This window comes from Enterococcus sp. GPZ-007, from assembly GCF_059374735.1.
The window spans coordinates 1-57,671 of record NZ_JCAFYN010000018.1 but is presented as its reverse complement, the minus strand read 5'-3'; the positions used below and the strand labels follow the sequence as shown (position 1 = coordinate 57,671).

Genomic DNA, 57,671 nt, shown 5'->3' with positions numbered 1-57,671 from the left:
AGTCATTAAATAATGTTTTGGTTGACGGGTCTCATGCTGAAAGAGCGATTAATCTCTTACTATTATACCCATCATGCCAATTTTTTTGGTATATGTTTTTTTTACCAGTGAGCTAAACCTGCTCAACAGCCGCAAAGTTTGAGAGCAACCGACTAGCATACCCGTCATTGAAAACGACTCTTCTAGTTGTTTCTCCAATGACAATAATCTCTAACTCGTAATCAAAAAGACGATACACCGAATAAAAGCGTCGCCAGGCTGAAGGACTAGTTAGATAGACTGCTTGGAATTTTTTGTCAGACAGCAGTTTTTTTAAGCGCTCCCTTGATGTCTGGGGAAAGCGATTCTCATAAGAAATATAAGAATGGACTTGATAATGATTTCCAAGTTGTTCCTCTAAATAATGATCCGCTAGCTGACTTTTAGGATAAAAGATTGTCGTGGGAGACGGGTATTTTTCCTTCCATTCAGATAGCATGGCCTGTTTGGTCTCAATCGAACTGATGAAGGTCGGTTCAAAGCCCAATTTTCTGACCTTCTGCGCCGTTTTTGTACCGATCACAGCGATCTTTGTTCTGGGATCAGCGACCAACAATGTCTGCTCTACAGCAGTCTGACTCGTGAAGAAAATCCATTGGCTGGCTCTTACTTGTTGGAGCTGCTGATGGTGCATCCCATTGAAATGGATCGACGTTAGCGGCAGCAGCTCAACTTGAAAATTCAAGCGTTCAAAAAAGGCCGCGTCCTCCGCATTCAATCCGATACCTCGTGTTAACAGCAGGGTTTTTGGGGCAGTAACTGGCCCACTGCTTGTTTTGCTAATAATAACGGATCACTTCCTGTCAAATGAATCTTTCTGCCTCGATCCTCCAGATTCTCGGCTAAAAAGGCAAAAAAATCCCAAGTGTTGCCTATTTTTTCTGTGAAAGCACCGATTGGGATGTCACAATTCCCATTCATTTCCGCCAAATAAAAACGCTCAGCGTTGGCAGCTTCCTGAGTTTGAGGATCAGTGATTTCTGCTAATAATGCGGATAGCTCGTGATCTTCCCTTCGGCATTCCACCCCTAATGTCCCCTGACCGATTGCCGGGACACATACTTCCGGTGCCAATATTTGATAGGCTGGCAGGCTGGCAAAATAGTTCATCCGTTCTAAGCCGGCACAGGCCAAAACTGTCCCGTCCATTTTTTCGCTGAGCATTTTTTCTAAGCGCGTTTCGATCTTCCCGCGAATCGGGACAAAACGCATCTGGGGATATCTTAGACCTAATTGCTTGGCTCTACGAATGCTGCTGGTACCAATAACGAGCTCCTGTTGACTTTTTAGCACGTTTTGATCCTTTAAAATCAAGCAATCCAGCGGCATCGCCCGTTTAGGTGTGGCGGCTAGCATAAGATCCGCTGGTAGAATAGCGGGCATATCCTTTAAGCTATGTACGGCAAAGTCGATCTGCTTTTGTTGTAATTGATATTCTACTTCCTTAACAAAGACACCTTTTCCTCCGATTTGAGTTAAAGGTGCCTGCTGCAGACGATCTCCTTTGGTTGAAAGTCCGACGACCTCAATTTCCAATGACGGACATTTTTCTTTTAGTAAGTTCACGACTATCTGTGTTTGCTTCATCGCCAAGGGGCTTTTTCGTGTGCCCACTTTTAATCGTCTCATAGGATTCCTCGATCTATTATTTTTCCTCCACTATTATAGGGGAAGGCTCGTCATTTTCCAATTTTTGCGATTTTGGCTTCATGCCCACTTTGAAGGCTAGAAAATACATGCCCGCCAGAATGACACCGCCGCCAACCAAATTGCCTGACCATACGAAAATCATGTTCTCAACAAATTGTCCAATCGTTACTCCCCCGGCTAGTACGCCAGTAGCGATAAGGAACATATTTGCCACTACGTGCTGGTAACCTGCGATGACAAAACCAGCGACAGGCAGCCAGGTACCAAAGATTTTTCCAATAAAATCGCGTGACGCCATGTTCATATAGACCCCTGTGCAAACTAAGATATTGCAGGCAATCCCTGATAAAAACGCCTGTAACGGTCCATCTGCCACACGTCCCTGGGCTACCGCGATGGTACGATCCACAAAAGCTCCCTGTAACGTATTTGAAAAATAGCCAAAGAAGATGGCTACGGCCAATGCTCCAACCAAATTGAAAAGGGTGACTAAAAACATATTACGAGCCCATTGCTTCAAAGTGATTTCTTTGGCATAAAGCGCCATGCTGACTGCCAGCATGTTTCCGGTCACTAATTCGCCGCCAACCAGCAGTAAACAAATCAAGCCAAAGGGAAAAACGACCGCGCCTAATAAGTTTACTAGGGTTCCCCATTCTTTTGGCATGGACCCCATCGTCCGAATCATGGCAACACCGGCTAACCCGATAAATACTCCGGCCATCGTCCCTAATACGGCAATTGTTAGAAAACTATAATTCGCTTTCGCCTTACCTCTCGCGATCGCTTCATCCACTAAATCTTTTGGTGATAAAGACATATTTTTACTCTCCTCTTTGCTTATTTAAAAATAATCCTTCGGCTGCTTGTTCCATAAAAATGATCTGTTCAAAGGACTGTTCGGCTAAATACCGGTCACTGATGCTGTCGAATCTCATATCCCGTTTTTCGCCTACCTGATGCCACCAGACATCCGCGCCAACACTTGTATACTGAAGCAGCTCGTCGATCGTTGGCGAGCGGGTCGATACAAGCAGACACCGCAGACCATATTTAGGTAGTTTTTCGAACCAATTAAATTTTTGCTCACTCGAAACCACCTCACCGATCAGGATCATCGCTGGGTTTTTGAGCCCCGCTTCAGCGATCATTGGTAAAATCGTTGATAAGGTCCCAGTCACTTTCTTTTGCCGCCCGTAGGTTCCCCAACTGATGACGGAGATTTCGGTTCTTGGGGAAAAACCGTTGCTAGACAAATGCGTAATGAAACTGGGCAGTGCCTCGACTCCCATGTATACGCAGAGTGTTTGTTCTTTGGTTAAGACTGGAAAAGCCGCGATTTCATTTTCTTTTACATGCCCAGTCATGAAAGTGACGGCTCTTGCCCGTGCTCTTTCTGTTAAAGAAATCCCATTGTAAGCAGCCGTTCCGCTGGCCGCCGTGATTCCAGGAATGATTTCAAAGGAAATTCCCTCACTGGTGACGGCTTCGAGTTCTTCGGTCAAGCGGCCGAAAATCCCCGGGTCGCCTCCCTTTAAGCGAACGACCTGGGCATACTTCTTTTCTGTATCAATCAGAAGCTGATTGATGGCTTCCTGCTTCATACTGTTTTGGTAAGGGGTTTTTCCAACATAAATCAGCGCACAATCGGCTTTGCAATAAAACAGCAGCAGCGGATTGACTAAGCGATCGTAGATGACCGCATCGGCTTCCTGTAGCCGCCGTTTCCCCTTAACGGTCAGTAATTCAAGATCACCGGGGCCGGCGCCAACAAAGGAAATCATTGGCTAGACCTCGATATAGATATCGTCTTCAACGATTTCTATAGGATAGGTCTTTACTTGCCCCTCATCCGGTTCTTGAATCTTTCCATCGACTAACGAGATCTTATACTCACGCATTGGCTCATATAGATACTCGCCTGAGACAATGCCCTCCAAGACCGGTCCCTTGGTCAAAGGACAATAGTCCTCAATCGCGAACACTCTGCCATCAGACAATTCAAAGACCGCGATCTTTTGATCCGCTAAAACAACCGATCGGCCGATCCGCGGGATCAGCTTAGTTTTTTTCGTTGCTAATAATTTTGACAAATTAATCACCTACTCCCACTAGTTCTGGTTTTTCGATCGTATACATTTTTTCCCTTAAATCAAGGTCTTTGGTGATTGGCTGCCAAGCATCCTTCCGGCCTTTTGTGGCAATCGCCGCATTTAAGCTCTTCCAAAGTGCTTGACGTTTTTCAGGGTCTAACAGAACTGTCTTGACATTTTCAAAGCCCATCCGCTCGACCCAAGGCGCTGTCCGTTCACCATAGATCCCTGTTTCACGGTAATATTGTAGCATCGCACCACATAGATCGATGACTTCTTCCTCCGTCTCAACCGTCACAAGATGCTGTGCTTCGACCAACTCGGTTCCGCCATTTCCGCCGATCAGGATTTGGAAGCCGTTTTCGACACTGATGATGCCAAAATCCTTCACCGCTGATTCTACACAGCTTCGTGGACAGCCTGAAACCCCGACTTTGAACTTATGAGGTGTATCGATGTATTCAAAATGCTTTTCGATCTCAATCCCTAGCTCCATCGTTTTTTGGGTACCGAAGCGGCAGAAGCTTTGACCGACACACGTCTTCACTGATCGGAATACTTTGCCATAGGCTTGCGCCGCTACCATGTCCAGCTCCGCCCAAATTTTTGGCAGATCTGCCTTTTTCACTCCATAAAGACCGATTCGTTGCGATCCCGTCACCTTGACTAGCGGAACATCGTAAGCTTCAGCTACCTGTGCGATCTTCATTAATTGCTGCGGAGTCGTTTGTCCGCCGCGCATTCTTGGAATGACTGAGAAGGTTCCGTCTTTTTGGATATTGGCGTGCATTCGTTCATTGACGACACGAGAATCTCTTTCATCCTCGTGCTCTGCCGGCCAAGCCACATTCAGATAAAAGTTCACCGCTGGACGACATTTCGAACAGCCTTCTGGATTGCGCCATCCCAATTCAGCAAATACCTCATTCGTACTAATCAAATGCTTTCCATAGATTTGCGTAACGACCTGATCACGATTCAAATCGGTACACGGACAAATACCGGTAGCCGTCGTGACCGCGTCACCAAGTTCATATTCCAATAAGGTTTGAACCTGCGGCTTACATTTCCCACAGGAGGTACCGGCTTTGGTCACTTTCCCTACTTCTGCGACGCTGGTCAAGCCCTTCTCGCGAATCGAGCGTAGGATTGACCCCTTATCTACGCCATTACAGCCACAAACGGTCTCATCGTCTTCCCATTCGATGACATCGGCACCCATACCAGCCCCTTCTCCGACTGCCTGCAGGACTGCGATCGTTTGAAGATCAAGCTCGCTGATCTCTTGACCCTTTTTCATCAAATTATAGTAGCGACTGCCATCATCCGTTTCGCCGTAAAGAACGATCCCTTGGATTTTTCCATCCTTTAAGAAGATCTTCTTGTATTTTCTAGAGGCACTATCGAATGCCTCGATACTGTCCATGCCTTCTGTATTCAAGATATTCCCCGCTGAATACAGGTCAGCACCTGAAACTTTTAGGGAAGTGAAGGTTTTTGAGCCTTGATAGGCTTTGATCTCCGGCTGATCGGTCAAAAGATCCGCCAAAATTTTCCCCTGCTCGAATAATGGCGCCACTAAGCCGTAGCAAACGCCGTTATGCTCGACACATTCACCAACGCCGTAAATATCCGGCAAACTGGTCTCCATGTAGTCATTTACGACGATCCCGCGATTGACCGTCAAGCCAATTTCACGCGCCAATTCAACCGCTGGACGAATCCCGATCGACATTACGATCAAATCAGTCTCGAGCTCTGTCCCATTTGCAAAACGCATGCCAGTCACGCGTTCTTCTCCCAAAATTTCTTGGGTACTATGCTCCATCAAAAAGTGCAGCCCTTGGTCTTCTAACTCCGCTTGTAGTAAATTGCCGGCTTTTTCATCCAGCTGGGTCTCCATCAGCCACTTCGCTAAATGAACGACCGTTACATCCATGCCTTGCTCCTGCAATCCTTTCGCTGCTTCAAGACCTAACAAGCCGCCACCGATAACTACTGCCTTCTTATATTTAGCAGCTGCTGCCAGCATCTCGGCTGTATCATCGATCGTGCGAAAGGCTACCACTCCTTCCTTATCTGCGCCGGGAATCGGCAGGATAAATGGATGAGAGCCTGTCGCAAAAATAATTTTGTTATACGGCAGCACCTTGCCCGACTCGGTTGTGACAGTTTTCACGTCCTTATCGATACCGACGGCTGGATCGGCATTAATCAGTGTAATCTGATTTTCAAGGTACCATTCCATTGGATTTGTGATGATCTCATCGACCGTCATCTTTTTTTGTAATACGTTCGAAAGCATGATTCGATTGTAATTTGGGTATTGCTCATTGCCAATGATCGTTATCGCATACCGATCAGCATCACGTTCTAAAATTTCTTCTACTGTACGTACCCCAGCCATCCCATTTCCAATGACTACTAAACGTTCTTTCAATCTCTCCACCTCGGCTTCTATTTGTTCACACCCTCACAATAAATGAATTGAATCGTTTTTTATATAAGGGAATCCCCTATTTATTCATAAAAAAGGGTGTGTGACAAAAGTCTTGTCCCACACCCTTTTCTGATTAAATTGCGTTTAATATAATAGCTTCTGGTGAAATAAGCCGAAATTTGCGAAGTCACTTTTAGAAACTACCTATTCGTTACTTGTAGTTGAAGATTTCTTCACAGCTGCTTCAAAAATCCGCTTAGTTTTTCTTTTAGCTGTTTTGCTTGGGCGGGTGACTTGCCCCGTGTTGAAACCGCGACCTCGAAGGCTTCATCTCTGATCACCGCCATGTTGAAGAAATTACCGCGTGATTGCTGCGTGGTATCATTGACCAATTGCTCCGTTGTTGTTTCTGCCGCTATTTGCTGATTTGCGCGTGCATCATCCGTACAAATAAAGACGAATTGAAAGTCTTTCGTATCACCCTTGCGAAAGACGCGCTGTTTCAAACTCACTCGTTTATCCTCTGCTAAGGCTTTGATCTCCGCCGTGAATTCCGGCGCTATAATCGTGGGGACCGCACCTGCTTCCACCAAACCTTTTGCCTTTCTAGTCGCGATTCTTCCGCCGCCAATAACCAAAACAGAGAATTTTTTTATATCGATCATGACTGGATACATGAAATTTCCTCTAATCGTTCAGCAATCGCTGCCGCCAAAGCCTCACTATTTTGCATAGTTGGCAGGAAAACATCTTGCCCCCCTCTTTGGTCAATCAGTTCCTGCTTTATTTTTTTAGCCAAATAACCCTCCGTAAGAAATAAGCGCTGAATAATCAGGGGATTCGGATGCTCCTGTAAAACCTGCTGATAGGTCCGTTCACCATAATAACCCGCAGAATAGCCCCTTCGTCCGACCTGCCGTTCGACGCTCTGCGCGATTTGGCTTAATTGCTGAAGAGGTTCTGGATAGTGGGGCGTCCCATGAGCAATCAAAAGGACCTCCATATTAGGGTCTTCCACAGAACGAATTTGCTCCACAATGAAATCCTCGACCGCCTTGGTTGTACCTAAAGTGGACAAAATCTGATAGGGCAGCTTCTTTTCAAGCAGTCGTTTGGCTCGGTCTGGTAAATCTTCATTGGCATGCGTTGCGGGAAAAAGCAACACCGGTAAAAAGACGACTTTTGCAACTCCCTGCTTCAGCAATGACTGGATCGCCTCCTCCAGCGTTTGAAAGGAGCCCTCCAATAACCCGATTTCATAAGGATATGGGAACCCCTTGGCTACCTCCTCAATCACTGATAGATTGGCTGTAGCGATTTTATTTTTACGTCCATGTAAAACAAAGATAATTCCGATCATTTATCTGCTCCTGACTTTGACTATTTTTGATCCTGCTGCGTTAAAAATCAATCAGATGATTCTTTAAGCTATAGTGCAATAAACTCGCATAGCTTTCCAGCTTTAATTTTTTTCGGATGTTGGCTTTATGCACCTCCACTGTTTTTACAGAAATGAACAGTTTTTCGGCGATCTGTTTGTTGTTATAGCCTAAAGCGACCAACGGCAATACTTCCTTTTCACGTTTGGAGAGACTGGCATAGAGAGGGTCTTCTTTTTCCAAGGTGATCTCACTTAATTCCTGCTCGGTATAGCCATCGTAGTAACGTTCCCCGCCATAAACCTTACGAATCGTTTTGATCAGTGTCTCATCATTCGCCGTTTTAAGAATGAAGCCATCAGCGTTTGCCTCCATGGCTTCACGTACATAAGAATGATCATCATACATAGTCAAAATGATCACTTTGACCTCGGGAAAGGTCTCCTTCAGCCGTTTTGTCGTCAATAAACCGTTCTCACCGGGGGGCATGCTGATATCCATCAACACGAGATCAATCGGACTATTCTCAACAAGCATGAATGCCTCGTGACCATCGGCAGCATCTGCTACCACATCCATATCCGGCTGTGTATTGACTAGGAAGGCCAGTGCATTTCGAATCATGACATGATCATCAGCAATTAAAATCTTCACTCTTCTCGCCCCTCTCTTAAAGGGACTCGAAGCTGGATAAGTGTCCCCTGCTGTGGTTTAGAGGAAATGATCAGCTCGCTGTGAATCGAATGCGCGCGCTCCTTCATATTGATCAAACCAAACCCTTTTGCTTGCCCCTGTGAACCAAAGCCGATCCCTTGGTCATGTATCTCGATGAATAATTCCTTTTCTTCGAAACACAGTTGGACACGCACTTGGTTCTCGCCTGAATACTTCATCGCGTTAGTTACTGCTTCCTGAATAATCCGATAGATCGTGATGCGAATCGCTTCATTGATTCGTTGTTCTTCACCAATGACCATCAATTCAATCTCAAATCCAGTCATTTCGCTCGTTCGCTCACTAAACTGCTCCAAAGCGTGGACTAAACCGAAAGCATCAATCTCCAGCGGACGTAACTCACTCGCCAGATTCTTGATTTCGGACAAGACTTCCGAAAAATGCTGATGGATACGCTTGAATTTCTCCGTCTGCTCTTCCTCTGACAGCCATTTTAATCCCTGGGTCTCCAGCATCAAACTATAGACACTTTGGGCGATGCCGTCGTGCAGATCCTGTGCGATCTTCTTTCGCTCATATTCACGCGCGCTATTTAAGTAATCGAAAAAGGAGACCTCATTTAAGGTTGTCCTTCGCGCTTGAATTTCCAAGATTTGACAGTCCCCCTCACGATTGACACTGCCCCAAAACTCTTCCTCCTGCCCCTTTGAATTTAGTAGAACAAAGGGAAATCCCGTTGGCGAAATTTGTTCCGGCAGCGAACAATTCAAGCACTCTTCTTTTGTGCTATGCAAGGCGCATCCTTTGCCGCGGCTAATTTCTAAAATCGCGGGTATCTTCACTTGATAATTTTGTTCCATTTGCTGTCCCGCTTTGGTTACTGCGATCAATTCATCTGCTTTTCCTAAAATCCAGATTGCCTCTTGGATGAGCTGAAATAATGACTCCGGCAACTCAATCATTTTGCCCTTCCTCCTTCAACAAGTGGCCCAATTCAACCGCGGCTGTTTCTAAGTAATCTCTTTGCCGCGAACTGAACGAACGCTTCTCACGATAGCCGCCCATCAGAACAGCGCTGACCTCGCCTGCATCCATGATCGGAATTGCTAGTGCTGTTTGCAGCTTTTCCAATCGTGCGATAGGATACTCGATCAATTTTTCTGGCTGTTGAAGGATTTCTTCATCCAGCTGTGCACGGGCTGTTTTCCAGACGATGCCAGCGATCCCTCGACCTACCTGCAGGCGAATTCGTTTGTAGGCTTCACTCTGATTGCCGGCGACATACAGCCAGCGAATCTCTTTAGGTTCATTCTTTTGCGCCACATCGCAGGCGATCCCAACAAAATCAAACCTTCCTTGCTTCTGCTGTTCTTGCAGCCATATTTGAATCGTGTTCATACTAATTGCTCCAATTCCCTGTATTTTTAGTCTAGACTTATTAGTCATTCATACATTCACTATTATCATACCAAAGTCTTAGGACGAATAGCTATAAATGGAGTGGGCTGAATCGACAAATTTTGGGTTACTTCTTATTAAAGAGGCATGCTCAAATGAATACGTTACTGGGAAATCCAGAAACAGACTAGATATACCTGTTCAACAAAATCAAACGGATGAAATGCATTTTTCAGCCGCAGCGTTAGACAGGCAATACCTTTCAATCTGCAAAAAAGCTATTCTTTTTTTTATAAAAATCCCAAAAGAAGAAACAGCATGTCCTCGTCGTTATTGTTATGATAATGTCGATCATGGTTCTTGAATAACTAAGAGTAAGCAAGACATGAATCGATCTGACAAATTAGACTACGAGGGAGGTGTCTTATGTCGAAGAATCGTTTAGAGGCGTTTACCGATGCGATCATTGCGATCGTGATGACCATTTTAGTATTGGAATTGCATACACCCGCAGGGGAGACCTTCCATTCCTTTAAAGGGATCGAACACGAGCTAGTTATTTATATCGTGAGCTTCACTATTTTATCGATTTATTGGAATAATCATCACCACCTATTCCAGGTTGTCGAAAAAATCAGCGGCTGGACATTATGGGCCAATAATCTGCTGATCTTTTCACTGACCCTCTTTCCCTTCGCCACATCTTGGGTCAGTGAATTTCCGACCGCACTGGCACCGCAGCTGCTCTATGGCATCATGCTGCTGGTTGCAGACAGCAGCTATTACTTATTGAGTCGGACACTGGTCAAAAAGAATGGTCAAGGCTCAGCCGTCCACGCCATTTTTTCTTCCTATACTAAATCGGCAGCCACACTAGCTTTGAATGTCTTGGCGATTTTATTGGGAATCTTTGTCTCCCCATCCTTGATCTTGATCGTCAATGGATTGGGCTTATTACTATGGGTGATCCCGGAAAAGGCGGTCGAAAAATTTGAAAAAGAGCTGCTTTCCAAGTAGCCAAAAAAAGGAGATCATATATGAAGGAAGCTGAATTACTAAATCAAGGCTATCGAAAATACGCTGGTGAGCAGCTCGATGTGTATTATCATAAGGACATGTGCCAACACGCGGCAAAATGTGTCAAAGGGAATCCGCAAGTATTTGAAGTCGGCAGAAAACCTTGGATCCTGCCAAATAACGGAGAACCGCAGCAGCTCAAGGAAATCATCACTTCATGTCCAAGCGGGGCGTTGCAATATATCGCCAAAGGAGACAATTAAAATGGAGATCAGAGAAGAAAAAAATCGATTTGTTTTGACAGAAAACGACCATGAAATTGGTGAAATGACCTGGTCCGATGCCGGTGAACACCTCTTTATCATTGATCATACGTTTGTTGACGACTCCAATCGCGGAAAAGGCTATGCCGAAGCTTTAGTTTTCGAGGGCGTCAAAAAAGCCCGCAGAGAAAACAAAAAGATCCTCCCCTTGTGCCCCTTTGCTCAGAAGGAATTCTATTTGAAATCCGCGTATGCTGATGTGTTGAGAGGGTAAAATATCCCATGTAAGTCGCTATTTCTCTAACGAGGTAGCGGTTTGCATGAGGTATTTTTTTCTTTCCACAAATCGGTTTAGTAAAAAATTACAATTCATTGGTTATTAAGTAGTCGATTTTAGCGACCAAAAGTTTATCGGCTTGTTCCAACTTTTTTATTTCCGCTCGAACGGTTTGGCGATATTCTTTCAAATAATCCACGCGCTCACGCATACTGGCATCTCGACTGCCAACTAAGCTTTTTACCGGAATACCAATTTCTCGAATCAGAATGATCACTTTGATCCAATCCAGATCATCTGCAGTATAACGTCGATAGCCGTGTTCATCTCGCGCAATCGGACCAATGATATTGTTTTTCTCATAATAACGTAAAGCGGCTTTGGATATACCAACCATTTGCGCGGCTTGCTCTGCCGAATAATATTGCTGCTTCATGAAAATTCTCCTTGCTATAAAGTGTACTTCATAGTTTACAATCATCAAAACATAAAAACAAGGAGACTTTCAAATGACAAATAAAAAAATTGCTTTAATCGTTGGTGGAAATTCAGGAGTGGGCAAAAAAACGGCGCAAGACTTAGCTCAGAAAGATTACGAAATTCTTATTGTCGCCCGCAATGCAACCAAAGGCGAGCAAGCCGTGCAGCAATTGCAGCAAGCCACTCATAATCCAGACATCGCTTTCATTCAAGCCGATTTAAGTACCAAAGCTGCCGTCATTAAGTTAAGTAAAGCGCTTAGTGAAACCATTGATCAGATCGATGTCCTGATCAGTTCAATTGGGATTATGCAGCCCACGCAACAATTCACCAAAACTGGTTACGATCAAAATTTTGTTTTAAATTACTTGTCCCATTTCTGGCTGCTCAATGCTCTGCTGCCGCTTTTAGAAAAAGCGGAACAAGGTCGCATTCTCATGGTGGGCGCTTTGCCCATCCTCGTTCGTCGACTTAAAGTAAGCGCGCCTCAACCTATTCCCAGTTCCGAAAATTACAGCGGGATGCAGATCACTGGTGAGGCTTTAGTTGGCCGAATCCTGCTTACACAAAAATTGGCTCAAGTATTGAAGGATACAAGGGTCACAGTAAATATTTTTCATCCCGGAAACATCCCTGACTCTAGTTATGGGGCAGAGGATAGTAGTCGTTTATTGAAAATAGTCGGTCCGCTGCTCGCGCGACTATCTAAGAAAAATCCTCCCATCGGTGCGTATTTAGCCACAGAGCCAGCACTAGGCCAGACAAGCGGACAGTTCTTTAATGAATCGGGAAAAATAGTTCCCCTTCCGGCCCAGTTCTCAACACAAATGGCTGACCATTGGTGGGAAAATAGTGAACAATTGTAGTTTGTACGTAGTAGGAATCACTTGTACCAAGTTTTAGAAATAGCGTACACTAAAGTCAGAGGCTCGAACCATCTTTGCAGTCTCTGGTCCTAGTGTCTAAAGAAAGGATTAAACATGATGCCGATATTTCAATTATTTGATATTCCTAAAGAGCAAGCAGAATTCTCTACTAAGGAAGTCATAGCGATTACTGGCTTTACCAAAGAAGCCTTGCGTTATTATGAAAAACTGGATATCTTAGGTCCTATTCAACGAGATAAAAACAATTATCGCCGATACTCTGCTAACAATCTTCAACGCCTGCAGATGGTCAAGGTTTTTCAGTATATCGGAATGGACCTAGCCTTGTTGCGAGAGATTTCTGAGGAAGATTCCATAGAGAAACACTTGAAAATCTTGCAAGATTATAAAACCTCCCTTCAAGAACATATGCAGCAGTTAGTTGAAATCACAGCATTTATTGATCAAAAAATTGATTTTCTCAACAATCCAAATCCTTCGAATAAAAAATAGCCAAATTGGTTGCTATGGTGTTGACCCCATAGTTTATGATGGGATTAAAGTGGAAAGAAGGTCATAGAATGAAAACAATCGCTATTCATCAATTCGGTGCAGCCAAAGAATTACAAATGACGGACTTGCTCAACCAACGCTGCAAAAAAATGAAGTTTTGATAACCAACCATGCATTTAGTATCAATCCTATGGATATCGCTGGTCGGTTAGGAATGCTGGATAAACCTTTTAATGAGCTCTGGACTTTTCCCATTGTACTAGGTTGGGATTTTGCTGGGATCGTTGCGGAAGTGGGTGAAAATGTGATTGGGTATAAAGTGGGCGATCCTGTTTTTGGCAATGCACCAACCGTACGCCCAGGAAATAACGGTTCATACAGCGAATATGTAATCACGACGCCCGATTTGATCGCTCCAATCCCTGCCGGTCTCTCCTTTGACAAAGCAGCTGCGTTACCGATTGCCGGATTGACTGCCTATTGTGCCATTGTGAAGAACTTAAACGTACAGGCAGGACAAAAAATATTGATCCAAGGTGGTGCTGGCGGTGTTGGTTTGATCGCTGTTCAGCTTGCTAAAGCTTCGGGTGCTTATGTAGCAGCAACTGCGAGTCCTTCTCATCATGAGCTGTTGAAGCGACTAGGAGCTGATGAAATTATCGACTACAATCAGGTCTCTCCAGCAGATATTTTACAGGATTATGATGCCGTTTTTGATACAGCAGGTGACATTGAGACTGGCTTAAAAGTCTTAAAATCTGATGGAAAACTCGTTACCGTGGCAGCACAGCCTACTCCTGAACAGCAGCAGGATCAGCAGAAACAAGTCAGCTTCCAATTTACCAATGGTACGTCTGAAGACTTGACTGCTCTTGCCAACTTAACGCTTGCAGGAAAAATCGTCATTCATGTGAAGGACTAATAATCACTTACTTGATCCGGCCTATGAGTATCGTGGAAGAAGGATTTTCCCATAAAGACAATTGATTTTTTCGTTCACATCGTCCACTCTATTTTCCATAACTACTCAGGCTTTTCTATTTTAATGCAAAAATATGAACTAAAATTTAGGGATACTGAAAAAGCTCAGTTTTTTTGAAATCCTAAAAAAGCACTGGAATAACTATGCAAAATGGAGATTAGCGACCAATATTTGACGGCTAATCTCCACTTTTGTGGGTGTTCATTTTTTGTTATCTAATTTTATCACTGGTCCTTAAACTTATCAGTAACCTTTTTTGAAAGTGCCTTCCTAAGCAGGATTGTGATGTGGTCGAAAACTATCATCTGTTTGTCACTTTTAGGAGTTTTTTTGATTCCACATTGGAAGCTCTCTTGAGCCACTCGCATAGTAAAGTGGGTAAAAAATACAAAGAGCTACCCTTCATCAAATGAAAAGTAGCCGTAAATTTCTTTGTTACATCTGACAAAAATCTCATGTGTATTATTCTAGTGTTTCACGTAATTTTTTTAACACCTGCTGGATAATGACAAGGATAGGAAAAAGATTTTCCCTATCAAAGGTGGTTACACAGCCCTTTTGTTTAGTGATTCTGACTTTTCGCAGATGATAAAAAAGCTTCAATTCAGAAAAAATGGCAAAAATCTCATTTAGTGATTACTTTTTAATCGAGGTTTGATTTGACATAAGTCAGGAGTCCCCTTGCTTGCTTTGGTTTTTGGTCGAACTCATTATAAAGCATAGGGGACTCATTTTGTGTGCTCTGAAAAAAAGCGGATTAAATCAAAACCAGTGTTCAATTGTCAACGGAAGATACTACATTAGAAGTTATCCAAGTTTTGCATGCACGAAACTTGAGTGACTATGCTAAATTTGGTTGTAATGCGTTTTTTGAGATCATCTTTTCTAGTTGGATCGTGCTTCGCCCAAAGCCTTTGGCAAATTCGAAGTCATGGGTAATAATGACAAAGGTTATTCCTTTTTTCGCGTAATTCGTGATCATTCGTTGCACACGCCGCATATTTCCAACATCCAAGCCTGAAGTTGGTTCATCTAAGATCAGCAGCTCTGGTTCCCGCATCAGACCGACCGCAAAGACTAATCGCTGTTTCTGACCACCGGATAAGGTAGCTGGATGCTGCTCTTTGAATCGCCAGAGATTCAATTCTTTGAGGAGCTGCTCTGCCTTTGCCAAATTCTCCTCCGTTTTTTTTGTACCTAGTAGTAATTCATTTAGTACACTGTCCGAAAATAGTTGATAATCTGCATCCTGCAATACGAACCAGCATTTCTCTCGTCGCTTTTTCATTGATTGTTTCTGACCATTGACAGTGATTGTTCCTGCTTTTTCTTTATTTAATCCACAAAGTGTACGAGCCAATGTAGTTTTTCCCAATCCGTTTTGTCCAGTAATCAAGACAATCTCACCCTTGTCTAAATGAAGGTTAAGATTTTTGATCAAACTAGGTCCCATCGAATGGTAACCGATCGTCAGCTCCTCCAATTCTAAAAACGCAGAGTCGATGTTTTTTTCTTCACGCAATAGCTCAGTGAGACAGATGCTCTGTTTTTCGCGAATATCAAAGGAACTCAAAGTCGCTTTTGATAATTGGCGAAACGTCTCAATGGTCCATTGCGTCAGAATTTCTCCATTTGCCATATAAATCACTCGATCCACCACATCCATTAAATAATGAATGCGATGATCAGCAATTACGATCGTTTTGCCAGCTTGCTTCAGCTGTTTCACGGTGGCTGCGAGCTGGGCGTTCCCTTGATTGTCCAGATTCGCAGAAGGTTCATCTAAGACGAAAATCTCAGGACTGTGGACCTCAACTGCGGCCATAGCAACCTTTTGCTTCTCCCCACTAGATAGCTGCGCCAATTTACGCTGTTTTAAATAATCCATCTGATTGTGCTGCAGCACTTGATCCACTCGTCGATTGATTTTCTCTGCTTCAAGCCGGTAGTTCTCCGCAGCAAACGCCAATTCGTCTAACACGTTCGCGGTAAAAAATTGTGAACGTGCATCTTGAAAGACACTACCTACTTGTTCGCCATATTCCCAATCTGCTAACTCTGATGCGTTTTTACCATTGAGTTGAAGGTCCCCAGTCAATTCTCCTTCATAATAATGGGGGATCAAACCGTTGATTAAGCGCGTCAAGGTCGTCTTCCCGCAGCCCGATGCGCCCGTAATCAGCACACACTCCCCTTTATCGATCTCTAAGGAAAGATGCTTCAGCTGCGGTTCGCTCTCGTCGTAACTGAAGCAGATATCGTGTAACTTAATGGCTTGTTTCATCATCTAGACCTCCCAAAACTTGAATGTAAATATACAGACGACATAGCTGATAAAAATGACAACGAGCACTACATCTTTGGCTGACAATCGCGTTTGAGAAATCGAGGTGCGCTGACCGGGACAATCGATGCCCTTGGTCATAGCAGAAGCGGTCAGCTCATCGGTAATCTTCATCGTTCGCATCATTAGTGGGACAAAGGTATACTCAAAGGCCTGGAGCGGCCGCAGCCAATTCTTAGGTTGAGAATAAGACAGTCCCCGCAGCCGTGCGGACATCTGTATCGTATCATTTTCCAGCTTGATGATCGGAAAGAAACGCAGGGTCACTGCTAAGGTGAGAATAAAATTTTTCGGCAGCTTCAATGCTTGCATCGCAGCCATCAAGCGGCCTGTAGGAACCTCCTGCAGCACCCGCGCCATGATAATGACTGGAGCAAAGCGTAAGACTAGGAAACATAAAAAGGCGAGAAACTTCACCCATGACTGATCCGACAGCATGATATAAACAGACAACGCGACTGTTGCGGTAATTACTATCCCCATTTTGCAAGCCGTCTTGAAAAAGCCGGCATAGACTAAATAGGCTAGCGCAAAAAGGTTCAGCAAAATCAACTGATCCATTTGCGCACATAAGACGAAAATGCTTTGAAGGATCAACAAAAGAAATTGGATTCTCGGATCAATACTCTTTTTCATAAGCGGCTCCTCCAAATTAGGCTGATTTGATCACGCCAGCTTTTACAAAATGCTTGTTCAATAATTTATAGCCAAAGAAGCAGCCCAGAACAATCGCAGCGATCAACACCACGACTGACAGGACAATCCAAAAAGGTTCAGTCATATAGTGAAGATAATTGTTCGTATAGCCTGTATTTTTGATCATCGATTGATACAGGTCCGCAGAAATCGCTAAAATCATATAGTTTGAGAACCCATACAGCAGATTATAGATCGTAAACGCAGCCGTTTGGGGGCCTAATTTACGATACCCCTTCGTTTTCGCCAGAATACCTTCCCCGATCAAGCCGCCTAATAAGGTGACGGGCAGAATATAGACGGTTCCCATAATGGCGTAAAACAAGCCATTGATCGCGCCAAAAAGCAACAACGTGCCTCTTTTCCCAACCTTAAAGGCCATCAATAGGTAAATCGGACAGGTGAAAAACAGTACAAACGCTGTCGCGTAGGGGTAAAACCAGGCCATGACCGGTATCGTCACCATGGACATGACCATCATCACCACAAACGCTACGACTGTATATAAGCCAATGGTCAAATAATCTTTTGACATAAGTTTCTTCGTTTCCTTCTTCATTCGATTGCTCCTCTTCAAATTTAAGCCCTAATCCTTGCTGAATTTCCAATTGGTCGCTTCGTTTTGCATATCGACTAATTTGCGGTAAAGCTCGCAGGTTTGATAGATCTCCTGATGGGTTCCTTTTGCGGCGATTCGGCCTTTTTCCAACACGACGATCTGGTCCGCCTTCATGACTGTTTTTAAGCGATGGGCGATCACGATCACCGTCTTGTCAGCGACCAGATTTTTGATCGCTCGCTGGACGCCTGCTTCGTTTTCTAGATCGAGGGCGGCGGTCGCTTCATCCAGTAGAATGATTTCTGATTGTTTGATGAAGGCGCGGGCAATACTGATGCGCTGCTTCTCACCACCAGACAACGTGGAGCCGCCTTCTCCGACCATGGTGTCATAACCGTCTGGCAGGGCGCTGATAAATTCATGGCAATGGGCTTTTTTAGCGGCCGCCACTACTTCCTCAAAGCTAGCCGCTTGATTGCCGACGCGAATATTGTTTAGGATCGTATCCTTGAATAGATACACATCCTGAAAGACCATTGATAGATGGCTGTACAGGTTTTCTGGATTCACCGTCTTTAAATCTTTGCCGCCGATCTCGATCGTTCCAGTCTGTGCATCATAGAAACGAGCTAATAATTTCACGATGGTCGATTTCCCGCTGCCGGAGGGTCCAACTAAAGCGGTCAATGTCCTTGGCTGAATTTCCAGATTGAGCTCTTGCAGAACGGGCTCGTCTTTGTATGAAAACCCGACATCGGTGAAACGGATCGTATAGTCTTCATTTAGTTCTTCGCTCCCTTGAACCTCCGGCTGATCATGAATCATCATGATTCGTTCACCACTGATCAAGGCATAGCGCATTTCAGTATAATTGATCATGAGGGTCGTGAAGGGATCGTAAATCCGATTTGCCACAACGATAAAGACCAAGAAAACCGACTCAGTAAGGCTTCTTTGAGCCAGCAAATAAGAACCCATGAAAACAAGGATCGGCAAGCCCATTCGTAACAACGAGATAGCGACCATCACCACAGGTCCCAGTGCTCCTTCGATCCGAATAGATTCCTTCCGCAATGTATCAAAGGCTTGTTGAATTCTGGCAAACTGCTGACCGCCTAATGAATAGGCTTTGATTTCTTTGATGCCCTGCAGGTACTCTTGAAGACGAGAAGCACTCTCGACCTTAGCTTGGATGTGCCGTCCTCCCAGCTTATTCATCAAGATATTTGAGCCCTTGACTACCAGCAAAACGATCGGCAGCATAGCATACAAACAAAGTGTCATCCGCCAATCGATCAGGCATAATGAAACGAAGGCCATCACAAGCAGGATTACCGCCGCAAGTGCTTGAGGAACTAAGTGAGAGACCGCGCTCTCCAGTAAAGCATAGTCGCCCAGCATCATCGTGGTCAAATCCCCTGGGTCTCGACTATCTAAAAAGCCCAACGATAATTTTCGCAAATGGTTGGCTAATTTTGTCCGGCCCTTTTCAGAAACATCGTAGGCTGCCGTGTACTGTCTGTCATAGGCGAGGGTTGAGACTAGGACCTGCACCCCAAACCAGACAACGCTGGCAAAAATCAAATAAAGATAAAGCTGTGTGTTTAAGGGGCGGTTTTGCTGATAGGACTCGAACAATTCAAAGATTCCGTAAAAAGCAATGACCGCCGGTAACAAACGCGCAATGGACTCCAAGGTCGCCCAAAAGGTTGACTGGACTAATGTTTTCGGTTCTCCCGAGGTAATATTATAAATCAGCTGTTTCATCCTACTTTACCTCCCAATCTTTGGTCTCTGCATTGATCGCCCACAATTTTTGATAGAGAGCATTACTGTCTAACAATTCATTATGGGTACCTGCTGCTTGGATAGAACCTTGGTCACATACCAAAATTTGATCGACATGCTGGATCGTCCACAGACGATGCGCAATGATCAATACCGTTTTTCCTTTGACCAGCTCACTGATCGCCTGCTGGATATAGACTTCATTTTCGGCATCCGCATAAGCGGTCGCTTCATCCAATACTAGTATCGGTGAATTTTTCAATAACGCACGGGCGATCGAGATTCGCTGCGCCTCTCCTTTGGATAAGAACACACCCTGCTCCCCGATCATCGTGTCATAGCCATTAGCCAGTTCTTGGATAAATTCATCGCAGCGGGCCAATTGCGCTGCCCAGCGAACTTCCTCCATAGTCGCCTTTTTATTTCCCATGCGAATGTTCGCCGCGACCGTATCATTGAATAATGTGACATCTTGGAAAACAAACGAAACATTTTTCATTAATGTGTCGATCGTTGCCTCACGAATATCTGTGCCGCCAATTGATATAGTTCCCTCTTCTGGTTCATAGAAACGTAATAACAATTGCGCGATGGTGCTTTTCCCCCCACCGGAAGGGCCCACCAGCGCATTCATCGTATTCGGCTGCAGCTTAAAGCTGACTTTTTCCAGCACTGGATTTCCTTCTGTATAGGCGAATGACACGTTCTCAAATGAAATGCCATTTCCGGAAAACGTCGAAGCATTCTCCTTTTCGCTTACCGGTGCCTCGGCGAAAATCTCATCCACTCGTTTGACCCCTTCATTGACATTGCTAAAGGTGGAGGCGGCATACATCAGCTTCATAAAAGGACTCGTCGTTCCAGAGGCTAAAATGATGAACAGCATGACCGTTAAAGATAATGTTTTATCCTGTGGGCTTTGGCTGATCAAAAAGGCCCCTAATGGCATCACGAATAAAACGACAGATGTTATCAAAGTGGTAAATAAAACATAGCCCATCCGAAAGCCATTGGACCAATCCATCACCAGTGTCCGATAATCCTTGATGCTTTGATAGAATCGTTTAAAGTTGCCCACCGATAAGCCGAAGACCTTGACCGCCGGCATCGCCCGCACATATTCCACGCCATTACTGTTCATCGCTTCCAATGCATCGTGGTATTCCTTCACTTTGTTGTTCTTCATTGTTTTCCCCATCAAAACAGCATAGATACCAACAGCTAAGAAAAGCGGAACCAGCGACATCAGTCCCAAGCACCAATCAATCGTCAGCATCAAACCAATATAGATCACTGGAAAAAGCAAGGCGGAAACAATATCGGGAATTTGATGGGCGATGAAGGATTCCATCTTCTCGACACATTGATCAATGATTTTCATCAACTGTCCACTGGTTTTTTTAGTAAAGTAACCCATCGAAACTTTCGACAAATGCTGCAAAATATCCATGCGGATCTCATACAAAATATCAAAAGCCGCAACATGGGAACACATCGATGAGCCATACAGCAGAATGACTCCCACCAGCACACTCCCCATCGAGACCAGACTCCAATGAATCATGCCGTTGGCCGAATAGTCCCCCACCATCAACAACTCAATAATCTTATAAATACAATAAAAAGGAACAAACTGTACCACTGTCGAAATCGTCGCCAAAATTCCTGATACCGTCAATAACCCCCTCTTCTTCTTGATATAGTGAATCAACACAGATTCATCCTTCATTTATCTAACCCCTTCCTCATTTTAAACAGAACAAACAACAGCGAAAAATCTCAAATGATAATGAGATTCATTCTCATTTAAACACTCTTTCTGATAATTTTCAATGCTATTTACGCAAAAACAATTGAAAATTGTCTTTATTTTGATGCTTTTTTTGTTTAACAATTTGAGAAATCGCCTTCTTGACACTGATTTATCATTAAAAAAATTATCGGACCTCTTAACCAACCTTAGAAAAATTTATTTAAAACATCCCTTATCTCTATATAAAAAAGGCTTCGCGAACTCGCTCAGCTTTTGAGCAATAAGACCAAAATATTTCTAAATTGCTTCTCAAATTTCGAAATATTTTTGCTTATTGCCGATATGCTAGTTCTGCTTAACGTAGTTTAGCAGCAACTGTATGCGTAGCTTGCGAAGAAAAGCTAGTTCGTGAAGCCGGACATGGATACCCTTGCTCTCATAAGCTTTTTGCATGTGAAAATTTTATACTCCCTTAAAGAACAAAAAAAAGATTCTTAACGTGCGAAACCTTTATCTTTTTATTCTCAACAATTTCAAAATGTCTCCTCAACCGTTCAGCTATTCAAGAAAGATCATAATCACCTCTATTCTTTATTCTTCACTGAGATATATCCTTCTTCCCCTTTAAAATCCTCAGAAAACAAACTATCCCTTTGCCTTAAAGTATCAGTGTCGTCAGTCCAAAAGACTAGACATTCTTTTTGTTAATGTTCTTGGGATAAGGGAAACACTCAAAAAGTTAGGTAATCATTGCTTGAACGAAAAAATGAGCAACAAAAAGCCGCCGAAATGGACTAATTCTAGTCATCTCCGTGGCTTTGATTTTCATTAAAAAATGCTTTCCGTTTGTCATTTTTTTTACCAGATCTTTTTCAACTTCAAGAAAGTCTTCAACTAATAATGAACAATGATATAGGAACTTTTTCTTTGAAGGGGTAACACTTGGTGAATGCTTTTCCTCCAGACGCTTGGTATTTTTATTTTATCCTCCTGCTTTTGAAGCAATATACTCCATATTCTCTATACCAGTTTTATCATATTTTTCAATCCTATTTGCTTTCAAATTGCTGGCTTGCTATTCTTTATACTGCTTTCCTTGATTGCGTGTAATCGTCCAGCGTTCAAATAAGTCGGTAACATGTTTAACTATTCGCGAATCTTTTCTTAAGCACTTTACAGTCATCGGTGCTGTATAGTAAAGCTAAGAAAAACTAAGTCAATGTAAACAGCTTTTCTCTTTTGAGACTAGTGGCGAGTTTTATCCCACCTTTGGTATTTGGATGTAGCCAGTCTCCTCGGTGCGTGCCCGCCAGCATTTTTTCATGATCGGCTTCATCTCTCAAGATCTCGTCGAAATCAAAATAATCGTCAAAAGCATCATTGTGGCGGATCCAGTGATTAACTTGCTGGCGAACCTCTTCCATTTCCGGATTCCAGGCTTCATGGCCCTTGTATGGCAGCAGGGTCGCACAAATAATTTTTGCTTGATGACGATGGGCAGTATCCGCCAATGAAGTCAGTCCTTCAATCAAGGACTCACTATCCACGATTTGATTTGGCAGATCATAAACATAGGGATGCCATAGATCATTGATCCCTATCTGGAGGATCACCACTGCTGGACGCATTTTTCCAAAGACTGATTGCTCAAAACGAGTGATTGCTGCCTCACCGAACATTTCTGCGAAATTCTGGGGAGAAGCATGGAGGACTCGATTGCCGGAAATTCCGCAATTATACGTACTTATCTTGCCGGGATATACTTCGTTAAGCAAGGTAGATAGCGGCTCACTCCAAAAGCCCATTTGTGTGATCGAATCTCCAAAGAAAGCCATCTCTTTGATACCTTCCTCTTTTGTTTCTATCCGATCGATCCCGTACAAGTACTTGAAGTCCTTCAGCTCCTCCGGCATTTTCATCGGTGATTGGAACAATGCTGAATGCATCTCCCCGTGAGCATCTACTTTTGCCAAGCCAGAGTCGCTGCAGATTACTGCTTCACTGATCTTTATTTCTTGCTTGATCTCGGTGGACACACGAATAATATCCCCCGCCTGTAAAGCCACTGGCAGCTCATCAGAATAGACCGTTTCACCTGCATCGAGACAAATCTCTGTTTGCCCCTTCAACATCACTGCTTCTTCAATGGTATTTTCTCTACCTGCTACTTGGACCTTGATCGTCGAAAAAATCATTTTCTCCGTATTGTATTGATTACTTAAATGGAGCCGCAGTCCAGTACCGCTGATGTTGCTCTTTATCGAAAGCTGTTGCGTATGATTTTGAGCTGTGAGGGCAAACACTGTAATATTCGAAGCCGTCGAGCCCCAAACGGTGTGCCAATTTTTACTCATTCGTATAATCTACTCCTTTTCCTTCATTTTTTAAATCCATAGTAAAAGGCGCCATAGAGATTTGCAGCTCTGGTCAGTCTGCCTCTTTTCACCTGTAACGTAATATTCGTTTGATCCATTAGTATCTGAGAGATGATTAGACCTAATTGTTCATTTAGATAGTTACTACCGATTGCCGCAGCTAATCCGTTATTGATTGCAGGGACAGGATGCTGACAGTGCTGCTGCGTTCGCCCATCGGTACTGATTGAGATGCTATCAGAACTAGTCTCGATCATTTTGAACCATGCTGACTGTCGTTTCAAGATAGTCTTCTACCGATTGATAATTCGTTAGTTTTGTTCCTCTGGCTAAAACCTCGCCCTCTGGTGACCTCAGAGCGAATTTTGTATTCGTAGCGCCTACATCCAAAACACGTTTATCGATCTTTCTTCTCCTTCGTTTCTTTGGATGCCAAGGTTCAACATTGAAGCTGGTATCATTTTGATTTTTAATAAGCTGGTCCGCCTCTATATATCAGCATATCTGATTTTCTTTCTTTTAAAAAGAGAGAATATCAAAATGATTTAAGCAAATCACTGGTTCAATGGCGTTTTTCAACATTTCATCCACTACTTTGTCGTAAACCCTCTTGATTCACTTCCCCCTTCTCGTCAGGTATGATCCGAGCCCAACCAAGGAGGGTGCGACAAGCCGTAAGGACCATGTCCGCCAATAATTTAATATCTTCAGGATAGCGATGATAAAAATCGCAAGCAGTTGCTCAATCCCCCGTTATTACTCGTCATGGAGTCATCGCTGTCATAATCCTCACCTTTCTTTACAGCTATGATCAATTTCAGTTATATTCATGTTGTCATCGTAGGCTGAATCAAGTTATCCTCAGAATAGACTATAAATTATCAGCTGCTGTAATCCCTTCTATTTCGTGGAAATCTATCAATAAGTGTATGGTCATTCGCCAAGAAAACGTGATCCGATTGTATAATCATCGCTTACAGCACGGTTTCAGATGTGCTACACTTAAATTACCCTTTTGGATAAAAAGGGACCTCCCAAATTCGATTGTGATGTGGTCGGGAAACCAACATCCATTGATCGATTTTGGGAGGCTTTTGGTAATGTATTAAGTGAGAAATCAAAAACACGCAGGTTTTCTAAAAGCTATGATTCTTCTCTGCGACTTGCTTTTTCACAAGATCGAAGAAGTCTTGTTTTTTCATTTTTTGGATTTGTTGCGAACCGCGTTTTCTAACTGAAAATTCGTCTTCTGCTAATTCATGGTCGCCAATCACTAAGATGTAAGGTGCTTTGCGCAGTTCAGCTTCACGGATTTTTCTTCCTAATTTTTCATTGCGGATATCCTTCGAGACGCGAATCCCCTGTGCTTGAAATTCGTGGTAAAGAGCATCGACGTAATCCCCGTGTTTTTCTGCGACTGATAGTAATTCGACTTGTTTTGGCGCTAACCACACAGGAAAAGCTCCCGCATAATGCTCAATCAAAATACCAAAGAAGCGATCCAAAGAACCAAAGACGGCGCGGTGGATCATCACGGGTCGTTGTTTTTCATTGTTTTGATCAATAAAGCTTAAGTCAAATTTTTCTGGCATTTGAAAATCCAACTGAACAGTCGCACATTGGTGGCTGCGATTTAAAGCGTCCTTGATATGGATGTCGATTTTAGGACCGTAGAAGGCACCATCGCCTTCATTGATCGCATAATTATACCCCAGACTGTCCAAGACTTCCTTCAATGAATCTTCTGCTTTGTCCCACATCGCGATTTCGCCCATAAAATCTTCAGGACGCGTGGATAATTCCACCGAGTATTCAAATCCGAAGACCTTGTAGACCTCATCAATGATTTTCAATGCCAATGAGATTTCTGCTTTGATCTGGTCGGGGCTAACGAAAATGTGGGCATCATCTTGACAGAATGTCCGAACCCGTAGCAGACCATTCAATGCCCCGCTGAATTCATGACGATGAACTTGACCAAATTCCGCCATTCGAATCGGCAGATCGCGATAAGAACGAACATCATCTTTATAGATCATACAGTGTCCTGGACAATTCATCGGCTTCAAGGCATAATCCTGATCGTCTACTTTAGTAAAGTACATGTTGTCCTTATAATGATCCCAATGGCCTGAGCGTCTCCATAGACGTTCATTCATGATCAAAGGAGTTTTCACTTCATCATAATCATATCTTGTCTGCAATTCTCGCAAGAATTTCTCCAATTCGTTGCGTACTGTTTGGCCATTCGATAAATAGAAAGGCATACCGGGGGCTTCTTCGGAAAACATAAACAACTTAAGCTCTTTCCCTAGCTTTTGATGGCTGCGTTTTTCTGACTCCTCTAAGAAGTCCAAGTATTCGGCTAACTGATCTTTAGCAGCAAAGACCACTCCATTCACTCGCTGTAGCATCTCGTTGTCTGAATTTCCCTGCCAATAGGCGCCGGAAACTTTCAACAGCTTGAAGGCCTTGATATGACGCACATCTACAGCAAAGGGCTCTTTAGAGAAAGTGAGTGCCCTTCCAAACTGATAAATGAACACGGGATCATCAGCTGGCAAAGCCTCTAATAATTCTAATTGCAGATCATTATCTGCAAAAAGCTCTTTCGCTTCACTGGCAGCAACTGTTTTTCTCTCAATCAGCTGACTACCCTTTTGGAGCTGCTTCATTTCCTGTTCAATTGCTTTAAATTCCAAAATACTCAATGATTGATCTAAACGCATATCGACGTAAAAACCATTTTCCTCCAGCTGAATCTCAGAAATGTAGGCATTTTTATACCGTTCCTTTATTGCTTGAGTGAAAACCAATCCAATACTCCGACGCATCGCTGCCAGACCTTCTCGACTGTCTTTACTGTAAAACGCAACATGACTGGGGTGATCAATTGGAGAAAGCAAGTCTGACAAAGTACCGTCAATACTTCCAATCACTGCGTCAACGTTCATTTCTTGTGCCAGCTCAAGCAATGTAGTACCGGCCACCACCATTTTTTTGTTTCCATTTGGAAATACGATCTCAACTTCACTGTTTGACATACTTGTTCAACTCCATTCTCTCTTTTTGTTTTATAATAATATAAAAAAACACGTCCCCTAAAAAAGGGACGTGTTTAGTTAACGTGTTACCACCCATGTTCCCAAGAAACAATCCTGTAGCGGCAGTTTCTCGGCTCATTGCGATATTATAACGGATATCGTGCGATCAGTTTTTGGCTGATTTCTCAAAGGTAGTAATTCCAAAAAATCTCACTAGAAGCTCACAGCCAAGGCTTCATTCTCTGGTAGCTGATCCAAATGGAATCATATCCTTATCATTGCTTTTGTAGTTGTTTGATTGTTGCTAGCTTACTCCCCTAAAAATGAAAAGTCAAGCCAAAAGTTGCATGATTTTTTCATGATAATTACTATTCGCTTATTCAATAACAAATGTGAATGAAACGATCTGGTGCCATTATCTATATCTTTAGATCTTTTCCAGCATACTCGCTTTTTCAGATTTCAGCACGTGATCAATCAGTTTCATGACCTTACATACCTCCTCATTTTTTATGCAGGGTTCTGCTTCGTAACGAACCACTTCATAAAAATTTTGATAAAAAGACACGGGCGATTGATACTTAGGGAGCGGTAAGTTGACAGTCGCTTCTTCTGAAGGCGGGGCCATTGTTTTTGTTAAACCGACACCTGCTTGGATCGGAGCTGGAGATGATAGATTTTCCTGTTTTGTAGCAACGATCATCTCACCAGACAAATCCCAGTCCTCAATTTTCACCGTGCCTTCCGTTCCTTTGACATACCACCGGGGCAGCTTGGAATAGTTGGTTGTTCCAACTTCTACGATAGCACGTAGACCATTTTCAAAGGTGAGGAAGCAATGGAAGCCGTCATCCACCTCATCGCCAAGAATAAAACTTAAATCAGTCGTGATTGTTTCAATTGGACTTTCTGTCAGATAGAGCAGTTGGTCGAACAGGTGGACACCCCAATCTAACACCATTCCACCACCGTGCTGCTGTAAATGACGCCAATCACCTGGAATTCCGTTAGCACCCTGAACGCGAGACTCGATTTGGAACACTTCTCCGATTTGGTTGTTTTGGTATAGCTCTTGGACGATCAGAAAATCGGGGTCCCAGCGACGGTTTTGATGCACCATGAAGTGCCTCTCTGTTTCCTGAGCGACTATAGTAATTTCATCTAGTTCTTCGGTGTTCATCGCTACTGGTTTTTCACAAACCACATGCTTTCCCGCTTCCATCGCTTTGATTGCTAGTTCTTTATGTGTATCATTGGGTGTCGCAATCAACACGGCTTCCACATTTTCGTCGGTCAAAACTTCTTCATAGGTTTTATAGCAGTAATAGCCATTGTCAGCAGACAGTGATTGTCGAGCTGCCGAGATATCGTAGGTTCCAATCACACGGATTTTCTCTGATTCCTTTGACATGATCTCACAGACGTGATAGCTGCCCATTCCCCCATAGCCAATAACTGCAAAATTGATTGGTTGCATATTTTTCCTCCTCGTTTCAATGAATCTTAGGCCCACCACATATCTGTAGGCTGCTCCTTGATCATTAACGCTTTTAAATTGGTTACCGCGCGAGTCAACCCCTCATCGATGGACATCAACGGATCCTCGTGTTCAATACTTAACACATGATCATACCCGTAAATTCTCAGTGTTGAGATGATATCTGACCAAACCTTGAGCTCATGACCACAGCCCACTGAGCGGAATGTCCAAGCGCGGGTCTTCACATCGCTATAAGGTTGCATATCCGTCAATCCATACATATTGATATTGTCTTGATCTAGATAAATATCTTTGGCATGGAAATGGTGGATCGCATCGTTTTCTCCCAGAATTTTAATTGCCGCGACTGGATCAATGCCTTGCCACCAAAGATGGCTCGGGTCCAAATTACAGCCAATGGCTTTGCCTGTTTCGTCTCTTAATCGAAGCAGGGTATATGGTGTATGACACAAGAAGCCACCATGCAATTCCAGCCCGATTTTTATTCCGGTACTCTCTGAAAGCTGATTGATTTCCTTCCAATAAGGGATCAATTTCCGTTCCCATTGATACGAATAGTTATCGTCGTATTCGGTCGGCCAAGGCAGCACCGGCCAGTTGACTTGAGTATCTGTTTCATTTCCGCCGCTTACGCCGGAAAAGCCATTAACAACTGGAACATTCATTAAGCTAGCCAGCTTGATAGTTTTTCTCAACAAACTATCCGCTTCACTAGCGACATTCGATAGTGGAGAAATTGGATTGTTATGGCAACTCAATGCTGAAATGCATAACCCTTTGTCTGACAGTTTGGCCAAATAATCATTTCGCTTGTCGCTGCTTTCTAATAATTCATCGACAGCCAAATGTGCTGAGCCAGGATAGCCACCGGTTCCAATCTCAACAGCTTCGAGTCCTTTGTTAGCCGCCGCAGCGATCATTTCATCAAAGCTTAAATTATTGAACAATGGCGTAAATACACCTAACTTCATTGCTTCTCCTCCTTTTCCAATGCCTCAAAATGTCCATAAGTCGGATACAAAGAATCCTTTGGTGCGGCCCAACGCACAGCATTGCAGATGACTTTTTGGACTTTTTCGTTATAGTAGCTGTTATAGGTTTCGTGCCCTGGTTGAAAATAGAAGATTTTTCCATTCCCTCTTGAAAACGTGCAGCCGCTGCGAAAAACTTCGCCTCCGGGATACCAGCTGACAAAGACCAATTCATCCGGTGCAGGAATGTCAAAGTGTTCTCCATACATTTCTTCCTGCTCCAGTTCGATCCGCTCGCCGATTCCTTTGACTATTGGATGACTAGGATTCACATTCCACATCCGGCAATGCTTGCCATCTTCCCGCCATTTCAAGTCACAGCTGGTGCCCATCAGTTTTTTAAAGATCTTAGAAAAATGACCAGAATGCAGTACAATCAAGCCCATTCCTTCCAACACCCGCTGATGAACACGAGCAACGATTTCATCAGAAACCTCTTCATGCGCAACGTGTCCCCACCAAATCAACACATCGGTCTCGGCTAATATTCCCTCGGTTAAACCATGCTCCGCCTCATCAAGCGTAGCGGTTTTTACGGTAAAATTATCACGCTTTAAAAAATCAGCAATTGCGCCATGAATGCCTTCTGGATAAAGCTTTTGAACCTCTTCGTTCTTTTTTTCATGGCGAAACTCATTCCATACAGTTACTTGAATCATCTTCATTAACTCCTTCTCAGACTATTGATTTAAAAAGACCGGTTCGCCTGTTTTTGACGATTGGTAAATCGCTTCTAAAATTTGAGTAACCACTAAAGCTTCTTCTGGTCGGACAACTGGTTCAGTATCTTCGACGATCGAACGAACCCACGATTTTGCTTCCAGCAACGCCGGCGATTCACCCTCGCCATCATAAAAATCAACACCGCCTGTTTCCAACTCGACCTGTTTCTCATACAATAAACTGTGATCTTCCCCATTGATCGTCAATCCATCATTCATATCCGCTCCGCCTTTTGAGCCGCATAAGGTCGTTTTAGCTTCCTTCGTGTCTAAGCTGTTCAATGCCCAACTGGATTCCAAAAAGATCGTCGCGCCATTTTCCATCGTAATGAACCCAAAGGCTGAGTCCTCTACTTTGAACGCTTCCGGATCCCAAGAACCCCAAGCATTTGCGGCATTTTGAGTAGCAGACAATTGATGATAGGCTTTTCCCGTCACATATTTCGGCTTGTAATTGTCCATCATCCAAAGCGTTATATCCAATGCGTGGGTCCCGATATCGATCAGAGGTCCACCGCCTTGGGCTTCCTCATCCAGAAATACACCCCATGTCGGGACCGCACGCCGGCGAATCGCATGAGCTTTAGCAAAATAGATATCCCCCAGAGCATCTTCCTGACAAATTTCGTGTAAATAATGAGCATCAGTTCTGAAGCGATTTTGATAACCGATCGTTAGTTTTTTTCCTGTACGCTTGGCGGCCGCAACCATTTCTTTACCTTCTTGGTAAGTTTTTGCCATCGGTTTTTCACACATCACGTGACAGTCCGCTTCCAAAGCTGCGATACTAATCTCCGCATGAGAAACATTTGGTGTACAAACATGGACGATGTCTAATTCTTCCAGAAGCATCTCTGAATAGTCGACGAAGACCTTTGCAGAATCTGTCCCGAACTCTTTGCTTGCTGCTACTGCTCTTTCTTCTACAATATCGCAAAAAGCGACTACTTCGACCTCATCGATTTGAATTAGCGCTGGTAAATGCTTAGCCGTCGCGATTCCGCCGCAGCCAATAATGCCAATTTTCAATTTTTTCATTCATTTCCATCCTTTCAAATGCCTTTACTTTTCTACTTTATTGTAGGAAATGAGCAAGAGCTTTTCTTCCCGAATCCTTCGTAAAATGTCTAATATATTGCCCTTCTTGTGAAAGAATTCGCTATTATCAGACACAGTTTTTATTATCCAGCCAAATAAAAAAAGCTGAGACAGTCCATAGACCTTCTCAGCACTCTAAATAATCGAATTGTTTTTGATATTGCATAGGGGAACACCCAACGATCTTCTTGAACACATGATGAAACGTCTTGATGTTCGAAAACCCCGATCGATCCGCTACCTCTGATACTGGCACTTTTTCATTGATCAAGATAAATTTTGCCTGACTGATTCGATACTCGTTTAAAAACTGTACAAAGGTTTTGCCAGTATTTTTTTTGAAAAAGCGGGTAAAATAGTACGGGCTGAAGCCCGTATGCTTCGCAATTTCTTCCAGCGTGATCGGCTCATTATAATGACTTTTGACATACTCAAAGACCGTGTTCACATACTCCAAAGTATCTTTGTAGCGGATTCTTGTATGCTCGACAGGCAGCACATCGTTCTTTTCCGGCAGCCATTGATAAAAGGCAGCAATCAATTGATAGAGATTTCCTAAAATCGAAAAATTCTTTCCACTTTCATCTTTAGTGAAGGAATCGTACATATCAAACAGAATCGTTTGAGTAAGACTGATCAATTCTTTTGGCCAACAGCGGCTTTGTAGGTCCCGCGTCTCAAAAAGTTCTCGCAATGAAAGTGGCTCCTGATTGATGGTTTCATCAAAAATCTGCAGATCAAATTGGTAAACGAACCGCTCGCTGTCGGGCGAAGATAAGAAGCTGTGGGGCTGGCCACTGGAAAAAATGATGATTTCCCCCTCCTCCAAAGCCATCACTCGATCATCGATGCCGATATTGACACTGCCTTTAAGAGAATAGATGATCTCGATTTCTTTATGAAAGTGGGGATAGGCGATCGTCATCCCATCATTCATAAAGGTTCGAAACAGCAATCCATTTTTAAACTTAGGGATTTCTACATAAGAATTCACGATCCGCCCTCCTTAGTTTTAGATAAAATCAATCACATTCAATGCGCTCTTCTGTTTCTTTATCAAAAAAGTGTCCTTTTGAGATGTCCAGTGCTAGTCGAACCGTTTCGCCGGGACGATGGAAATCACGCGCGTTCACCTTCGAGATAAATTCTGTCTCTCCTATTTTACTATACAATAAGGTCTCTGCGCCTAAAAGTTCAGAAACGACGATCGTCGCATGGATCGTGCTCTCGACAACAGTATCCAATACGATCTGCTCACTACGGATGTCCTCCGGCCGAAGCCCAAATAACAACTCTTTTCCTTCATAGCCCTTCGCGACTAATACTTTGTTCTCGCCTTCTGGTACCTTCAGTCGGAATTGGCTGCCATCGCTGATGTAGCCGTTTTTCAATGTAACTGAAAAGAAATTCATCGCCGGCGAGCCGATAAAGCTGGCGACAAAAATATTGGCTGGAAGATCATAGACCTCTTTAGGCGTACCGATCTGCTGGATCAGACCATCCTTCATAATAACGATCCGATCCGCCATAGTCATCGCCTCTGTTTGGTCATGTGTCACATAAATCGTGGTTGTCTCTAAACGCTGATGTAATTTTGCGATTTCCGCTCGCATAGAAACACGGAGCTTTGCATCCAAGTTTGATAGCGGCTCATCCATCAAGAACACCTGCGCATCTCTGACGATCGCCCGTCCTAGAGCTACCCGTTGTCTTTGTCCGCCAGATAAAGCTGCTGGTTTTCTTTCTAAGTATTCCGTCAATCCTAAAATCTCTGCGGCCTCAGTGACTCGCTTGTTAATGTCTGCCGCAGAATATTTTCTCAATTTTAAACCAAAGGCCATATTATCAAATACAGTCATATGCGGATACAACGCGTAATTTTGAAAGACCATCGCGATGTCGCGATCCTTTGGCGCAACATCGTTGACGACTTTATCGCCAATCTTTAATGTCCCCTCGGTGATATCCTCTAATCCGGCTACCATTCTTAACGTTGTGGATTTTCCGCAACCAGACGGTCCCACAAAAACGATAAATTCCTTTTCTTTGATTTCTAAGTTGAAATCAGTCACCGTATAGTTATCGGCATTGTCATACTTTTTGTAAATATGCTGCATGGAAAGTGTCTTCATTAATTCCATCCTCACTTTTTTACTTATTCTCAGTTATCTAGTTCAATCAGTTGCCAACACAACGCTGGCATAAGGAGCCAGTTTGATTGCTCCATCAATCACTGGTACATCACAATTTGCTAGCAAGATCTTTTCAGCCTCATTCGTCAACTCGAAGGTCGTTTCTTTATTGGAAAAATTGTTCAAAACAAGCAATTCCTTCGTGTCGAGTACACGTTTGTAGGCAATCAGGGTTTCTTCTGATTCGATTGGTTGAAACTCACCATAGACAACAACTTCTTTATACGCACTATTTCTACGTAGATCGATCAGTTGTCGATAATAATTCAACACGGAATCAGGGTTTTGTCCTTCTTCTTTTGCGTTAAGCGTCAGATGATTGGGATTGACCTTCATCCAAGTCCTTTCCGCCTCAGAAAAACCAGCATTCTTCTCGTCTGACCATTGCATCGGTGTTCTAGAGTTGTCCCTGCTTCGTCGGAACATATGATTAAAGGCTTCAGTCTCGCTCATTCCTGACAGTAGCGATCGTTGGTACTGATCGTGTGTCGCAATATCATCGTAATCAGCCATCGAATCCATCAAGGTATTTTCCATTCCTAATTCTTGGCCTTGATAAATAAACGGTGTGCCATGAAGCATCATGAACAAGGTCGCCAACATTTTTTTACTGCGATCTGAAATATCCTCTTTCGGAATATATTTATTGATACTGCGGGGCTGATCGTGATTTTCCAGGTATTTTGCTCCCCAGCCGATTTCTTGCGTTTCCAGCTCATCGGTAAAAATTGCTTCTTTTAAATCCTTTACCGTCCAGCCTGACTGCTTGAACCATTCACCGGTTTGGGGTACATCGATATCCGTATAAGTAAAATCAAAAACCATTCGAAAGACACCATCTCTGCCAATGTATTCCTCTAGCCTCTCCATCGATACATCCGCTTCCGCTACCGTCAAACAATTATGCTTTCTGAAGGCTTTATCATCCAGCTCCTTTAGCCAAAGCTCTATTCCCGGCTGATCCAAGATCCAACGCCCGATCCAAGCCAATCCATCTTCACCATCTGGTTCAAACTGGCCATATTCAAAGCTTTTCTTCAAATTCAAAATGGCATCGATCCGGAAGCCGCCTAAACCTTTATCCAGCCACCAATTCAGCATGGAAATCATTTCTTCCCGTACTGTCGGATTCTCCCAGTTCAAGTCTGGCTGCTCTGGAGCAAAAGCATGCAGGTAAAACATGTTTTCTTCATTTGGCACTGCTGTCCAGGCCGAATCACCAAAGTAGCTGCGCCAGTTATTCGGTGCCTTTCCTTCAAGTCCTTCTTTAAAAATATAATAATCACGATACTTGCTCTGAGGATTCTTCAAGGCCTCTTGGAACCACTGATGCTGATCAGAAGTGTGATTGGCAACGAAATCCATCAAGATTTTGATTTCATATTTCGCCGCTTCTTGGATCAAATCATCCATATCCTCCATCGTGCCAAACATCGGATCGATCGCTTGATAGTCCGAAATGTCGTACCCACCATCAATCATCGGCGAACGATAGATCGGCGAAAGCCAAATGACATCAACTCCTAATTCCTTCAAATAAGGCAATCGCTCTTGAATCCCTTTTAAATCACCAATTCCATCGCCATTACTGTCCTGAAAGCTTTTTGGATAGATTTGATATACGACAGATTCTTTCCACCACTCATTTTTCACTTGTTCTTCTCCTAACTAAAATTGGATCGTTTCTTCTGATCCATCTATTTCTTCTATTATCGAAAACTCTTTTTTGGCTAGATTTACCATTAATATAGCTTTGCTTGGTCCGGCATCCCAAATAATTTTCAACGTATGATCGTCTAATTTCTCAATCTGAAATTCCCCGTTAAAGGCGTCACAAGTATTGCGAAACTTCAATAAATTGAACAGCTTTTGTACAACAGGACGTTGAAGCTCTTCTTTAATCTCATCCATATCATAATAGTGTCGATTAATGTTCCGACCTTCTTTTGTCTGCTCCAATAGTTCGATATCATTCTTTCCGGCCAGCAATCCAACGTAGTAGATTTGCGGAATACCCGGCGCGAAACATTGCAATACTCGCGCTAACAAGTAGGCATCGTCATCATCACCTAACGCAGAATAGTAGGTTGAATTGATTTGATAAATATCTAAATTGTTGTAGGCTTCTGAAGAATAGATCTTCTTCGTATTGGCACCTTGTTCATACAATTTTTCCCGCGTAAACTCGATTTCTTCATCCGTCATTAAATCCTTCACATCTACAACACCGATCCCATCATGGGTATCAAGTGTCGTGAATTGATTCCTTGGACAAATCTCCAGCCAATGAACCAAGCGATCAGCTTTGCCTGAATATAAGCTATAAAGAACCAGCATCGGCAAAGCGAAATCATACACATAGTAGCCGTGATCGGCGATTTTTTCTTGGATCGAATAATGCTCATGAATCTCGGGCAAGACCTCTGCCCCTTTGCTGCGGACGATTTCCGCCGATTCCTCCAGCGTCTCCCAAATCTCTGGTTCCACAAAGAAACAATTCGTCCCAAGCTTCTTATTGGCATAGGCAAAGGCATCCAAGCGGATGATGTCCGCGCCCTGTTCGACCAAGAAACTCAAGTTTTCTTTGACAAATTGTTTCGTAGTTTCTGTCGTCACATCTAAATCGATCTGCTGCTCATCAAAGGTACACCAGACTTTTTCAGTAGAACCGTCTGAAAATTTTGCTTTGAAATACGGCGCACGCGGTTTTCGTTTGTATATCAAATCCACTTCCGCTTCTGTCGGCTCACCCTTAGGCCAGAATTCCTTATAACGAATGAACAAATCCTTCCATTGAGAGTCCTCGTGTTTCAACAAGAAGTCTTGAAATTCATCCGAAGCTTGGGAAAGATGATTGATCATAAAATCGGTCATGAAATAATAGTTCTCTGACAGTGCTCGGATATCCTCCCAAGTACCAAACGCCGGATCAACCTTTTGATAGTTCATAGGTGCAAATCCGCGATCACCACTAGATGGATAAAAAGGCAGAATATGCAGTCCACCGATAACGCCTTTCAGATGCGTCTCTAACACTTCATTCAGTTCTTTTAGATTCTTACCTAAAGAATCCGCATAAGTAATAAGCATTGATTGATTCTTAATTGTCATAGTCACTATCCTTTAACTGAGCCGCCGGTTATCCCTTCGACATAATATTTTTGTAAATAGATAAACAAGATGGTGATGGGAACAGCGATGACCAGCGAGCCTGCCGCAAATTTCGTGTACAGCTGCTGTGCGGTCTCCTTATTGATCATCGAGAACAGACCAATCGCGACCGTATATTTGTCCACGCGATCCCCCATAATAACTCTGGCAAAGATAAAATCCATCCAAGGTGTCATGAACGCCATCAACGAGGTGTATACGATGATCGGCTTCGACATCGGCAAGGTAATCTTCGTAAAGATCTGAGCCTTCGTCGCCCCATCGATCATGGCTGATTCATCTAACGAAAGCGGAATAGTATCGAAGAAGCCTTTAGCGATATATAAGGTCAATGCTGCTGTCGAAGAATAAATCAAAACAAGTCCAGTCAAGGTTTGGGTCATGTTGATGGCTTTCAAAATATAGTAAACGGCGATCATACTCATAAATGCCGGAAACATATTCAAGACCAAAGCGATTTTTAAGTAATTATTCTTGAACTTGAATCGCAATCGACTCATGACATAAGCCATGGAAACCGTGATAAAGGTACTTAGTATGCAAGAAGCAACTGAAACAATTAATGTGTTCTGCACCCATTTCAAAAAAGGAAAATCAGGATTGTTTCTGAATAAATACTTAAAATTCTCCAGTGTGTACTCTTTTGGAAAAATGTAAGAGACAAACTGCCCTGGCTCTCCACGAAAAGCTGTCAATATCAGCCAAAAAATCGGAAACATCCATACGATGACTAATACTAGCAAAACGATATTGATCGGAAGATTTATTTTCTTTTTCACTAAGCATTCCGCCCTTCTTTGTATGAACTAGTTCTGGTATAGACAATCAATGACAGCCCAGCACTCAGAACGAAGGTAATAATTCCGATAACAGATGCCAAGTTATAGTCAGCGTTATCGACCGTCAGCTTATACAGCCAAGTAACTAGCAGATCCGTTTCACCTGCGCCGTAATAATCACTGTTGGAAGGTAATCCGCCGGTCAATAAGTAAATCACGTTGAAATTATTGATATTCCCGACAAATTGCTGGATCAAGGTAGGAGCCATCACTGTTAATATCTGGGGAAAGGTAATATTGCGGAAGATTTGGAATGAATTTGCGCCATCAATTCGCGCCGCCTCCAGCTGTTCTTCCGGCAAATTAATAATTACCCCAGTCGTAATCAGCATAGATGCCGGGATACCGATCCACATATTGACAAAAATAATCGACATTTTGGCCCATAAGCCATTCGTCAAGAAAGGAACAGGACTCGTGATCAAGCGAGCATTAAGCAAAAGCGTATTGACTGGACCAGAAGCATGCAACAGATTTCTCATCACTAATAATGAAACAAACGGCGGGATCGCCATCGTAATCACAAAAAGCGTGCGCAAGACCTTTTTTCCAACCACGCCTTTTGCATTAAGCAAAACAGCTAAAACGACACCGAAGAAAAAACAGGTAAAGGTAGCTAGAGTTGCCCAGATCAATGTCCAGCCTAATAATGGAAAGAACGTTCCGGAGATATTTCCACTCAATACATTGCCAAAATTTGATAAGCCGACCCAATCGAATAGATTTTTCGGCGGCAAATGATTATGATCATAGCTGGTAAAAGCGATTGAAATCATATAAATCAATGGTAAAACCGTAAAAAGGATAATACTAGCTGTCGGAATAGCTAATAAGGTCAAATGGAATCTACCGTCTAAAAGATCATGGACTTCTTCGACAAAAGAAGGAATATGCTTCTTTTCGTGATTCAGCCAATCGATTTTCCCCGCGCTTTTCACATTCACTCGCCATACTAGGAACATTCCTAAGCAAAGCAAAATTGTACAAATACCAAAGATTAGCAGCAGCATCGAATTATCGCCTGCAACACGAACCTTAAAGCCTAAGCTTTCATCAAACTGCCAGCCTTGCGTATTCGTTCCTAAAGTAATCAACCCTCGAAGTGCGCTTACTCCTTTTGTTACCATAAACAAGATAAATGCTATTTCTGAAATTAAAAATAATGCTCCCTTTACCAGCTGTCTGCTAGCTATGTTTCGTGTACCCATGATGAAGAAAGACACTTTCGTCAGCGAGCTTCCTTCTTTAAAAATCATACCGATTTTTTTCGTCATCGGAAAATCTGATGCCATATTATTCACCTCATTTGTATTGAAGGAAGGCAACCTGTTGCCTTCCTTCAATTTAGATAATTATTCTTTTACTGGTTTAGAAATATCATTAACAAGCTTATCCAGCTTTTTCTGCATATCAGCTTCTGGTACTTTGCCATCATAGGTATCTACTAATAGCGCATTCATATTTGGCCAGAAATTTTTCATTTCTGGTAATTTAGGCATCAAGACAGAATGTTCATCGGTTGTTGCAACAGACACTGTTTTCGCAATTTGATCGCTTTGAATCTCGTCGCTTTCCCGCGCTGTTTTGTTACTAGGAACGGTGTTTATCCCCTTAAATACTTCTAATTGTGCTTCCTCATTCGTCACAAATCGTGCAAGATCCATTGCCTTGCCAGGATTTTTCGTAGCCGCATTAACAACGAAGATCGGCACACCGCTAAATGCCTTTAAATTCACTTGACCATCGCCAAAATCAGTTTTAGGGTATACTGCGGTACCCATATTCTCACCCAAAATATCCTTGACGTTTTGAGCGTTCCATACACCGCTGAACAAAGCAGAGATTTTTCCTTCTTGTAACGCACTGATCTCATCGGAATTTACTGCAACGATATTCTCGTTTTCCTTCGCTTTTCCAATCCATTTCAGCACATTTAGACCTTGCTCATTGTTCAAAGTCGAGCCATCAGCATCATCGCCTTTTTCTCCGTAAAGGGAAGCGCCATTCGCGATAAACCAAGGAGTCAAGCGATAATCCGCACCAGCTTCAGCAATATTCAGCCCGACTTTTCCTTTTTTCGTCAAGCTGTCTAATGTTTCCAAATCGCCTTCGTTATACACACGCTTGTCATAATATAAGAACATTGCGTCTGCACTGGCCGGAAAGCCATACATCTTATCTTCATAGCTTGCCGCCTCGATTGCCATCGGAATATCCGTTTCTTTGATTTCATCCGCATATTTTTCATTTTCATACACAGCTCCAGCCTCGACTAGTTGACCAAGCTGGTCATGAGGTAAACGAATCACATCTGCTGCAGCCTCGCCATCCTTTAATAAGCCGTCATCTGCTTCTTCAATTTCGATCACTTCTACTTTTACATCATTTTTCTTTTCAAATTCTTTGGCTAATTTACGGTAGGTATCTGCCTGATTCAGACCAACCCACATCTTCAAAGGTTCCTTATTGTCTTTACTAGAAGCCTCCTTCTCACTCGAACCTCCACAAGCCCCTAACATTCCCGAAACACATAGCAATGAAACCAACCACAATACTTTTTTCTTCATAAAAACGTCTCCTCATTTAAAATATTTGGTTCCTTAAGCAGGATTTGATACGAAAAGTATCCGCTTTCTTTATCTGAACCGATTATATGTCAATCGTTTTCATATGTCAATCGTTTTCATAAAAAATATGTGTAACGATTTCATATCCATTTTTGTTGCTATATCAACTTTTTAGTCTATAATAGAAATAGGATTTATTTTATAACAAGGAGAAAATTTATGACTAGTATAGAAGATGTAGCAAAGAAAGCGCGGGTTTCGGTGACGACCGTTTCGCGGGCATTGAATGATCATCCCTACGTATCTACCAAAACAAAAAATAAAATTTTTAAAGCGATGGAAGATCTGAACTATTATCCGAATAATGTCGCGCAGCAATTAAGAGGAAAAGGCTCAAAAATGATCGGCGTCATCATTTCCTATATCACCAACCCCTTCTTCGCCTATCTCGTAGATGCGATTGAGACGACTGCTTTAGATCTCGGCTATCACCTCGTGGTCATGCAAACAAGGGGCAATCAACAATTAGAAAAGTTTTATCTCGCGATGATCAAGAAAAAACAATTAGATGGCATCATTATCACCAATTTAGAAACTGCCACCGAGGAAGTGACTGATTTGATTGATAATGGTCAAGTTGTTTTATGTAATCGCTATATTGGGGATGAAAAATTACCTGTCATTCAAATCAATGAAGAAAAAGCGAGCTTTATGGGAACAGAGTATTTGATTAAAAAGGGACATACAAAGATCGCTTTTTGTACAGGGAATGTTATGAATCCTCATGACCACCGCTTCAAGGGATTCATAGAAGCTTTAACTGCTCATGGACTGGAATTTAAAGAGGAATGGTTTTTTGACGACATTTTAGGAATTGATGGCGGAAGAACTTTTATTGATCGCTTTTCTCAATTGTCGGACCAGCCAACCGCTGTGTTCTCAAACGGGGATGAAGTCGCTGCGGGGATTATCAGTGAAGCAAGAAAATTTGAGATAAAAGTTCCAGAGGATTTGGCTGTTTTAGGCTTTGATGATCAACCGATTGCCTCAATCACCTATCCGCAAATTACGACAATCCAGCAACCCATTCATAAGATGGGAGAATACGCGACGCAAATGCTGATTTCAAAAATCGAAGATAAGGAGCTTACTGATCCAATAGAGGATCTTCAGACCGAATTGATTATCAGAGAATCTGTTTAAAAGAATTATTTCTTTTGCAAAAATAACTCGCTGATAGAACCTGCATCATTCAGGCTCGATCAGCGATTTTTGGTATGTTTATTTCAAAAGAATTTCCAGCTCTTTAACTAGGAAGCGATGATCCAAAGCCTCTAAAAACTCCAGCAGCTTCTGTGCTTCCTCTCTCTTGTCTTCATTTCCCCTTCTATCCATTAACACCAGCTGATAGAACTTGCCGCAGACGCGATGGAAAAACTGCCGATAATCTGTACTAAGGTTCAAAAGCTGTAAAATCAACACCTCCGCAAAATCGAGCAAGTTATTCAGCAATGTTTCGCGAATCAGATTTACTAGCAGAGAACAAAAGATTTCTCGTGCAGGTTCGAAATCTTCGTAAAGTAAAAAGGTTTTGGAGATTCGTTTAAAAAAATCAGCTGCGTTTCAAAATCAATGAGTTCCAATGTATTTGTATATACTTGTATTTCTTGCAGTGTCCAAGTCTCCAAATTCGATAAATGTCGAATGATGATTCCTCTGTCTTCCTGATCAACGACAGCCGCATCATAGATTCCTGTTTCATTTATATGAGAAATAATCTTGATCCTTGAACGAACTTCAGCTTTTCTCAACGTGTTCCCATAGCTATCCTTTTGTTCCAACTCATGCAAAAGTTCATAGAGTCCTGGCAGATCATGACTATTACTATATTTTGAATAGCGTTCAATGTATTCTGATCGTTCATTCAAATGATACGCCTCATAGATATACATAAACTCGTCAATATCCATAAACAGCTGTTCTAGGATCGCGATCAATAAAACCGCCGGGATATTATGCTTGCCCTTTTCAAATTCAATCGCATACGATTTTGAAAGAATCCCCCAATAGACTTCTTTTTGGCTCAATCCTTTGCTGATGCGTATTTCTCTGATTTTCTCTCCATATTTCATTGATTGACCGTCCTTTGCCCGCGATTATCTTAAAGCCATAGGTACTAGACTTAATAAGTCAAAGAGCAGGTGGCAAATCCAAGAGACCCAAATGGAGTTTGATCGTTTCCATAAAAAGTTAAGTACTAGCCGAATGGGAAATAACGTCATTAACAATTGCAGCGGATGAAACCCATAGGCCGGAATATGCCAGAAAGCAAAAAGGACAGCCACGACTAGTGAAGCGAATTTAAACGATATCCCTTTATTCTCCAGCGCGATCAATAGGTTTGTCGAAAGCAGCTCTTCTCCCATCAACATAAACGGAATTTGAGTAACGATCATCGCAATAGAGATCGTTGCTTCGATATTATTGGTCGTTGGTTTCCCTGCGATTGCTTGATACAACATCCCGGATAGAATACCAACCAAAAATGACAACGGTATCCCGTATAAGAGTACCTTAAACTGAAAATGTTTGAATTGCTCTACGAACGGTTCCTTCAAAAGAAAGAAACCCACAAGTCCAGCGAAAACAACATTAAATAAGAACCCAACTGGCTGAACAACTTTTACGACAGGCGATAAAAATAGAAGTGCTACAAGAATTGTCAGTCCAATGGTTAGATTAGATCTTTTTTGAATGTCCATATTTACTCCCCCTTATTTTTTACTCTTGATGCTCAGAAATAATAGCAAAGATATTCAAGTATGTTCCAAAAAGTCCGAAATACTGGACCTTCTTTTTGTTGGTGCTCTTAGTATAAAGGAAAAGCTCAAAAAGTTTGGTGATCGTGCTTGAACGAAAAAATAGGCACCAAAAAGCCACTGAAATAGGCTAATTCTAGTCATTTCAGTGACTTTGATTTTCAATTTAAGTATAGTTCCCTTTTGCCAGAATTTATGCTCGTTCCACTTCAACTTTCAGTAAGTCTTCAACTAGACGGTGAACAGTGGTTCAGGGATTTTTCTTGAAGGAATCATTCGAGTAGACTACATTAAAGTCTAATTGTTTATCCCGTTTGATGTTTCAACATTCAATTTCATAAATTTATTTATTCTTTGCTAACATTTTTCTCTGAATCACTATCAAGTCTAACTAATTCGCGTTGTTTCCTATTAGCTCCATTAGCGACATATTTGAGAACAGTTCTAAATTCTTTACGAGTTGCTTTTTTTGAAATGCACCTAAATTACGGTTGTCATTCTTGTTTACAGAACTTGTTTGGTTGGGCGAATAATAACTTCATTCCAAGAAGTATCATCAGGCAGATCAATTGATTCTGCAATAGTCTGAGCCACTCGCTCAGGTGTGATAGCAAATTTATTGTAAAAATCTTCAACGCCCGATTTAAAGTTATCATTGTTCATTGAATTCATCAGCTCAGTTTTGAAAGATCCTGGTGATATGATCGTTACACGCAGATTCCCATCCGTGTCTGCCATTTCTTCACGTAAGGATTCAGAAATAGCACGAACGGCCCATTTGGTTGCTGAATATACGCCTGTTCCAGCATGAGCCATTACGCCTGCAACAGAAGATAAGTTAATAATTTGACCACACTTTTGTTTTTGCATATATGGCAAACTAGCAGAGATTCCATTGAGAACTCCTTTGATATTTATATCAATTGCATTCTCCCAGTCTTCTAATTGATTCTCTATAAATAACCCTTGCGTCATTACTCCCGCATTATTTATCCACACATCAATTCGTCCATATGTCGCTATCGCTTTATCTGCCAAGGCAGTTACTTGTTTATGATCCTTGACGTCTGTTACTAAATAAGTAGAGTCGCCACCATTAGCGTTAATTTCTGAGGTGACTTTTTGCAGTCTACTTTCACGGCGTGCGCCCAAAACTACTTTTGCACCTTTTTCTGCCAATAATAAAGCAGTATTTTTACCAAAGCCACTAGAAGCACCAGTAATAACAACAACTTTATCTTTAATCATCCTTTTACCTCTTTTCTAATGATTTTTTTTAGCGCCATTTCAAAATCAATAGGCATCGAAAATTCTCTACCAATAATAAACTTTTAATAAACTTTTAATAAACTTTGGATATCTGTTCAATAGTGTCCACTATTCGTTGCATTCAATTTATCAAGAATATAAATTAAATGATACATTGTTCTAGTGGGTTTAAGTATAAAGAATTTTTATCTATTCATTAATACTGGATCTTCTTTTTGTTGGTGATCTTAATGTAAATGTAAAGGAAGACGTCAAAAAGTTAGGCGGGTTTTGCTTGAGAGAAAATAATGAGTACCAAAAAGCCACTGAGATGGACTAATTCTCGTCATTCCAGTGGCTTTGAATTTCAGTTTAAGTATATTTTTCTTTTGCCAGAATTTTTTTGCTAGTTCCTTTTCAACTCCAAACTTCGAATATTTCACAAAAAATAACCCAATCATCAATCAAGATGATCAGGCATTATTCTGTATAAACAAACTCAATGATAGGGTCTAGAAATTTTATATCTGTCCAATCAGCAGTTGAGCCTATCGCATCCATAAGAGCTTTCTCCCATAGTTGATAAGTTGCTGGATCTATTTCTTTTTTTAAAAGGGTGCATAGCATCTTGTCTTTGGTAGACATAATACTCTCATTCCACGCTTCCCGGCAGTAAAAACAATTTCTTTAAGCTTCTGAAAATTCTTCTTTATAAAGGACAATCCCACTATTCCACTCACATAAATCCCTCCACCCAAAATGACCACATCATATTTTTCAATATCTGTAAATTTGGCGGACTTCGTTTCAAGAATCTCGCAACCCAAGCGACTAGCCAACCACTCAGCATATTTCTTCGTTGCACCATATTTTGATTGATATAAAATAACCGTATTCTTCAAAACTAATCCACCTCACTTGGTATTGTTAAGTTTATTTAATTGTGTAACGTTCAAATTTGAAAAATCAGGATTGGATAAAAGTTAATCCAATCCTGCTCCATTTTTATATAATGAACTCAATAACTATTGTCCTCTAAAAACAAAACTTACTTCAAAGCGACTACCTTCTGCTTAATCCTGTCTCTCGTCTCCCTAAACGCGGTCATGATCTCCTCCTCTGTCCCACTTGCCTGAGCTGGATCCTTTAGATCCCAATGCACGTGCTGGACTCCTTTTGGAATGGTTGGACATTTATCCTTGGCATCACCGCAAAGTGTGATGATCAGATCTGCATGATTAAAATAATCCAGGTCAATCAAATCTGAGGTTTGCATAGAAATATCGATATGAACCTCTGACATCACACGAACCGCGCGGGGATTTAAACCGTGTGTTTCAATACCGGCACTTCTAACCTCATATTCTGATTGAGGTAAATATTTATGGGCAAAGCCTTCTGCCATCTGGCTTCTGCAAGAGTTGCCAGTGCATAAGAAGTAAATTTTTTTCATTGTATTATGCCTCCAAGTTGGATAATTCGGGTTATTTTTTACTATACAAGAGTTTTTGTTGAAACACTAATAATCAAACTAACGTACATAAAAACCCATACATAGACAATCGTCTATGTATGGACTAAAAAAATTAAACCCCTAATGGGCTAAAGTTCGGCCGCCATTCTTCAACAGCGAATTTCCCGTTTGAAAGTTCAGCTACCTTTTCGATCCATTCTAATTCATTGAAGGAACGAGCTTTCAAAATATCATTCTGAGTATTTGTCGCAAGCATGCTTTGATTGACTAACCACCAAGTATGGGCAATCTTCGCGCGATCTAAGTCTTCATCCAAGCGCATCGATTCATAGACAGGCGTTGTTTCAGGAAGTGTGACCATTAAGACTTCCGTTTCATCCTCATTTTGAAGTCGAGGCAATAATTTTTGAATAGAAACAGGGACTTCTCCCGAGCTTCTTTCAACTTCTCTGGCATAGCTTTGAGTAGAGTCTAGCAGTAATAATGTGTGACCGGTTGGTGCGGTATCGATAACCACGATTTCATTTTCCGACTTATCGACAATTTCTGCAAAGGCACGAAAAACAGCGATTTCTTGCGTGCAGGGTGATCGGAGGTCTTCTTCGACGTAAGCAACATCATCAGCCTCCATCGTTTCCCGAGCTTTTGAAAGAACTTCTTCTTTGTAGGCTTCTAGTTCTTTTTCTTCGTCGATATGGCTGATTGAGATCGGTAAATCATTCGATAGAAATAGGTTTAAATGATCAGCCGGGTCCGTAGTCGCCAAATGAACCTTTTTGCCTGATTGAGCGAGCTTTTCAGCGATTTTGATCGCAACCGTTGTCTTTCCAACGCCGCCTTTGCCCATGGTAAAAATAATTTTTTTGTTTGTGCGAATAAACTCGTTTACGATCGCATCCAACTTAGGAAACTCGGCATATTCTTGTTCCTGTTCTACGATGGCAGGTTGCTGATCATTCAGCAAAATTTGTAGTTTATCAACACCAGTAACATTGTAAGGTCGCAGCGGGATAAAATAGGTTTCAAATTTCGTCAAAGATTCTGGCATAGTGCTCAAATCACTCTGTTGCTCTGAATGAATCTCCTGAGAGATAGCATCATCATAGGATTCCAGCAACCCATTCACGACTAATTTTTGATTTGCGATACCTAATTTCAACAGCTCCTCTGACGCGCGCTCTGCTTCGATCAATGGTGCTTTTTGCGGGCGAGTGACTAGGATCAAGGCCGTTTGACTAGCATCCGTCAAGGTTTCCACTGCTTTTTCATACATATCCTTTTTGTCGCCCAGTCCAGACAGCTGCCCTAAGCAGGATACTCCTGTCGTATTTTCATCGAGAAAATTATTCCAGGCAGAAGGTAATTGCAGCATTCTTAAGGTATGACCAGTTGGCGCAGTATCAAAGATCACATAATCAAACTGTTCCGCCACTTCTTTATCCGTTAGAAAATTGGCAAACTCATTAAACGCCGCGATCTCAACTGTACATGATCCCGATAGTTGTTCCTCCATGTTCACCAGCGCGCTATCTGGAAGAATCCCGCGATAAGGACCAACGATGCTTTCTTTATACTCCTCCGCAGCCGTGATCGGATCAAAATTGGCTACCTTTAAACTATCGATCCCCTTGATCTCTGTTGGCTTATTGGTTAAAGTAGTTTGAAATACATCCTGTAAATTTGAAGCCGGATCGGTGCTGACTAGCATGACCTTATTGCCCTCTTGTGCTAAAGAGGTCGCTGTCGCACAAGCAGCCGTAGTTTTACCGACGCCTCCCTTACCAGTAAAAAATAGATACTTTGTTAATTCCATTTTCTGGGGAATATATTGCAGCACTCTATCTCCTCCTTGCTCAATCAAAAAATTAGCAGCAGCCTTCACTCTCGGATTTCCCACCACAACAACCGCCAGATTTACTTGCCGCCTGTGTTACGAAGTGAACCTCGCCGAATTTACCAAACTCCTCCAAAGTTGGATACGCTCCTTCTTTGACGACTTTTCCATCTAACAATGTCACAGGTAAAATATCGTTTCCCTTTTCCTGAAGCAGCTTCAAAATTGTAGGATGGTTCACAAAAGCATCCGGGTCGCTGGTCAAATTATGTCGAGAAGCCTCTATCGAATCAACGCCTTCGAACGTTTCAAAAACAGAGGTTACCATTAACAACTCCTCATCAACGGAAGGACCACAAACACCCGTAGAACAACACATCGCTGGTTCAAATAGTTCCAATTTTTTCATCATTCTTTTTTCCTTTACACTTACAATTATTTGTTTTACAAATGCAATCGTCAGTATCTGAAAACAACTGCATCATTGAACCCATAAATTGATCGATGAACTGATCCGTCAGCTGATAATGGTGCCATGTCCCCTTCTTGGTAACCAGCACGACGCCTGCTGCTTCCAAGACCTTCATATGATGAGAAAGGGTTGGCTGAGTAAAATCAAAATGATCTAAAATATCACAGGCACATAAGCTACCGCAGGACAAAAGGTCGATGATTTTCAGCCGTTTCGGATCAGCGAGCGCTTTCAATGTTTTGGACATATCCTCATAATTCATTGTCTATCTCTCCTTACATAGAAGTTCATCTATGTTTTAAATATAGATGAGCGCCTATGTATTGTCAATCGTTTCTGTCTTTTTTTTGAAAATATACTTCAATTTTAATAGTAAAATTCTTGGCAAATCCAGTTGAAATGACTCAACTGGATTTGCCAAGACGCTACATAATCGCAAGTTCAAGGACAAAAATGTTCGTCCTATGCTTACCTCCTTAAAACTTTTGATAGAATAAATTCAAATCAGAAATTGCCAATTTTAAAACAAAAAAGATGTGCAGCAAATTATCGCACACCTCATTCCTTCACTTTTCTTATCTTATTTTTCAAGTAGAATAAATCAAAAAGCTAAATCAATTTGAGCAACTTTTCCATTTCAAGACTGGTGGCGAGTTTTATCCCACCCTTGTTGTTCGGATGTAGCCAATCACCTCGATGTGTACCATCCAGCATTTTTTCATGATCAGCTTCGTCTCTTAAGATTTCATCAAAGTCAAAATAGTCATCAAAAACTTTATTGTTACGAATCCAATCGTTGACTTGCTGGCGAACCTCTTCCATTTCTGGGTTCCAGGTTTCATAGCCTTTGTATGGCAGCAAGGTCGCACAAATGATTTTCGCTTGTTGACGATGGGCTGTGTCCGCCAATGAAGTCAGACCTTCGATCAAGGACGCACTATCCACAATTTGGTCAGGCAGATCATAAACATAAGGATGGCACAGATCATTGATCCCAATCTGAAGGATCACAGCGGCTGGCTGTCTTTCCCCAAAGACCGATTTCTCAAAACGAGTGATCGCAGCCTCACCAAACATTCCCACTGCAACCTGAGGAGAATCATGTAGCACCCGATTACCAGCAATCCCACAATTGTAGGTGCTTATTTTGCCGAGATACGCTTCATTGAGCAAGACGGACAGAGGCTCACTCCAAAAACCCATTTGTGTGATCGAATCTCCAAAGAAAGCAATCTCCTTGATTCCTTCTTCTTTCGTTTCTATCCGATTGATCCCGTACAGATACTTAAAGTCCTTCATCTCCTCCGGCATTTGCATCGGTCCTGGGGACAATGCTGAGCGCATCTCCCCTTGAGCCGCTACTTTTACCAAGCCAGAATCGCTGCAGATCACTGCTTCATTGATCTTCATTTCCTGCTCGATCTCGGTGGATACACGAATAATGTCCCCCGCCTTTACTGATAATGACAGCTCATCAGAATAGACAGTTTCACCAGCCTCGAGACAAATCTCTGCTTGCCCCTTCAAAGTTACTACTTCTTCCATCGTCTGTTCTTTGCCTGCTACTTGGACTTTGATTTCTGAAAAGATCATTTTTTCCGAATTGTATTGATTACATAAATGGAGTCGCAGTCCAGTACCATTGATACTGCTTTTTACCGACAGCTGCTGCGTGTGGTTTTCCGCTGTAAGAGCAAGTAAGGTAATATTCGAAGCTGTCGATCCCCAAATGGTGTGCCAATTTTTACTCATTCGTATAGTCTACTCCTTTTCATTCATTTTCTTATATCCATGATAAAAGGCGCCATAGAGATTGGCCTCTCTGGTCAATCCGCCCTTTTTCACCTGTAACGTCACATCTTTTTGATCCATGAGCATCTGGGAAATGATTTGACCTAGCTGCCCATTTAGATAGTTGTTACTGATTTCCGCTAATTTATTATTTACACCCTCAATGACTAGATCCTGGTCGGCTAATCCGCCCGTAATTACGATGTGATCCATGTCCAGCAGCATCGCGGCATTATAGGTCAGCACGGCGATTTCTCGACAATAGCCCTCGAACAACTGGTTCGCGATCGGATCTTTTTGTCCGACTAGCTCAAAGTAGCGCTCACCGCTCATCTCCTCCATCGGTTCACCCTTTGCCATCGCTAGCTGATAGAGCTGCGCCACAAAGGAGGTCGTCATACTAGCAAAAGAGTACTCCTTTTTGCCATAATTCGTAATCGTGTTAAAAAGAGCCACGGCATTTTTATGGGGTCCTTCATAAAGCTCTCCGTTGATGATTACGCCTGCTCCTAAGCCAGAGCCTAATACGATTACCAGTAAATCATCGGTTTCTTTTCCTGCACCCTTCCACCATTCACCGATCGCCGCGGCTGATCCGTCATTGATTACCGTGACAGGCAGCTGGCAACGTTTTTCCATTTCTGCCTTTAGATCGAGACCTTCCAGGACATGATTCACATAGGCACGATACGTCGTGCCGTCAAGCTTCATTCGCCCATTCGTACTAATCAAGATGCCATCGGCGCTCTCTCGATAATTTTGAACAATGCTGACCATCGTTTTAAGATAGTCTTCTATTGATTGATAATTCGTTGGTTTTGTTTCTCTGGTTAAAATCTCGCCCTCTGGTGACATCAAAGCAAACTTTGTATTTGTTGCACCGATGTCAAAAACAAGTTTATCCATCTTTCTTCTCCTTTATTTTCATTGAATACTGCGGACTGACATTGAATCCGTTATCATTTTAATTTTGACTATGCCGGTACATCTCTAAATACCAGCATATCTGATTTTTTGTCATTTAAAAAGAGGGGAACGAATGCAGATCAGTAAATTACAAATTCTCTCCGTTAGACGCAATCACCTGCTTGAACCAGCTGTAGCTTTTCTTCTTATATCTTTTCAATTCCTTTGGATCAGTATTCGTGCGATCAACGTAGACAAAGCCGTAGCGTTTGTTCATATCTCCTTGCGAACTCAAGATATCAATCGGACCCCATGTCAGGAATCCCATCAGATCCACACCGTCTTCCTCAACTGCCAATTTAAGCTGCTGGATATGATCGCGGAAATAATCAATGCGATAATCATCCTCCACTGTCTTTTTTTCATTCAATGTTTCGTTGACACCGATCCCACACTCGACTGTAAAGACGGGTAATTGATAGCGATCATAGATTTCCTTAACACAGATTCGCAGTCCCACAGGGTCCACTGTCCATCCCCATTCGGTGACCTTGAGATACGGATTTTTGTCCGACTTTCCAGACATGAGACCCATCAGCTGCGTCTTCACATCCGCACCGCCTTGAACGACCGCTGATTGATAGTAGCTATGGGCAATGAAATCCATTTTCGCTTTGGAAAGCTCCGCCAGATCCTCGGAGGAAGGAACAAAGCCACTCTTCTTCCATGTAGCCAAGAGGCGTTCTGGGTATTTCCCATGAGCGAAAATATCCAGCGCATCGAAATTATAAGCTTGATTCAATTCTTGGGCTGCCAATACATCCTCCGGCTTGCTGGTTTTCGGATAAAACGGCATATAATTCACCATCCCACCGACTTTTCCAGTTGGGACCAAATCATGGACATACTGCCAAACTGCTGCTGAAGCCATGAATTGATGATGATGGGTCAGGTTCACATGGCTGAGTTGCTCCTCTGGTGACAAGCTCTTATCTGGAGATAAGGCGGATAGAAGAACGCTTCCATTTTGTTCATTAAAGGCGAAATAGGTTTTCACCCGCTGACCAAAATGCTGGATAACGATCCGTGCATATTTTTTGAAGGCCTCATAAACTTCTCGCGCATGCCAACCACCGTATTTTTTCAATAACGCCACCGGGATATCAAAATGATTCAAGCAAATCACTGGTTCAATGCCGTTTTTCAACAGCTCATCCACTACTCTGTCGTAAAAAAGCAGGCCCTCTTGATTCACTTCACCCTCTCCGTCGGGTAAGATCCGAGCCCAGCTAAGAGAAGTACGATAAGCAGTAAAGCCCATGTCCGCCAATAATTTAATGTCTTCAGGATAACGATGATAAAAATCGATAGCAGTTGCCCAGTCCCCGTCATTACTCATCATGGAATCACCGCTGTCATAATTAGTTACACCTTTTCCTCCTTCATTCCAAGCGCCTTCCGTCTGCATGCTTGATGCCGATCCACCCCACAAAAAATCCTCTTTAAATACTGTCATAATTCTCACCTTTCTTTACTTAATCAAAAAACAATGATCTTTGAAGTTCAATTATGTTCATGTTGTAATCGTATACCAAATCGAGCTATACTTAGAATAGAATTTACAGATTTAGAACATAAATTACAGGTGATTTTATGAATATTCATCAAGCCTCACGCACAGTTCGGCAAATGCTGACTTCTGGCTATAGCCATTATTCGCGGAAATGGGAGCGCAATCTTTATGACTATCTCTTATTAGATTTGAATACTGAACTATCCGAAGTTCCATTAAAGCTGGAGCACTTCGACCTTGCCGAGCAGCCAAAACGGAGTGCTAAGAACAATTATATTTGTTTCGTTGCGGCAATCTGTCGGCATGCTGCTGATTTAGGCGCAAACGACATTCGCTGCTATGCCTTGAGTGATTACTACATTCGGGAGATCGAAAAAACAGAAGATGTCCGAGACTGGGTAGAGATTATTCCGACAATCATCACTCATTACAGCTCCTTGGTTGCAGAAGGCCGTAGTGAATCCTATTCGTTGCCAATCGTGCGTGCTTTGCGCTACATCCAGCAAAATGTTTATAAAAAGCTCACATTGAAGGAGATTGCTCAAGCTATTGATCTGAATCCCAACTACCTATCGAATCGCTTTAAAGAAGAGGTGGGTACATCGATCACTGATTACATCCGCACTGCAAAAATGGAAGAAGCACAGCGCCTCCTCCAGGATTCTCTTTATTCGATTGTCGAGATAGCTGAGATTCTCGGTTACTGCAACGCCTCCTATTTCGCGAAAGTCTATCGACAAGTTTATGGCCATTCGCCAAGAAAACGTGATCCGATTGCATAATCGTCGCTTTCAACACCGTTTCAGATGTGCTACACTTTAATTAGCCTTTTGTATAAAAGGACCCTCCTAAATTCGATTGTGATGCGGTCGGGAAACCAACATCAATTGATCGATTTTGGGAGGCTTTTTTGTATTGTATTAGGTGAGAAATCAAAAACATACAAAAATAGAGCTAGGAAAAAATTTAATCCTAACTCAAATCGTTTTATTCTATCTAAAACCTAACTCTTCCAATCTTTTTGCAGCCGATTTAAAAACATTGTCGTCCGCTCTTTTGTCAATGATGATTATGTCAGTAACAATCCCAATACAACCGCCACTCACCAGTTTCCTTGTTCTTAGCCATAAAAAGAATACCCGCGTCGCCCACCGAAAACCCAACTTTTTCGTCAGACATGATTTGTAAAACAAACTCAAAGCCTTCTCCAAAATAAATGCCCGACTGACAATAAGTTGGGTAACCGCCTAATTTGTGCTCGTATTGAATATCAAACGTATCAAAATAATTCTCAATGATTTCCTCATCTTCTAAACGCAGGATTTCATACGCAATATTTTGGGGAAAGCTGTATGAGTCGTCCCATATTGGAAAATCTTCAAGAATAACGGTCGGTTTCAAAGGGAATGGTTTGAACTGAACGAAAGGATTAGAAAACTCTTTTTTCTGAAGCTTGCTCAAATCTCGATATTCTCTCACTACCCAATTAGAACCATTCGGAGTGATGTCACACGGCAAATTTTGTGAAACAAAAATAGTTAAAAGCTTTATATCTTTCAGCGACTCAGGAACAAATGATAGATTTTCTAAATTCAATTGCATCAACGGAATCATTTGCGCCCCCTCATCATCTACAGGAACGCTCTCGTCTTCGTTAAATAAATCTACTTTTCCAATCCAACTTTCACTTAAATCAAACGACGGTTGAAATCCTCCGACAGAAAAAGTAATTGCCTTTTTTCCTAAAGCTTGCTTTATTTCTTCAATAGTCATTTTATACTCCACCTATAATCAACAATTTATACAACATATTCGTATAATTTAAATTCTGTCCAGCCAATATCCGCATAGAACATTTTGATTGTCTCAAGATACTTGAATCCCATTTTAAGATAGACTCTTTCGGCTGGTGTATTCCCAGCAAGAACATCGAGACGAATTGCTTTCAAGTTCATTGCCCGTGCTGTTTCGATCACTTTTCGAATCATTTCTTTTTGATGCCTTTGCCTGTAAGATCATCCCGAACACTCTGAAAATCATCGGGATTTGCTAGTATGATCCCAACCATTTTCTTCTCCTACATTCTTGTCCCTCAATTGTAGCATAGAAAAAATTAGGGACCCCCTATTACATGACTTCCCGTAAATGCTGTACGGACGATGTCGTAACCAGTGCCACACTACCACCAAATTGACTAGTAAGGTGATCCAGTACCCATTTATTTGGATTTTTCTGTATTGCTCTTAGTTTTTGTAGCCGCTCACGATTCTCTAGTGAATCATATTCTTTTTGCAGAATTTCATCCGTGTTGAATTGGCCCTTAAGTAACGGCGAGTAAGCCACCAGCTTTAATTGTGGATACATTTGAAGATATCTTTCCATATCTTTGTTCATTGCCACTTGCGGAAACAAATCAGCGCTAGCTGATGGTGATAAAAAGCTGTGTTTTTGCTGGACAGCACTGAAAAACGGCCAGTCGTTTTCCTGACAGATTCGGCGTGCATGTTCGATTCGCCAACTATAGAAATTACTGCAGCCGATTTCTTTAACCCTGCCTTGCTGAACCAGCTCTGCCAATGTTCCCATCACCTCTTCCTGAGGAACGGAGAAATCATCGACATGCAAATAAAGAAGATCAATACTGTCAGTTTGGAGATTTTTCAACGACCTTTCAACTGAGGAAAGAAGGACTTCCCGTTTCAATCCTTCCATTTTGCTGAATCCTTTACCTGTTGATAACGCGCCAACCTTTGTTGCTATAACGACATCTTTTCTGCGATTGGTTTGGCGAAGCCATGCACCGATCGTACGCTCGCTTTCCCCACCATCGCCACCATTCCAAACAGCATAATTGTTGGCAGTATCAACGAAATTTCCACCTAGTTCCATATATTCTGAAAGTAGCACATGTGCCTTATCCTCTGCCAGCTTTGTTCCAAAATTTATCGCACCCAATCCAATTTTACTCACCTGTATGGAATTTCCTAAAGCTATTTTCTCCATTTTACTCAACCCTTTCTCGTTGTTATTACGTTTTTTAAGTATAACGGAGCACTCTGCGCTCAAACAAGAAGGCACTTTATTGTGGTATACTTACAAAAAAGTGCCTATGGAAAGAAGTGTTGATCCTGAAAAAAGAAGATTGGGAGAATTCCTGTCCCCTCGTCACTACCCAAAGAGTTATGGCTGGAAAATGGAAACTGTCTATTATTTGGTTCTTAGCTGAAAACACAGTTATGCGCTTCAATGAATTGAAATCAGCCTTTGATGATCCGAACCTCACCCAAAAAATGCTTACCCAGCATTTAAAGGAGCTTCTTCAGGATCAATTAATCATGCGAACAGTCTACAATACTGTTCCGCCAAAAGTTGAGTACCGCTTGAGTAGGTTGGGGATGACATTTGTCCCTGTCATGCGCCAAATGGAGGATTGGGGAAAAAGCTATCAAGAAGCTTTAGAATAACTTTTGGATAAAGACGCCTTTGGAAAATTTTTTTCTCTAGAACATTTTTTTGATTTTCACAGACCGAAATGGATTATAGAATTACCCTCGCAAGATATAAATACCAAGAAAAACGATGTTTCTTTCGTCATAGATTGTTACAAAATGAAAATATTTCCTACTCGAATTTGACTTTCCAGTATAATTAATCTTATCTATGGCCACAGAATCCTGCCGTTTGAGTTCGTATAATTTTTTTGTATTAGCTGAAATGGAGTGATCCCATGTTTTTTAGAAAAAAGCCAGCAACAAATGAAAAGAAAGTAGACAAAGCGGATATATGGGGGCGTGAACCTCTTGCCTTATACGAGAAAATCGGACGAGCGATTGATCATGATGAGGAGCGAATTTCCTTCACCAATGATGGAAAGTATATTGAGGACTTGATGGTTCTTTTTAATTATGGAAAGCCTGATATTCGCGGTGTTGGAGCATTACTTTATGTAGGTGAATGGACCAATTATGGAACAAAGCTTTATAGAGTCAGTACTACCCTTTCTACTTCAGAATTAGAGACTTTGATCATTGAAGAATTGCATCTAACGAGAGTGGATTTTCTGGTTAGCCGAACCTTTATTGATACGAGATGGACTTAACAAAATTCGTTTGAACAATCCAACGCTATCAAAAACCCGACTATCTCTATGCGATAATCGGGTTTATAACTTTGAAAATAGGTTGATACACCGAAACAACTTTTTATTTACTTATCAGATACAATCATGCCTCAACTTTTTTGCCTCCGCACCAATTTCACTTTTCGTCTTTTTCTTGACTCTGTTTTCCAGTAACGAATAATGTAGATCGCCAGCAAAATGATCCAAGAAAAGCCTTCCGCGATCGCAATAATACTACTTGCGAATACATGAACGAAAAGATACGAAGCAACGATCCTGAAAATTAAGGAACTGACCCCTGCGACACTTGAAAAAACCATATCTCCGCAGCCCTCAACATATCCTCGAATAACCATTGAAAAGCCATAAATGAGATAAAACGGAGCCAATGTTCGGAAAAATGTTTTCCCAATAGCAACTGAACCAGATGAGAGCCCAAATAGCGCTAACAGATTTTCACCGAAGAAAAAGATAAAAACCGAGATACACAGCGAGATAATCGCAATCATAATTAGACCGATTTTCAAGGCCTTTTTCGCTCGCGCTTCATTTTCTGCACCGATATTTTGAGCTACCACCGTCGCAACTCCTGAACCAAAATTTACGATGGGTAAAAAAATCACCGAATCTACGCGATAAGCAGTCGTTATCGCTGCGATGGTTTGCTCGCCAAAGCCATTCATAAATCGTTGAAGAACGATATTCCCTACAGAGCTGATACTAGCCTGGATCATTGGCGGCACACCAAACTGTGTCCCTTTTGCCAGATTGCTTCTCACGAATATTTTCTTCTCTAAGCGATACTTCAAATAAGGATACGTCTTTTCCGTATACAAAATGATGTAAAGAGTCATCGCTATTTGCGAAATGACTGTAGCCACGGCGGCACCAGCCGCTCCCTGACGAAGAATCGCCACAAAAAAGATATCTAAAACCACATTAGCCAATGAAGAAATAATGATCGAGACAAACGGTGCTTTACTGTCCCCGGCCCCTCTTAATACACCAGTATAAACATTATAAATTACCAAAAAAGGCACCCCAACAAGCATTATTTTCAGATACTGACTGGCTATCGCCGTCAATCTCTCAGGCGTATTCAAGATTTCCACAATTGAGGTGGTAAAAGCGATCCCCAATAAGGCGACAAACAGGAAAATTCCTCCTAAGATAACCATGAACGAGAACAATGTTTCCCGCATTTTCCAATATTCTCTTCTACCATGCTGTTGAGCAGACAAAACAGACAAGCCAGAGGTAAAGCCAATGATGGCGGTAATACATAAATTATAAACCGCTGTGGTAGCCCCAATCGATGCAAGTGGCAGCTCCCCTTCAACATTCCCAACAATAAAGGCATCTACCCAATTGAATAATTGTTGAAACAACCCACTAAGTACCAGTGGAATCGTAAACAATAGTAACACCTTCACAATATTTCCCTGCGTCATATCCTTCCCCATATAGGCACCTCCTAAAAAACTTTTCATAGTCTTAACCTTAAAAAGAGGCGCTTAGAGGTTACGCATATGCAGGATTTGCTCCATGCATAAGGGGTAACTTCTAAACGCCTTAACTAAACTCAACTGATTGATCGAGTCAAAATCTATTCTTTTTTATTAACCTATCAGACGCAAAATGAAAAGTCAATGACAAGTCTAATTTTTTTGTAATGTTGCTGG

General features: G+C 42.2%; 56 protein-coding genes and 2 pseudogenes. 11 read left to right on the top strand and 47 right to left on the bottom strand.

Annotated features, from left to right (window positions below):
- Positions 1–112 precede the first annotated feature (112 nt).
- The 11 genes from AC4J95_RS11025 to AC4J95_RS10975 all read right to left on the bottom strand — a co-directional run bounded on the left by AC4J95_RS11025 (position 113) and on the right by AC4J95_RS10975 (position 9,674).
- A complete protein-coding gene (locus AC4J95_RS11025) occupies positions 113–757 on the bottom strand; it encodes a uroporphyrinogen-III synthase (protein WP_494549934.1) in 645 nt (214 codons plus the stop codon).
- A 14-nt stretch (positions 758–771) separates the two neighbouring features.
- The gene (hemC, locus tag AC4J95_RS11020) at positions 772–1,668 is read right to left on the bottom strand and encodes a hydroxymethylbilane synthase (RefSeq protein WP_494549933.1); all 897 of its coding nucleotides are present in this window, start codon (positions 1,666–1,668) and stop codon (positions 772–774) included.
- A 16-nt stretch (positions 1,669–1,684) separates the two neighbouring features.
- Positions 1,685–2,509 (bottom strand): formate/nitrite transporter family protein, encoded by an 825-nt coding sequence (locus tag AC4J95_RS11015; protein WP_494549932.1) that lies wholly within the window; start codon positions 2,507–2,509, stop codon positions 1,685–1,687.
- A gap of 4 nt (positions 2,510–2,513) precedes the next feature.
- Positions 2,514–3,473, bottom strand: a complete 960-nt coding sequence (cobA, locus tag AC4J95_RS11010; protein WP_494549931.1) for a uroporphyrinogen-III C-methyltransferase — start codon at positions 3,471–3,473, stop codon at positions 2,514–2,516.
- Between the two features lie 3 nt (positions 3,474–3,476).
- Positions 3,477–3,791 (bottom strand): nitrite reductase (NAD(P)H) small subunit, encoded by a 315-nt coding sequence (locus AC4J95_RS11005; RefSeq protein ID WP_494549930.1) that lies wholly within the window; start codon positions 3,789–3,791, stop codon positions 3,477–3,479.
- The gene (gene nirB / locus AC4J95_RS11000; RefSeq protein WP_494549929.1) at positions 3,784–6,222 is read right to left on the bottom strand and encodes a nitrite reductase large subunit NirB; all 2,439 of its coding nucleotides are present in this window, start codon (positions 6,220–6,222) and stop codon (positions 3,784–3,786) included. The genes AC4J95_RS11005 and nirB overlap by 8 nt, the downstream gene beginning before the upstream one ends.
- A gap of 233 nt (positions 6,223–6,455) precedes the next feature.
- Positions 6,456–6,899: a precorrin-2 dehydrogenase/sirohydrochlorin ferrochelatase family protein gene (locus AC4J95_RS10995; RefSeq protein ID WP_494549928.1), complete on the bottom strand. Its 444-nt coding sequence runs from the start codon at positions 6,897–6,899 to the stop codon at positions 6,456–6,458.
- Positions 6,884–7,582, bottom strand: a complete 699-nt coding sequence (locus AC4J95_RS10990) for a sirohydrochlorin chelatase (RefSeq protein ID WP_494549927.1) — start codon at positions 7,580–7,582, stop codon at positions 6,884–6,886. Before AC4J95_RS10990 ends, AC4J95_RS10995 begins: the two co-directional genes overlap by 16 nt.
- A gap of 40 nt (positions 7,583–7,622) precedes the next feature.
- The gene (locus tag AC4J95_RS10985) at positions 7,623–8,255 is read right to left on the bottom strand and encodes a response regulator transcription factor (RefSeq protein ID WP_494549926.1); all 633 of its coding nucleotides are present in this window, start codon (positions 8,253–8,255) and stop codon (positions 7,623–7,625) included.
- Positions 8,252–9,238 (bottom strand): sensor histidine kinase, encoded by a 987-nt coding sequence (locus AC4J95_RS10980; RefSeq protein WP_494549925.1) that lies wholly within the window; start codon positions 9,236–9,238, stop codon positions 8,252–8,254. The genes AC4J95_RS10985 and AC4J95_RS10980 overlap by 4 nt, the downstream gene beginning before the upstream one ends.
- The gene (locus AC4J95_RS10975) at positions 9,231–9,674 is read right to left on the bottom strand and encodes a GAF domain-containing protein (RefSeq protein ID WP_494549924.1); all 444 of its coding nucleotides are present in this window, start codon (positions 9,672–9,674) and stop codon (positions 9,231–9,233) included. Before AC4J95_RS10975 ends, AC4J95_RS10980 begins: the two co-directional genes overlap by 8 nt.
- A 97-nt stretch (positions 9,675–9,771) precedes the next feature.
- Between AC4J95_RS10975 and AC4J95_RS10970 the strand changes: the two genes are divergently transcribed.
- The 4 genes from AC4J95_RS10970 to AC4J95_RS10955 all read left to right on the top strand — a co-directional run bounded on the left by AC4J95_RS10970 (position 9,772) and on the right by AC4J95_RS10955 (position 11,228).
- The gene (locus AC4J95_RS10970; protein ID WP_494549923.1) at positions 9,772–10,038 is read left to right on the top strand and encodes a hypothetical protein; all 267 of its coding nucleotides are present in this window, start codon (positions 9,772–9,774) and stop codon (positions 10,036–10,038) included.
- A 62-nt stretch (positions 10,039–10,100) separates the two neighbouring features.
- On the top strand, positions 10,101–10,691 hold the full coding sequence (locus tag AC4J95_RS10965; RefSeq protein ID WP_494549922.1) for a TMEM175 family protein: 591 nt from the start codon (positions 10,101–10,103) through the stop codon (positions 10,689–10,691).
- A gap of 20 nt (positions 10,692–10,711) precedes the next feature.
- The gene (locus AC4J95_RS10960; protein WP_494549921.1) at positions 10,712–10,954 is read left to right on the top strand and encodes a (4Fe-4S)-binding protein; all 243 of its coding nucleotides are present in this window, start codon (positions 10,712–10,714) and stop codon (positions 10,952–10,954) included.
- A gap of 1 nt (position 10,955) precedes the next feature.
- Positions 10,956–11,228 carry a GNAT family N-acetyltransferase gene (locus tag AC4J95_RS10955; RefSeq protein ID WP_494549920.1) on the top strand — a complete coding sequence of 91 codons (273 nt, stop codon included), beginning with the start codon at positions 10,956–10,958 and terminating at the stop codon, positions 11,226–11,228.
- An 88-nt stretch (positions 11,229–11,316) separates the two neighbouring features.
- Here the strand turns inward: AC4J95_RS10955 and AC4J95_RS10950 are convergent, their stop codons facing one another.
- Positions 11,317–11,667 (bottom strand): MerR family transcriptional regulator, encoded by a 351-nt coding sequence (locus tag AC4J95_RS10950; RefSeq protein WP_494549919.1) that lies wholly within the window; start codon positions 11,665–11,667, stop codon positions 11,317–11,319.
- Between the two features lie 73 nt (positions 11,668–11,740).
- Here AC4J95_RS10950 and AC4J95_RS10945 point away from each other — a divergent pair, with 73 nt between their 5' ends.
- The 3 genes from AC4J95_RS10945 (at position 11,741) to AC4J95_RS10935 (ending at position 14,012) form a co-directional block, all read left to right on the top strand.
- Positions 11,741–12,577 carry an SDR family NAD(P)-dependent oxidoreductase gene (locus AC4J95_RS10945; protein ID WP_494549918.1) on the top strand — a complete coding sequence of 279 codons (837 nt, stop codon included), beginning with the start codon at positions 11,741–11,743 and terminating at the stop codon, positions 12,575–12,577.
- A gap of 114 nt (positions 12,578–12,691) precedes the next feature.
- Positions 12,692–13,090: a MerR family transcriptional regulator gene (locus AC4J95_RS10940; RefSeq protein ID WP_494549917.1), complete on the top strand. Its 399-nt coding sequence runs from the start codon at positions 12,692–12,694 to the stop codon at positions 13,088–13,090.
- Positions 13,091–13,280: 190 nt separating this feature from the next.
- Positions 13,281–14,012 carry an NADP-dependent oxidoreductase gene (locus tag AC4J95_RS10935; RefSeq protein WP_494549916.1) on the top strand — a complete coding sequence of 244 codons (732 nt, stop codon included), beginning with the start codon at positions 13,281–13,283 and terminating at the stop codon, positions 14,010–14,012.
- Positions 14,013–14,913: 901 nt separating this feature from the next.
- On the opposite strand, the gene AC4J95_RS10930 is transcribed toward AC4J95_RS10935, so the two are convergent.
- The 20 genes and pseudogenes from AC4J95_RS10930 to AC4J95_RS10835 form a co-directional block, all read right to left on the bottom strand.
- Entirely contained in the window at positions 14,914–16,356 is a 1,443-nt protein-coding gene (locus tag AC4J95_RS10930) for an ABC transporter ATP-binding protein (RefSeq protein ID WP_494549915.1), read from the bottom strand.
- 3 nt (positions 16,357–16,359) lie between these two features.
- The gene (locus tag AC4J95_RS10925) at positions 16,360–17,052 is read right to left on the bottom strand and encodes an energy-coupling factor transporter transmembrane component T (RefSeq protein WP_494549914.1); all 693 of its coding nucleotides are present in this window, start codon (positions 17,050–17,052) and stop codon (positions 16,360–16,362) included.
- 16 nt (positions 17,053–17,068) lie between these two features.
- Positions 17,069–17,671, bottom strand: a complete 603-nt coding sequence (locus tag AC4J95_RS10920; RefSeq protein WP_494549913.1) for an MptD family putative ECF transporter S component — start codon at positions 17,669–17,671, stop codon at positions 17,069–17,071.
- Positions 17,672–17,698: 27 nt separating this feature from the next.
- Complete coding sequence (locus tag AC4J95_RS10915) at positions 17,699–19,438, bottom strand: ABC transporter ATP-binding protein (protein ID WP_494549912.1); 1,740 nt, start codon at positions 19,436–19,438, stop codon at positions 17,699–17,701.
- A gap of 1 nt (position 19,439) precedes the next feature.
- Positions 19,440–21,188 carry an ABC transporter ATP-binding protein gene (locus AC4J95_RS10910; RefSeq protein ID WP_494549911.1) on the bottom strand — a complete coding sequence of 583 codons (1,749 nt, stop codon included), beginning with the start codon at positions 21,186–21,188 and terminating at the stop codon, positions 19,440–19,442.
- Between the two features lie 1,235 nt (positions 21,189–22,423).
- On the bottom strand, positions 22,424–23,566 hold the full coding sequence (locus AC4J95_RS10905; protein WP_494549910.1) for a GDSL-type esterase/lipase family protein: 1,143 nt from the start codon (positions 23,564–23,566) through the stop codon (positions 22,424–22,426).
- A 23-nt stretch (positions 23,567–23,589) separates the two neighbouring features.
- Entirely contained in the window at positions 23,590–23,871 is a 282-nt protein-coding gene (locus AC4J95_RS10900) for a hypothetical protein (protein ID WP_494549909.1), read from the bottom strand.
- Between the two features lie 299 nt (positions 23,872–24,170).
- Positions 24,171–24,314 (bottom strand): annotated as a pseudogene (locus tag AC4J95_RS10895) (family 1 glycosylhydrolase); the annotation flags it as partial.
- A gap of 409 nt (positions 24,315–24,723) precedes the next feature.
- Positions 24,724–26,631, bottom strand: a complete 1,908-nt coding sequence (thrS, locus tag AC4J95_RS10890; RefSeq protein WP_494549908.1) for a threonine--tRNA ligase — start codon at positions 26,629–26,631, stop codon at positions 24,724–24,726.
- A gap of 427 nt (positions 26,632–27,058) precedes the next feature.
- On the bottom strand, positions 27,059–28,108 hold the full coding sequence (locus AC4J95_RS10885; RefSeq protein ID WP_494549907.1) for a Gfo/Idh/MocA family protein: 1,050 nt from the start codon (positions 28,106–28,108) through the stop codon (positions 27,059–27,061).
- Positions 28,109–28,134: 26 nt separating this feature from the next.
- Positions 28,135–29,103, bottom strand: a complete 969-nt coding sequence (locus AC4J95_RS10880) for a sugar phosphate isomerase/epimerase family protein (RefSeq protein ID WP_494549906.1) — start codon at positions 29,101–29,103, stop codon at positions 28,135–28,137.
- Positions 29,100–29,822: a ThuA domain-containing protein gene (locus AC4J95_RS10875; protein ID WP_494549905.1), complete on the bottom strand. Its 723-nt coding sequence runs from the start codon at positions 29,820–29,822 to the stop codon at positions 29,100–29,102. The genes AC4J95_RS10880 and AC4J95_RS10875 overlap by 4 nt, the downstream gene beginning before the upstream one ends.
- Before the next feature lie 21 nt (positions 29,823–29,843).
- Complete coding sequence (locus AC4J95_RS10870) at positions 29,844–30,923, bottom strand: Gfo/Idh/MocA family protein (protein WP_494549904.1); 1,080 nt, start codon at positions 30,921–30,923, stop codon at positions 29,844–29,846.
- A gap of 187 nt (positions 30,924–31,110) precedes the next feature.
- On the bottom strand, positions 31,111–31,977 hold the full coding sequence (locus tag AC4J95_RS10865; RefSeq protein WP_494549903.1) for a helix-turn-helix transcriptional regulator: 867 nt from the start codon (positions 31,975–31,977) through the stop codon (positions 31,111–31,113).
- Positions 31,978–32,005: 28 nt separating this feature from the next.
- On the bottom strand, positions 32,006–33,115 hold the full coding sequence (locus tag AC4J95_RS10860) for an ABC transporter ATP-binding protein (protein WP_494549902.1): 1,110 nt from the start codon (positions 33,113–33,115) through the stop codon (positions 32,006–32,008).
- 42 nt (positions 33,116–33,157) lie between these two features.
- On the bottom strand, positions 33,158–34,828 hold the full coding sequence (locus AC4J95_RS10855; protein ID WP_494549901.1) for a glycoside hydrolase family 13 protein: 1,671 nt from the start codon (positions 34,826–34,828) through the stop codon (positions 33,158–33,160).
- Positions 34,829–34,843: 15 nt separating this feature from the next.
- Complete coding sequence (gene gtfA / locus AC4J95_RS10850) at positions 34,844–36,286, bottom strand: sucrose phosphorylase (RefSeq protein ID WP_494549900.1); 1,443 nt, start codon at positions 36,284–36,286, stop codon at positions 34,844–34,846.
- Between the two features lie 5 nt (positions 36,287–36,291).
- Positions 36,292–37,065 carry a sugar ABC transporter permease gene (locus tag AC4J95_RS10845; protein ID WP_494549947.1) on the bottom strand — a complete coding sequence of 258 codons (774 nt, stop codon included), beginning with the start codon at positions 37,063–37,065 and terminating at the stop codon, positions 36,292–36,294.
- Between the two features lie 59 nt (positions 37,066–37,124).
- Positions 37,125–38,477, bottom strand: coding sequence for a carbohydrate ABC transporter permease (locus AC4J95_RS10840; RefSeq protein ID WP_494549899.1), 1,353 nt, complete (start codon positions 38,475–38,477; stop codon positions 37,125–37,127).
- Positions 38,478–38,537: 60 nt separating this feature from the next.
- Positions 38,538–39,752, bottom strand: a complete 1,215-nt coding sequence (locus AC4J95_RS10835; RefSeq protein ID WP_494549898.1) for an extracellular solute-binding protein — start codon at positions 39,750–39,752, stop codon at positions 38,538–38,540.
- A gap of 219 nt (positions 39,753–39,971) precedes the next feature.
- Here AC4J95_RS10835 and AC4J95_RS10830 point away from each other — a divergent pair, with 219 nt between their 5' ends.
- A complete protein-coding gene (locus AC4J95_RS10830) occupies positions 39,972–40,955 on the top strand; it encodes a LacI family DNA-binding transcriptional regulator (protein WP_494549897.1) in 984 nt (327 codons plus the stop codon).
- A gap of 78 nt (positions 40,956–41,033) precedes the next feature.
- Here the strand turns inward: AC4J95_RS10830 and AC4J95_RS10825 are convergent.
- The 11 genes and pseudogenes from AC4J95_RS10825 to AC4J95_RS10775 all read right to left on the bottom strand — a co-directional run bounded on the left by AC4J95_RS10825 (position 41,034) and on the right by AC4J95_RS10775 (position 51,812).
- Positions 41,034–41,704 (bottom strand): annotated as a pseudogene (locus AC4J95_RS10825) (Rgg family transcriptional regulator).
- Between the two features lie 204 nt (positions 41,705–41,908).
- Positions 41,909–42,514, bottom strand: coding sequence for a CPBP family intramembrane glutamic endopeptidase (locus AC4J95_RS10820; RefSeq protein ID WP_494549896.1), 606 nt, complete (start codon positions 42,512–42,514; stop codon positions 41,909–41,911).
- Between the two features lie 561 nt (positions 42,515–43,075).
- Positions 43,076–43,819, bottom strand: coding sequence for an SDR family oxidoreductase (locus tag AC4J95_RS10815; protein WP_494549895.1), 744 nt, complete (start codon positions 43,817–43,819; stop codon positions 43,076–43,078).
- 608 nt (positions 43,820–44,427) lie between these two features.
- A complete protein-coding gene (locus tag AC4J95_RS10810) occupies positions 44,428–44,721 on the bottom strand; it encodes a flavodoxin domain-containing protein (RefSeq protein WP_494549894.1) in 294 nt (97 codons plus the stop codon).
- Between the two features lie 146 nt (positions 44,722–44,867).
- A complete protein-coding gene (arsC, locus tag AC4J95_RS10805; protein WP_494549893.1) occupies positions 44,868–45,272 on the bottom strand; it encodes an arsenate reductase (thioredoxin) in 405 nt (134 codons plus the stop codon).
- Positions 45,273–45,405: 133 nt separating this feature from the next.
- Positions 45,406–47,130, bottom strand: coding sequence for an arsenical pump-driving ATPase (arsA, locus tag AC4J95_RS10800; protein ID WP_494549892.1), 1,725 nt, complete (start codon positions 47,128–47,130; stop codon positions 45,406–45,408).
- Between the two features lie 28 nt (positions 47,131–47,158).
- Positions 47,159–47,536, bottom strand: coding sequence for an arsenite efflux transporter metallochaperone ArsD (gene arsD, locus AC4J95_RS10795; RefSeq protein ID WP_494549891.1), 378 nt, complete (start codon positions 47,534–47,536; stop codon positions 47,159–47,161).
- Positions 47,514–47,861: an ArsR/SmtB family transcription factor gene (locus AC4J95_RS10790; protein WP_494549890.1), complete on the bottom strand. Its 348-nt coding sequence runs from the start codon at positions 47,859–47,861 to the stop codon at positions 47,514–47,516. The genes arsD and AC4J95_RS10790 overlap by 23 nt, the downstream gene beginning before the upstream one ends.
- A gap of 347 nt (positions 47,862–48,208) precedes the next feature.
- Positions 48,209–49,351, bottom strand: coding sequence for a GDSL-type esterase/lipase family protein (locus AC4J95_RS10785; protein ID WP_494549889.1), 1,143 nt, complete (start codon positions 49,349–49,351; stop codon positions 48,209–48,211).
- Positions 49,352–49,360: 9 nt separating this feature from the next.
- Complete coding sequence (locus tag AC4J95_RS10780; RefSeq protein ID WP_494549888.1) at positions 49,361–50,296, bottom strand: ROK family protein; 936 nt, start codon at positions 50,294–50,296, stop codon at positions 49,361–49,363.
- Between the two features lie 148 nt (positions 50,297–50,444).
- Complete coding sequence (locus AC4J95_RS10775; protein WP_494549887.1) at positions 50,445–51,812, bottom strand: glycoside hydrolase family 1 protein; 1,368 nt, start codon at positions 51,810–51,812, stop codon at positions 50,445–50,447.
- 137 nt (positions 51,813–51,949) lie between these two features.
- On the opposite strand from AC4J95_RS10775, the gene AC4J95_RS10770 reads away from it, so the two are divergent.
- Complete coding sequence (locus AC4J95_RS10770; RefSeq protein ID WP_494549886.1) at positions 51,950–52,651, top strand: helix-turn-helix domain-containing protein; 702 nt, start codon at positions 51,950–51,952, stop codon at positions 52,649–52,651.
- Between the two features lie 292 nt (positions 52,652–52,943).
- Here AC4J95_RS10770 and AC4J95_RS10765 read toward each other — a convergent pair whose 3' ends face one another.
- The 3 genes from AC4J95_RS10765 to AC4J95_RS10755 form a co-directional block, all read right to left on the bottom strand.
- Positions 52,944–53,642, bottom strand: coding sequence for a DUF1963 domain-containing protein (locus tag AC4J95_RS10765; protein WP_494549885.1), 699 nt, complete (start codon positions 53,640–53,642; stop codon positions 52,944–52,946).
- Positions 53,643–53,668: 26 nt separating this feature from the next.
- Positions 53,669–53,857 (bottom strand): GNAT family N-acetyltransferase, encoded by a 189-nt coding sequence (locus tag AC4J95_RS10760; RefSeq protein WP_494549884.1) that lies wholly within the window; start codon positions 53,855–53,857, stop codon positions 53,669–53,671.
- Positions 53,858–53,996: 139 nt separating this feature from the next.
- Positions 53,997–54,839: an aldo/keto reductase gene (locus tag AC4J95_RS10755; RefSeq protein ID WP_494549883.1), complete on the bottom strand. Its 843-nt coding sequence runs from the start codon at positions 54,837–54,839 to the stop codon at positions 53,997–53,999.
- Between the two features lie 212 nt (positions 54,840–55,051).
- Between AC4J95_RS10755 and AC4J95_RS10750 the strand changes: the two genes are divergently transcribed.
- Both AC4J95_RS10750 and AC4J95_RS10745 read left to right on the top strand, forming a co-directional pair.
- Positions 55,052–55,333 (top strand): winged helix-turn-helix transcriptional regulator, encoded by a 282-nt coding sequence (locus AC4J95_RS10750; protein WP_494549882.1) that lies wholly within the window; start codon positions 55,052–55,054, stop codon positions 55,331–55,333.
- Between the two features lie 263 nt (positions 55,334–55,596).
- Entirely contained in the window at positions 55,597–55,968 is a 372-nt protein-coding gene (locus AC4J95_RS10745; RefSeq protein ID WP_494549881.1) for a hypothetical protein, read from the top strand.
- Positions 55,969–56,099: 131 nt separating this feature from the next.
- Here the strand turns inward: AC4J95_RS10745 and AC4J95_RS10740 are convergent, their stop codons facing one another.
- Entirely contained in the window at positions 56,100–57,452 is a 1,353-nt protein-coding gene (locus AC4J95_RS10740) for an MATE family efflux transporter (RefSeq protein ID WP_494549880.1), read from the bottom strand.
- Between the last annotated feature and the right edge of the window lie 219 nt (positions 57,453–57,671).

Excerpts from the sequence above, each read along its gene's own strand:
- hemC (WP_494549933.1), bottom strand. The coding sequence starts at position 1,668 with ATGAGACGATTAAAAGTGGGCACACGAAAAAGCCCCTTGGCGATGAAG.
- AC4J95_RS11015 (WP_494549932.1), bottom strand. The coding sequence starts at position 2,509 with ATGTCTTTATCACCAAAAGATTTAGTGGATGAAGCGATCGCGAGAGGT.
- cobA (WP_494549931.1), bottom strand. The coding sequence starts at position 3,473 with ATGATTTCCTTTGTTGGCGCCGGCCCCGGTGATCTTGAATTACTGACC.
- AC4J95_RS10995 (WP_494549928.1), bottom strand. The coding sequence starts at position 6,899 with ATGTATCCAGTCATGATCGATATAAAAAAATTCTCTGTTTTGGTTATT.
- AC4J95_RS10990 (WP_494549927.1), bottom strand. The coding sequence starts at position 7,582 with ATGATCGGAATTATCTTTGTTTTACATGGACGTAAAAATAAAATCGCT.
- AC4J95_RS10980 (WP_494549925.1), bottom strand. The coding sequence starts at position 9,238 with ATGATTGAGTTGCCGGAGTCATTATTTCAGCTCATCCAAGAGGCAATC.
- AC4J95_RS10975 (WP_494549924.1), bottom strand. The coding sequence starts at position 9,674 with ATGAACACGATTCAAATATGGCTGCAAGAACAGCAGAAGCAAGGAAGG.
- AC4J95_RS10970 (WP_494549923.1), top strand. The coding sequence starts at position 9,772 with ATGGAGTGGGCTGAATCGACAAATTTTGGGTTACTTCTTATTAAAGAG.
- AC4J95_RS10965 (WP_494549922.1), top strand. The coding sequence starts at position 10,101 with ATGTCGAAGAATCGTTTAGAGGCGTTTACCGATGCGATCATTGCGATC.
- AC4J95_RS10960 (WP_494549921.1), top strand. The coding sequence starts at position 10,712 with ATGAAGGAAGCTGAATTACTAAATCAAGGCTATCGAAAATACGCTGGT.
- AC4J95_RS10955 (WP_494549920.1), top strand. The coding sequence starts at position 10,956 with ATGGAGATCAGAGAAGAAAAAAATCGATTTGTTTTGACAGAAAACGAC.
- AC4J95_RS10950 (WP_494549919.1), bottom strand. The coding sequence starts at position 11,667 with ATGAAGCAGCAATATTATTCGGCAGAGCAAGCCGCGCAAATGGTTGGT.
- AC4J95_RS10945 (WP_494549918.1), top strand. The coding sequence starts at position 11,741 with ATGACAAATAAAAAAATTGCTTTAATCGTTGGTGGAAATTCAGGAGTG.
- AC4J95_RS10940 (WP_494549917.1), top strand. The coding sequence starts at position 12,692 with ATGATGCCGATATTTCAATTATTTGATATTCCTAAAGAGCAAGCAGAA.
- AC4J95_RS10935 (WP_494549916.1), top strand. The coding sequence starts at position 13,281 with ATGGATATCGCTGGTCGGTTAGGAATGCTGGATAAACCTTTTAATGAG.
- AC4J95_RS10930 (WP_494549915.1), bottom strand. The coding sequence starts at position 16,356 with ATGAAACAAGCCATTAAGTTACACGATATCTGCTTCAGTTACGACGAG.
- AC4J95_RS10925 (WP_494549914.1), bottom strand. The coding sequence starts at position 17,052 with ATGAAAAAGAGTATTGATCCGAGAATCCAATTTCTTTTGTTGATCCTT.
- AC4J95_RS10920 (WP_494549913.1), bottom strand. The coding sequence starts at position 17,671 with ATGAAGAAGGAAACGAAGAAACTTATGTCAAAAGATTATTTGACCATT.
- AC4J95_RS10915 (WP_494549912.1), bottom strand. The coding sequence starts at position 19,438 with ATGAAACAGCTGATTTATAATATTACCTCGGGAGAACCGAAAACATTA.
- AC4J95_RS10910 (WP_494549911.1), bottom strand. The coding sequence starts at position 21,188 with ATGAAGGATGAATCTGTGTTGATTCACTATATCAAGAAGAAGAGGGGG.
- AC4J95_RS10905 (WP_494549910.1), bottom strand. The coding sequence starts at position 23,566 with ATGAGTAAAAATTGGCACACCGTTTGGGGCTCGACGGCTTCGAATATT.
- thrS (WP_494549908.1), bottom strand. The coding sequence starts at position 26,631 with ATGTCAAACAGTGAAGTTGAGATCGTATTTCCAAATGGAAACAAAAAA.
- AC4J95_RS10885 (WP_494549907.1), bottom strand. The coding sequence starts at position 28,108 with ATGCAACCAATCAATTTTGCAGTTATTGGCTATGGGGGAATGGGCAGC.
- AC4J95_RS10880 (WP_494549906.1), bottom strand. The coding sequence starts at position 29,103 with ATGAAGTTAGGTGTATTTACGCCATTGTTCAATAATTTAAGCTTTGAT.
- AC4J95_RS10875 (WP_494549905.1), bottom strand. The coding sequence starts at position 29,822 with ATGATTCAAGTAACTGTATGGAATGAGTTTCGCCATGAAAAAAAGAAC.
- AC4J95_RS10870 (WP_494549904.1), bottom strand. The coding sequence starts at position 30,923 with ATGAAAAAATTGAAAATTGGCATTATTGGCTGCGGCGGAATCGCGACG.
- AC4J95_RS10860 (WP_494549902.1), bottom strand. The coding sequence starts at position 33,115 with ATGAAGACACTTTCCATGCAGCATATTTACAAAAAGTATGACAATGCC.
- gtfA (WP_494549900.1), bottom strand. The coding sequence starts at position 36,286 with ATGACAATTAAGAATCAATCAATGCTTATTACTTATGCGGATTCTTTA.
- AC4J95_RS10845 (WP_494549947.1), bottom strand. The coding sequence starts at position 37,065 with ATGTTTCCGATTTTTTGGCTGATATTGACAGCTTTTCGTGGAGAGCCA.
- AC4J95_RS10840 (WP_494549899.1), bottom strand. The coding sequence starts at position 38,477 with ATGGCATCAGATTTTCCGATGACGAAAAAAATCGGTATGATTTTTAAA.
- AC4J95_RS10835 (WP_494549898.1), bottom strand. The coding sequence starts at position 39,752 with ATGAAGAAAAAAGTATTGTGGTTGGTTTCATTGCTATGTGTTTCGGGA.
- AC4J95_RS10830 (WP_494549897.1), top strand. The coding sequence starts at position 39,972 with ATGACTAGTATAGAAGATGTAGCAAAGAAAGCGCGGGTTTCGGTGACG.
- AC4J95_RS10820 (WP_494549896.1), bottom strand. The coding sequence starts at position 42,514 with ATGGACATTCAAAAAAGATCTAATCTAACCATTGGACTGACAATTCTT.
- AC4J95_RS10815 (WP_494549895.1), bottom strand. The coding sequence starts at position 43,819 with ATGATTAAAGATAAAGTTGTTGTTATTACTGGTGCTTCTAGTGGCTTT.
- arsC (WP_494549893.1), bottom strand. The coding sequence starts at position 45,272 with ATGAAAAAAATTTACTTCTTATGCACTGGCAACTCTTGCAGAAGCCAG.
- arsD (WP_494549891.1), bottom strand. The coding sequence starts at position 47,536 with ATGAAAAAATTGGAACTATTTGAACCAGCGATGTGTTGTTCTACGGGT.
- AC4J95_RS10790 (WP_494549890.1), bottom strand. The coding sequence starts at position 47,861 with ATGAATTATGAGGATATGTCCAAAACATTGAAAGCGCTCGCTGATCCG.
- AC4J95_RS10785 (WP_494549889.1), bottom strand. The coding sequence starts at position 49,351 with ATGAGTAAAAATTGGCACACCATTTGGGGATCGACAGCTTCGAATATT.
- AC4J95_RS10780 (WP_494549888.1), bottom strand. The coding sequence starts at position 50,296 with ATGGATAAACTTGTTTTTGACATCGGTGCAACAAATACAAAGTTTGCT.
- AC4J95_RS10775 (WP_494549887.1), bottom strand. The coding sequence starts at position 51,812 with ATGACAGTATTTAAAGAGGATTTTTTGTGGGGTGGATCGGCATCAAGC.
- AC4J95_RS10770 (WP_494549886.1), top strand. The coding sequence starts at position 51,950 with ATGAATATTCATCAAGCCTCACGCACAGTTCGGCAAATGCTGACTTCT.
- AC4J95_RS10765 (WP_494549885.1), bottom strand. The coding sequence starts at position 53,642 with ATGACTATTGAAGAAATAAAGCAAGCTTTAGGAAAAAAGGCAATTACT.
- AC4J95_RS10760 (WP_494549884.1), bottom strand. The coding sequence starts at position 53,857 with ATGATTCGAAAAGTGATCGAAACAGCACGGGCAATGAACTTGAAAGCA.
- AC4J95_RS10750 (WP_494549882.1), top strand. The coding sequence starts at position 55,052 with ATGGCTGGAAAATGGAAACTGTCTATTATTTGGTTCTTAGCTGAAAAC.
- AC4J95_RS10745 (WP_494549881.1), top strand. The coding sequence starts at position 55,597 with ATGTTTTTTAGAAAAAAGCCAGCAACAAATGAAAAGAAAGTAGACAAA.
- AC4J95_RS10740 (WP_494549880.1), bottom strand. The coding sequence starts at position 57,452 with ATGGGGAAGGATATGACGCAGGGAAATATTGTGAAGGTGTTACTATTG.